This window comes from Micromonospora sp. PRAS1 (assembly GCF_059553435.1).
In genome coordinates, this window is record NZ_JCANNB010000044.1 from 1 (window position 1) to 52,172 (window position 52,172).

Sequence of the window (52,172 nt, forward strand, 5' to 3'; positions counted from 1 at the left end):
AAGGATGGCCCGCACCGACCTACTCACGAGCCGACGCATGACCAACCCCCATCCCCACCCGACGGGATGCACTGGCGGCAACACACCCATTCGACCTTCGAGCATGACCGCTGGCATCACACCGCGTCCCACCAACGCCGGCCCGGTCCAACGGCTCCCGAGCACCCACCGAGCCACCATCCGCCACCGGCGTACGCGAAAAAGGCCCCGATCCGGTATGAACCACCAGGTCAGGACCTTGATCGTTGGTGCGCCGCCAGGGACTCGAACCCCGAACCCGCGGATTAAGAGTCCGCTGCTCTGCCAGTTGAGCTAGCGGCGCTCGTTGGCAACGGGGAGAACACTAGCAGGTCGCTGAACCGGGTTCCAATCCGATACCCGGCTCCTCCCTTCGGTCGAGCTTTTCGGAACATACGTGAGGAAGCACCCATAAGGCTTGGGACCGGCTGATGCCGGTAGGTAGCGATAGGGCACGATGTCCGCCAGGTGCGTGAGACAGGGGTGGGGATGGGCAGGTTCGCGCGGGCCGGGGCACTGGTGGGGACCCTGGGTCTGGTGGCGTCGCTGGCGCTGACGGGTTGTGGCGAGAAGCGCGGGGGTGCCCAGTTCGTGGACGGGGCCACTCCTGGCACGAGCGGGGCGGCAGCGCCGGGGGTGCCGGACGAGCCGGTGACGCCGAGTGGGCCGCCGCTTGAGGTGAGCCCGGCCGACGGCGCGAAGGACCGGCCGGTGAGCGTGGAGATCGACGCGAAGCTGCCGGACGGGGCGACCGTGTCGCAGGTGACGCTGACCACGGAGAACGGTAAGGAGGTCAAGGGGAAGCTGCGTACCGACGGTTCCTCCTGGGTGCCGGCCACGCCGCTGAAGTGGTCCACCACCTACGTCGCCAAGGTCACCGCGAGCCGGCCGGACGGCACGGTCAGCGAGGGCACCAGCACGTTCACCACGATGGCCAAGCCCAACTCGATGATCACCTCCGGGCTCTACCTCTTCGACGACAAGACGTACGGGGTGGCGATGCCGGTGGTGGCGGAGTTCCACCCGGGCATTCCGGCGAAGGACCGGGCCAAGGTGCAGAAGCGGATGTTCGTGCAGACCGATCCGCCGCAGCCGGGCGCCTGGCACTGGGTGAGCAACGGCACCCAGGCGTACTACCGGGCGCCGGAGTACTGGAAGCCGGGCACCGAGCTGACCGTACGCATCGCGCTGGCCGGCATCCCGCTGAGCAACGGCCGCTTCGGCAACGTCGACCGCAAGGCCACCGCCAAGATCGGCTCCGCCTTCGAGATGAAGGTGACCAACTCCGACAAGCAGATGCGGGTGTACGAGAACGGCAACCTGATCAAGACGCTGCCGGTGAGCCTGGGCAAGAAGAAGACCCCCTCCTCCAGCGGCACCCTGGTGGTGATGGAGAAGAAGGAGGCCACCGTCTTCGACACCATGGACGATCCGGACCCGGAGAACCGCTACGTCACCGACATCCAGTTCGCCCAGCGGCTCACCTGGGGTGGCGAGTACATCCACGCCGCGCCCTGGTCCGAGCACGTGCAGGGGCGGGAGAACGTCTCCCACGGCTGCGTGAACGTGTCGATGGCGAACGCCCGCTGGCTCTTCCAGCGTACGAAGATCGGTGACCCGATCACCATCAAGGGCACCGAGCGTAAGCTGGCGCACGGCAACGGCTGGACGGCGTGGGACCTGAGCTGGGCGGAGTTCGTCAAGGGCAGCGCGCTGCCGGTTCCGGAGGGTGGCGCCGGTCCGTCCCTGTGACCGCCACCCCTCGCCGGTCCGGCTCGGTGATCGGTGGCGCCGGTCCGGCCCGGTGACCGACCCGACCTGTCACCATCCGGACAATCCGCGCTCACGTGTTTCAGTTCACCTTCCGCAACGGGTAGGAGTTCTGGTGCGTCTGTGACATGAACGGGCAGCGGACATGAACGGGCAGCGGACATGAACGGGCAGCGGACATGAACGGGCAGCGGACCACGACTGTGAGGACACCATGCGAGTTCGGGACCAGCGCAACCGGCGGCGGAAGGCACTCGCCGCGGCAGTGCTCGCCGCGGCGTTGGCGCTGACCTCCGCCTGCACCGGCGGCAAGAGCGGCGGCGACCAGGGGCCGGGCTGGCAGGGCGGGGCCGACGAGCCGGCGCCCAAGGCGTCGGTGAGCATCAGCGAGCCGGCCGCCGACGCGACGGACGTCCCCGCTGCCACGGCGATCACCTTCGCCGCCGAGCAGGCCGAGGAGACAAGCGTCGAGCTGACCGGCGCGGACGGCGCGGCCGTCGAGGGCACCCTCGCCGCCGACGGCAAGAGCTGGCTGCCGGCGAAGGCGCTGGAGTACGGCGAGTCGTACACCGCCACCGTCACCGCGACCGGCGATGACGGCCGTCCGGTCACCGCCACCAGCGCGTTCACCGTGATGAAGCAGCCGGAGAAGCAGGTACGGATCAGCAGCTTCCTCGGCGACGACCAGACCGTCGGGGTGGCCATGCCCCTGATCGTGAAGTTCGGCCGGGAGATCCCGGAGAAGTACCGGGCCGACCTCCAGCGGCGGATGACGGTCACCTCGACGCCGGCGCAGGAGGGCGTCTGGCACTGGGTCAGCCCCACTGAGGTCCGTTACCGGCCGAAGGAGTTCTGGCAGGCCGGCAGCAAGGTGTCGTACCGGGTGCAGGCGGGCGGCCTGCCACTGGGTGACGGCTGGTACGGCCGGGCCGACCTGACCGTCGACATCAAGATCGGCCCCAAGCTCGTGATGACCGTGGACAACAAGACCAAGCGGATGGTGGTCACCCGGGACGGCGAGACGATCAAGACGATCCCGGTCAGCCTGGGCAAGAAGAGCACCCCCTCCTCCAGCGGCACCATGGTCGTGATGGAGAAGCTGCGCAAGACGGTCTTCGACACGTACGACGAGCTGGGTCCCGAGGACGGGTACCGGACGAAGATCGACTACGCCCAGCGGTTGACCTGGGGTGGCGAGTTCATCCACGCCGCGCCCTGGTCCGAGGGGCAGCAGGGCACCACGAACGTGTCGCACGGCTGCGTGAACGTCTCGATGGCCAACGGCGCCTGGCTGTTCAAGAACACCCGGGTCGGTGACCCGATCGTGGTGAAGGGCACCGAGCGCAAGCTGGCGAACGGCAACGGCTGGACCGACTGGAACGTCAGCTGGGACGAGTACGTCAAGGGCAGCGCCCTGCCCTACGAGCCGGCCGAGGAGGCACCGGCGCCGGACGACGAGGCGGCCCCCGACGTGTCGGCGAGCGAGACCGCCACCGCCTGAGCACCGCCCCGTGGCGGCCTCTCCTCGACGTGGGGAGGCCGCCACGTCCCGTTTCCACTAATGGTCGGCCGCGTGGCCGTAGGCACCACCGCCGTCGAGCAGGCCGGGCCCGCCGGAAACGCCGCAGGCCCCCTCGACGAGGGGGCCTGCCAGATGGGGTGACTGATGGGAATTGAACCCACGACAACCGGGACCACAACCCGGTGCTCTGCCAACTGAGCTACAGCCACCATGCCCGCCGCGCCGGTCGATTTCCCGGTGCGGGTGCGGAGAAATCATACCCCCACCACCGCCGACCGCGTCCACCGGGTTGCCACGGTGGCCTTCGGCCCCGAGCACGACGACCCAGCGCCCGACCGAGCGGCGCCGACAGTCCCGGGCCGAGCGGCGCTGACAGTCCCGGGCCGAGCGCCGCCGGCAGTCCCGGGCCGAGCGGCGGCTCAGAGCCCGGCCGCGATGCCCTTGGCGCTCTCCACGTCGGGACCGGGCAGCGGTACGAAGATGGTGCGCCGGTAGTACTCCAACTCCCGGATGCTCTCCCGGATGTCCGCCAGGGCGCGGTGGGCCAGGCCCTTCTGCGGCTGCCCGAAGTAAACCCTCGGGTACCAGCGGCGGCACAACTCCTTGATCGAAGACACGTCGATCATGCGGTAGTGCAGGTGGGCGTCGAGGCGGGGCATGTCCCGGGCGATGAATCCGCGGTCGGTGGCGATCGAGTTGCCGCAGAGCGGGGCGGTACGCGGATCCTTGACGTGCCGGGTCACGTAGTCGAGCACCAGGTCCTCGGCCTCGGCGAGAGTGACCGTGGAGCGCCTGACCTCGTCGGTAAGCCCCGACTTGGCGTGCATCGTCCGGACGATCTCCGGCATGCCCTCCAGCGCCGCTTCGTCGGCGTGGATCACCACGTCCACCCCGTCCCCAAGCACGTTGAGGTCGGGGTCCGTGACCAGTGCGGCGACCTCGATCAGCTTGTCGCCACGCAGGTCGAGCCCGGTCATCTCACAGTCGATCCAGACGAGAAGATCAGCCACCGGGACAGCCTACGCGCAGCGCAAGCCTCGTGGCTGCGCGCCGCCGGGGCCACCGACCGCTAGGGTCTTTCCCGTGCCCGCCGATCCCGCCACACCCTCCGCCGTCGACGTCGAGGACCCCGGTAGCCGTACGGCACGCCGAGTGGTGGGCGCGCTTGCAATGGCAGCGGTGCTACCGGCGCTGTACCTGCCCGGCATGACCCACAACTTCTTCGACCTGAAGATCTACATGGCGGCGATGGACTGGTGGCTCGCCGGCAACCCGCTCTACGACTATGTCCAGCCGGACCGGGTGCAGGGTGAGTTGTACTTCACCTATCCACCGTTCGCCGCGCTACTGCTGCTGCCGTTCGCCCTGCCGAAGCTGGGCGCGACCGTGGTGATCTTCACGGGATTGACCCTGCTGGGCGTGGTGGTCAGCACGAAGTGGCTGCTCGACCCGGTGATCCGTCGGCACCGCCTGCCGTACCTGTTCACCCTCGCGGTGGGGATTCTGCTCGTACTGGCGGTGGAGAGCACCCGGGAGACCATCACCTTCGGGCAGATCAACATGCTGCTGGTGGTGCTGATCCTGGCCGACCTGCTCTTCGCCGTACCCAAGAACAGCAGGTGGGCCGGGGTGGGCATCGGCCTGGCGACGGCGCTCAAACTCTTCCCGGGCATCTTCGTGGTCTACCTGCTGGCGACCCGGCGGTGGCGGGCGGCGGTGGTGGCCGGCGCGACCGCCGCCGCAGCGACCCTGCTCGCCGCAGCGGTCGCGCCCGGCGACTCGTGGCGGTTCTGGACGCACGAGTTGTGGGCCACCGACCGGGTCGGCCGGACCGACTACACCGGCAACCAGTCACTGTTCGGGCTGCTCAGCCGGCTCACCGCGCCGGAAGAGCCGAGCCGGCTGATCTGGCTGCCGCTGGTCGCGGTCGTCGCCGGGTACGGGCTGTGGCGGGCGGTACGGGCGGCCCGCGCCGGGGACGCCCTCACCGGCCTGACCCTGACCGGCCTGGTGGCGGCCCTGGTCAGCCCGATCACCTGGACCCACCACATCTACTGGTTCATCCCGGCGGTGGTGATCCTGGTCGACGCGACGCTGCGCACCGACCCGCGCACCGAGACCGGGGCCCGCCAGCGCCGCCGGCTGGGCACCCTCGCCGTCGCCACCTCGGCGATCATCGTGTACGGCGTGGTCTCCTTCTACGATTTCGGCGTCGCCCCGGTGCCGACAAGTACGCCCTGGGAGTTCCTGCTCCGCAACACCTACGTGCTGCTCTGCCTGGTGCTACTGGTCGCCCTGCCGGTGCGGACCGAGGCGAGCACCCCCACCACCCATTCCTCCGAACCAACCCCGCTCCCCAAAACCCCCCTCCCCCACTAGCTCTCCCGCCCCTCTCCCCCCGCGCCCCCGCGCCCGCATCGTGGATCTTGCACTTTTGGTCACCAATCCGTCCCTTAAGTCCCTTTTGTCGGGACACAAAGTGCAAGATCAACGGGGGGGGGCGGATGGAGGGGTGGGCGGGAGGTCAGTGGGGTGGGGTGGGCGGGCGGAGGGGGTGGGCGGGGGCCGGGAGGTCGGCGAGGGTTTCCGGGCGGGGCATCGGGGCGATCGCCGGTGGCGCGGGTGCGGCGGGGGCGAGGGGTGTGGCGGTGCTGCGGGACGGCGCGGCGCCGAGGGGTGCGGCGGGGCTGGGGGACGGGGCGGGGGCGAGGGGTGCGGCGGGGCTGGAGGACGGGGCGGCGGCGAGGGGCGTGGCGGGGGTGGTGGTGGTGCTGATGGACGGGGCGGGATGGGAGGCCGTGGCCACCGAGACCAGTTGCCGTTCGACCGGGCGGCGCGGTCCGGGTGACGGTGGAGTGCCCAGGCCACTGAGCGAACTCACCCCGAGCCGGCCGGCGAGCACCGGCACCTGATCGGGCTCGACCACGAAGATCACCTCGCGAGGGCGGATCGGCCGCAGCAGGACCAGCGCGGCGAGGGTGACCAGCAGAATGCCGCCGGTCAGCGCACCCCAGGTGGCCGGGGCGACCCAACCGGCGCGCAGTTCGGCACGCAGGTCCAAGCCCAGGTCGGCCCCGCCGTCGGGGCGCATCAGCACCAGGCTCAACTCGCGGCCGGCCAGGTCGGCGGGGCTCCACTCAAGCACGCCGGTGCCGGCGCGTACCCAGAAGGTCTGGGTGGCGGGGGCGGCCGGGACCATGGGCGGCGCGCCCTGCGCCGGTGGCACCTGCGCCAGCCGGACCGGCAACGCGCCCCGGGCCAGCGTGATCCGCTCGACCACGGCGTGCGGTGCCGCCGACAGCCAGCGCTGCGCCTCGTCGGCGGGGGCCAGGCCGACGAAGGCCGGCCCGTCGGGCGTACGGGCGTCCAGCCGGAACCGGGCCGATCCGCCCCGGGCGAACGGTACCTCCCGGCGTACCAGCGCGCCCAGGTCGGTCACCACCACCGCGTGGCCGGGCGTCCGCACGGTCTCGACCTGCGCGGTGAACACCCCGTCGGGGGCGGCGCGGCCGGTCAACAGGCCGAGCGCGGCAGCGCCGATCAGCGCGGTCGTGCCGACGGCCAGCAGCAGCATTCCGACCAGCGCCCACACGAAACGCATCCGCCCTGTCTCCCTCCGTAGCCAGATACCCGGCCGACCTTACCCACGACCCGGCCCTGAACAGCGGATATCCACGGCGAGGACGGCGAAAAGCGGACGGGCCCGCCGGGAGAGTCCCGGCGGGCCCGCGAGGCAGCACGGATCAAGATGGATCAGGGCGTCGGTGACGCGCCGCGGATCAGGGCGTCGCTGACACGGTCAGGATCAGGGCGTCGGTGACGGGGTACGGGTCAGGGCGCCGTCGGGGTGGTGTCGTCGCCCTGGACGGCGACGCCGCTCTCCCGTCGGCTCCGGGCGAACGCCAGCCCGCCCAGCACCAGCCCGCCGAGCCCGGCGACCAGGCCAGCTACGCCGAGCCCCACGGCCAACCCGTTGCCACCCTCGTCGCCGTCGCTGGCCGCGCCGCCCGGTGCGGCGGCCGGCGGCTCGGCGGGCGACTCCTCGGGTGCGGCGGCGGCGAGGGTGAGCACCGGCGCCGGGGTGGCCGGCTCCTCCCCACCCGCCGCCGGCGGTTCGTCGATCCAGCGCACCACGGCGCCATCGGAGTAGGTCTGCAACGCCTTGAAGACCATCTGGTCCACCTCGGGCAGCGGGCCCATGGAGACCGGGAACTCCTGGAAGGTGCCCGGTGCGATGGCTGCGTCGGTGCCGGCCGTCCAGGTGATCTTGGAGATCACCTCGGAGATCTCGGCACCGTGCACCTGCACCGGCGGGTCGACCGTGCGCTTCTCCACCGCCACCGTCCAGCCCGGCACCGGCATGGTCGACACCGAGCCGACCGGGGCGTTCTCGGGCAGGAAGATCTCCAGCTTGGTGGTCGACGCCTCGTCGCTCTCGTTCGGCACCCGAAACGCGAACCGGCCGTAGCCGCCCTGGGTCGCCTCATTCGGGTTGACCGACACGTGGGCCGACGCCGGGGGCACGAAGCCGAACACGGCCATGGCCACCGCGCCGAACGTCAGGGCGGCAGCGGCGCCGGCGGTACGCCGGTGACGGATCATGGGGGGACCTCTCTATCCGATGGGCACGGTGGCGGTCACCGTGGCCTGGTCGATCTCGGTGGTACGGGCGGTGACCCGCAGCTCCCACTCTCCCGCCGAGGGCAGGTTGATCTCCCCGGTGGCGTGGTTGTCGGTGAGCGGCAGCAGCGGTACGTCGATCGCTTCGATCCCGGCCGACGGCAGCGCCACGGTGGCCTTCCACTCCTTGATCGGCTGCGGCCGGTTGTCCGGGGTGTACGCGTAGAAGTGCACCGAGTTGTTGCCGCGCTCGGCCGGCGCCATCTCGACCTGGAGCGTGAACAGGGTGCTGGTGAGCGTGGTGGTGAAGTAGCCGGCCTCGGTGGCCGCCACGTCGGAGGAGGCGGTGCGGGCGGGAGTGGTCTGGACCAGGGTCGCCGACACCGCGAGCACGATCGCGGTGATCGCCAGCTCCGCCCAGATCGCCCGGCGTACCGGGGCGGGACGGCTGGCCGCGATCCGCTTGCGTACCAGGTGACGGGAGTACGCGGCCACCCCGATCACGAGCACGAACAGCCCGATCTTGGCGAGCACCAGTTGCCCGTACGTGGTGTTCACCAGGGCCGCCGGGGTGGCCACCTCGATCAGCGCCTGGACGATGCCGGCCAGCAGCAGCGCGGAGACCGCCAGGGCGGCCCAGCGCGACCAGATCGGCAGGATCGCGCCCAACTCCCGTTCGTCCGCCCGGGGCAACAGGAAGACGGCGAGCATCACCAGCCCACCCAGCCAGACCGCCATGGCGCCCAGGTGCACCGCGTCGACGAGCACCGACACGGCCGGGGCGGGCGAGGCCGCCGGGTGCCCGGCCAGCGGCCAGGTGAGCAGCGCGCCCGCACCGAGCACGCCGAGCACCACCAGGTCGGCGCGGCCCACCGGGCCGGCCAGCAGCGGTCGGAGCAGGAACGCCGCCGCGGCCAGGATGCCGAGCCGGACCAGGTGCGCGGCGCCGAAGACGCTGCCGAGGACCAGACTCAGTCCCTCGCCGGAGATGTCGAAGAGCCCACCACCGTTGGTGTACGGCACCTGCAACAGCGTCACCGCGACCGTGGCGAACGCCACCAGCCCGAGGCCGGTCCAGGCCAGCCGGGCCGGCCCGCGCCGGGACAGTCGGCGCGGCCAGAGGAACGCGAGCACCAGCGCCGGGCCGACCAGCAGCAGCAGTCCGGCGTAGCCGACGAACTTGGCGACCTTGATCGCGTTGCTGACCACGGGATCGGCCCGGCCGTCGTCACCGCTGTCCACCGGCGGCTCGGAGGGCGCGCCCACGGAGAAGGTGAACGCACCGGAGACCGGGTGGCTGTCGGCGGAGATCACCCGGTAGGTGACCAGGTAGGTGCCGTTCGCGCCGGACGGGTCGACCGGAATGCTTACCACCGTGTCGCTGAAGGCGGGCTCGCCCCGGTCCGCGCGGGAGCCGTCCGGCGCGACGACCCGGATCCGGTCCGGCACCTTCCGGACCGGCTCGCTGAAGGTGAGCACCACTTCGGCGGGGGCGGTGGGCACCACGGAGGAGGCGGCGGGACTGCTGCTGGAGAGCACCGCGTGGGCGCTGGCCGGGCCGGCCGGGAGGAGCAGCAGGGCGACGACGGTGACCAGCAGACCGGCGGCGGCGGTCAGCCGGGCGAAACGGCGGCGAGGGGCGGCAGTCATGCCCGCCATGCTCGCCGAAAACACCCCCAGAACGCGAGCCATCGGCGAACGCGAATGGCTAAGATCGCCGCCAGCGCCCGCCGAAGCGGCTGCGGGCACCGGGCCGGGGGTCATGAGCGGATAGTCGGCTGACGCGCCGGAAAAGTTCCCGACGTGTCCCAGCCCATGGAAGGGCCGAAGGACCCTGCTGCTCAGCAGGCTGCCGCGTAACCTGGGTTGTCGTGATCCCCGCCCCGCGCGACACCGCCGCCACCACCGATTCCGTGCTGGCCGGCGAAGGCGCACCGGAGTCCAGCGAACCGGCCGGCGTCGAGGCCACCCGGTGGGCGTTGGCCGCCCGCGACGGCGATCCGACCGCCCAGGCCGCGTTCGTCCGGGCCACCCAGGTCGAGGTGTGGCGGTTCGCGGCGGCCCTGGTCGACCCGGACAGCGCCGATGATCTCACCCAGGAGACGTACCTGCGGGCGTTCCGCGCGCTGCCCGCCTTCGAGGGGCGCTCCAGCGCGCGTACCTGGCTGCTCGGCATCGCCCGGCGGACCTGTGCCGACCACCTCCGTACGGTGATCCGGCGGCGACGCCTCGATCAGCGGCTCACCGCACACGCGCACACCGACGTGCCGCACCCCGACCCGGCCGGGCACCTCGGCGCGGCCGACCTGGTCCGTCGGCTGCCCGTCGAGCGACGCGGGGCGTTCGTGCTGACCCAGTTGCTCGGCCTGTCGTACGCCGAGGCCGCCGCAGTGGAGAAGGTGCCGGTGGGCACCATCCGCTCCCGGGTGGCCCGGGCCCGCGCCGACCTGGTCGACTCGATCGGTGAGGCGCTGGCGGGGTGAGCGGGGCCTCGCGGGGCGCGACATCGAGGTGGGCGCGGTGGCGCCCCTGGCTCGGGCTCGCCGTCCGGCTCGGGTTGGCGGCCGTCTGGCTCTACGCGGGCGCCAGCAAGGTCGGCGACCTGGCCGCCTCCGGCCGGGCCGTGCACGCGTACCAGGTCATGCCGTACGACGTGGCGATGGTGGTCGGCGCGGCGCTGCCCTTCGTCGAGCTGGCGCTCGGCGTACTCCTGCTGCTCGGGTTGGCCACCCGGCTGGCCGCCGGGGTCTCCGCGGCGCTGCTGCTGGTCTTCATCGCCGGCATCGCCTCGGCCTGGTCCCGCGGGTTGGCGATCGACTGCGGCTGCTTCGGCACCGGCGGCGAACTGCCGGCCGGGCAGCAGCCCAGCTATCTCCCGGAGATCCTCCGGGACCTGGGCTTCCTGGCGCTGGCCGGGTTCCTGCTGATCTGGCCCCGGACGGCCGTCTCGGTGGACGGCGCGCTGACGGGCGAACCGGTGGAGGATGACGATGAGTAGTCGCAAGGGGCGCAAGGACGCGGCCCGCGTGGTCCGGCAACAACTGGCCCGGGAACAACGCCGCAAGCGGACGCTGTGGATCTCCCTCGGCGCGGTGGTGGTGCTGGTCATCGCCGGGTTGATCGGCTGGAGCGTCTGGTCGGGCCAGCGCGGCGGGGAGTTCACCCCGCCGCCCGGTGCCAACGACGCCGGCACCGGCATCGTGGTCGGCTCCGGGCCGGTCACCATCGACATCTACGAGGACTATCTCTGCCCGGCCTGCAAGCAGTTCGAGCAGACCAGCGGCGAGACCATCAACCAGCTGGTGAGCGAGGGCAAGGTACGGGTGGTGTACCACCCGGTCGCCTACCTGAACCGCTACTCCAGCACCGAGTACTCGACCCGCGCGTCGGCCGCGTCCGGCTGCGCCGCCGAGGGCGGCCGGTTCACCGAGTTCGGCAAGGCGCTGTTCGAGCGGCAGCCGCCGGAGAACGGGGCCCAACTGAGCAACGACCAGCTGATCGACATCGGCGTCGAGGTCGGGCTGGACCGGGACGCCTTCGGCTCCTGCGTACGGGACGGAAAGTACACGTCGTGGACCCGGCACGTCACCGACGAGGCGAGTCGGGCCAACGTCACCGGCACGCCGACGGTTCTGGTCGACGGGGAGGCGGTGCGGGACTGGACGCCGGAGAACATCACCGCCGCGGTGGAGGCGGCCGGCCGGTGACCCCGCTGACCCGGGCCGCACTGCTGCTCGCCGGCACGGTCTGCGCCCTGCTCGCCACCGCCGCCCCCGCCGCCGCGCACGGCGCGGACGCACCGAACGGCAGCGACTACCGCACCGAGGTCACCGGCGTGACGCCGGCCGGGCCGGGGCTGCGGGTCCGGGTGGTCGAGGCGGGGGCCCGGCTTGAGCTGACCAACACCGGCGACGAGCCGGTCGAGGTCATCGGCTACTCGGGCGAGCCGTACCTGCGGGTCGGCCCGGACGGCGTGTTCGAGAACGCCCGCTCCCCCGCGACCTACCTGAACCGGACCATCGCCGGTGACACCGTGCTGCCGGCCGAGGTCGACCCGGCCGCCGCGCCGGACTGGCGGCGCGTCGACGACGGGTCGACCGTGCGCTGGCACGACCAGCGGGCGCTGTGGCGGGAGCCGGGACCGCCCGCCCAGGTCCGCGCCGCGCCCGACCGCGAGCACCGGGTACGCGACTGGGCGGTGCCGCTGCGCGCCGGCCAGGGGCCACTGGAGATCCGGGGCACCCTGACCTGGGTGCCGCCACCGGACGCGTACGCCTGGTGGGTGGTTGTCACGCTCGGCGCGCTCGCGGTGGGTGCGCTCGGGCTGTTGCCGGCCGCCTCGAAGCCGGGTCGCCGGGCGCTGTTCGGGCTCGGCGGGCTGCTGGCCTGCGGCGGGCTGGCGGCCGTGCTGGTCACCGTCGGGCGGGTACGCGACGCCGGGGCCGAAGGAGTCGGCGGGGTGCTGGCCGGGCTGCTGACCGGCCACGCGTGGGCGCTGCTGGCCGGGCTCGGCGCGATCGCCGCCGGTTGGTGGGCGTCGACCGGCTCGTCGGTACCGGCATCGCCGACTTCCACACCCACTACGCCTACCCGGGCGGCCGGCGGCGCGGGACAGCGGTCGCATGCGGACTTCGTGGTGGCGCTGGCCGGGGCGTGCCTGGCGCTCTTCGCCGGGATCGCCAACGCCGCCGTGCTCACCCGGTCCGTGCCGCCGGTGCCGTGGCCGGCGACGGCCGCCCGGGTGCTGGTCGTGCTGATCGTGGTCGCCGGGGCCGGTGCGCTCGCCGCCGCCGTGCTGCGCCTGCACGCCACCGGCCGCGCGGCGGTCAGCCCCGTGGCGGCAGCGAGGGACTGAACGGGTACGGCAGTTCGAGGCGGTGCCGGGCGAGCAGTTCCTCGTCGCCGAGCAGCTCTGCGGTCGGCCCGTCGGCCACTATCCGGCCGGCGTCGAGGATCACCGAGCGGTCGCAGAGTTCGAACGCGTACGGCAGGTCGTGGGTGACCATCAGCAGGGTCACCGGCAGGGAACGCAGGATGGTGGCGAGTTCCCGACGGGCCGCCGGGTCGAGGTTCGACGACGGCTCGTCGAGCACCAGGATCTCCGGGCGCATGGCGAGCACGGTGGCCACCGCGACCCGGCGGCGCTGCCCGAAGGAGAGGTGGTGCGGGGCGCGGTCCCGGTGTTCGGACATGCCCACCGCGGCCAGCGCCTCGTCCACCCGGGCGGCGAGTTCCGGCCCGCGCAGCCCGAGGTTGGCCGGCCCGAACGCCACGTCCTCGGCGACTGTGGGCAGGAAGAGCTGGTCGTCCGGGTCCTGGAAGACGATGCCCACCCGACGGCGGATCTCCGCCAGGGTGGCCCGGTCGGGGCGGACCGGCAGGCCACCGACGACGATGCTGCCCTCGGTGGCCGCGAGGATGCCGTTGAGGTGCAGCACGAGGGTGGTCTTGCCGGCGCCGTTCGGGCCGAGCAGGGCCACCCGCTCGCCCCGGGCCACGGTCAGGTCGACCGCGTGCAGGGCGACGTGCCCGTCCGGGTAGGCGTACCGGACGCCACGGACGTCGAGGCTGGGGACGGTCGGCTGCACACCGGAAATCATCTCAGCAGTGCGGCGGTGGCGGCGACGGTGCCCGCCAGGACCGGCACGGTGGCCGCGAGCAGCCACTGCCCGGCCGTCGCCGCGCCGGTGCCCTGCCCCAGCGCCGGCATCCGGCCGGTGTAGCCGCGCGAGAGCATCGCCAGGTAGACCCGCTCGCCGCGCTCGAAGGCACGCAGGAACAGCGCCCCGATGCCGGCGGCGAAGCCGCGCAACTGCCACAGGAACCGCGGATCGTCCCCCCGGGACATCCGGGCCACCCGCATCCGCCGGGCCTCGCCGACCAGCACGTCCAGGTAGCGCAGCATGAAGGTGGCGATCTGGGTGACCGGTTGCGGGCAGCGCAGCCGGTCCAGCCCGACGATCAGGTCCCGGGTGGTGGTGGTCGCGGCCAGCAGCAGCGACGCCCAGACGCCGAGGGTGCCCTTGGCGAGGATGTTGAACGCACCGTGCAGGCCGTCGACGGAGAGACTCACGCCGAGCACGTCCACCCGTTCGCCCGCGCCGAGAAAGGGCACCGCGAACGCGAAGAGCACGAACGGCAGCTCGATCGTGGACCGGGTCAGCAGCCATCGGGCGCTCACCCGCGCCAGCGCCGCCACCACCGCGACCAGCAGGGCGTACGCGCCGAAGGCCCAGAACGCCTCGCGCGGGGTGGCGACCACGGCGAGGGTGAACGCCACCATCGCCGCGATCTTGACCTCGGGCGGCAGCCGGTGCACCGGCGAGTCGGACTCCCGGTGCAGCACGTGCGCGTGACCGGCCCCCATCAGCGCTATTCCTGGCCGGCGGCGGCCGGACTGGCCCGACCGTCCCTGCGCCGCTCGGCGGCCTGCGGTGCCGGTGCTGCGGGGCGGCGGCGGACCAGCCAGAACGCGCCGCCGGCCACGGCGAACGTCAGCAGGACACCCAGCACGCCGGAGAGCCCGGTGGAGAGGAACTCGTTGTCGAGGCCCGCGATGCCGTAGTCGGCCAGCGGACCGCCGATCTCGTGCTCCTTCTCCTGCTGCGCCGGGCAACTGCCGCCGGTGATCTCGTCGTCCGCGTCAAAGGTGCAGCCCTCGCGCAGCGACGAGTCCAGCCCGTCCGGGTGCGGTGAGGCGAAGTTGCTCACCACGCCGGCCAGCAGCAGGGCGACGAGCAGGCCGCCGACGATGAAGCCCCACTTCCTCACCGGACACCTCCGACGGCCGGGACGGCGGCCGGGGCTGCCGGTTTCAGGGCGCGTAGCGCGTACACCAGGTCGGGTCGTACCCTCGCCACGGTGACCACCGTGGTGGCGGTGATCAGGCCCTCGCCGATGCCGATGAACAGGTGGGTAACGGCCATCGTGCCGGCCAGCCCGGTCAGGTTGCCGCCGAGGTCGGTGGTGCCGCCGAGCCAGTACTGCAACACGAAACCCATCGCCGCGACGACCACGCTGACAAGCGCGGCGACGAAGGCGGTGACGGCCAACCCGGCGCTGGTACGCGGCAGCACCCGCAGCAACAGCGCGATCAGCAGGTACGCCACTGCGACGCCGATCACGGCCATGTTGGTGATGCTGAGCCCGAGCATGGCCACCCCGCCGTCGCCGAAGACCAGCGCCTGCACGACAAGCACCACCGCGATGCAGAGTGCGCCGACCCAGGGGCCGACCAGCATCGCGGCGATCGCCCCGCCGAGCAGGTGGCCGCTGACCCCGGCGGTGAAGATCGGGAAGTTGAGCATCTGCACGGCGAAGATGAACGCCGCGACCAGGCCGGCCATCGGGGCCAACCGGTCGTCCAGGTCATGGCGACCGCGCCGGACGCAGACCGCCATCGCCGCCAATGCGATCACCGCGAAGGCCGCGGCGACCGGACCGTTGATGATTCCGTTGGAGATGTGCATGGCCAGGATTTCCACGTGACCTCCCACGTGCGGGCGGGCCCGCGCTCGCCGACGAGGACGAGCCTATTTCCCGTCATAGGCTGTTGCCAATATCTGGCAACAGCGGACCTGTGTCCGCGTCGATCGATGGCCGGAGGCGGCAGTAGGGTGGGTGCCATGACCGCACCCGCTCGCCTCTCCCCCGGCGACCCGGCCCCCGAGTTCACCCTGCCCACCGACGCCGGCGGGCAGCTCGCCCTGGCCGACCTGCGCGGCCGCAAGGTGATCCTGTACGCCTACCCGGCCGCGATGACCCCCGGCTGCACCAAGCAGGCCTGCGACTTCCGCGACTCGCTCGCCTCGCTACAGGCTGCGGGCTACGAGGTGGTCGGCATCTCGCCGGACAAGCCGGAGAAGCTGGCGAAGTTCCGCGAGCACGACGCGATCACCTTCCCGCTGGTCGCAGACACGGACAAGGCGGTGCTCACCGCCTACGGGGCGTACGGCGAGAAGCAGTCCTACGGCCGCACCGTCACCGGCGTGATCCGCTCGACGTTCGTCATCGACGAGGACGGCAAGATCGAACGGGCGCTCTACAACGTCAAGGCCACCGGTCACGTCGCCAAGCTCCGCCGCGACCTCGGCCTGGACTAGTCGGTGTGCCCTGGACCAGTCGGTGTGCAGTTGCGGCGGGTGGTCCCGTGAGCAACGTGCCGGGCTTAACAGGGTCAGCACCCGACACTCTAGAATCATCGGGGCTGGCGGGAGTGGCGTAATGGCAGCCGCGGTAGGTTTAGGTCCTATTGTCCGAAAGGACGTGGGGGTTCGAATCCCCCCTCCCGCACCACACTGCCCTGTCGCGAGCATCACGATCACGGGCGGTCGACTCAGCCTCCGGCGATGATGAGCGCCGTGAGCCTGCGCTTCGTCCTCGACCCCGAGCTGACCCCTGAGCTGCGTACCGCGATCGTCGCGCTCTGGGTCGACGTCACAAACGCCGGCGGCGCGGTCGGCTTCGTGGCTCCGGTCACCGCCGAGCAGGTACGCACGATCGCCGACCCGACGCTTGCCGGCATCGCGGACGGCCCGGACCGGCTGCTGCTCGGATACGACGGCGACCGGCTGGCGGCCATGGCGATCTTCACCGATCCACGGTTCCACCTGAAGCCGCACCTGCGGGTGCTGACCCGGGTGATGGTCCACCCCGACACGCAGGGGCGTGGCTTTGGCGAGGCGCTCATGCGCGAGGCCGAGCGGGTTGCCCGCGACCTGGGGCTGGCGGCGTTGCACGTGACCGTGCGGGACGGGTTGGGGCTGGACCGGTTCTACCTGCGGCTCGGCTACCGCGAGGTGGGGCGCTGGCCGGGTGCGCTCCGGCTCGCCCCCGGCGACGACCGCGACGAGGTGCTCATGTGGCTCGACCTGACCGGAGAACCCAGCGGTCGTCGGTGACTGCCGTCAGCCGCAGCCCGCAGCCGGCGCCGCAAGCGGGTCGGCCGCCGCAAGCGTCGCACCACCCTCACCCGGGCCCGTTGCCGAGGGCGTGGGATCGGCGCTCGTGATGCTGGTGGAGGGCGTGGGATCGGCCGTCGCGCTGGCGCTCGGCTTCGGGCTGGCGCTCGGCTTCGGGCTGGCCGAGGAGAGCCGGGACGGTGCCGCCGACGCCGGTGCTCCGCCGTACATGCGGACCGTGCTGCGCTGGACCTCGCCGGGGGCCATCCGGATGCCGGTGGCGGTGACCCGGTGCCCCTGGGTGTCGGTGACCCGGATCTGGTACGGGCCGGGACCGGCACCCGAGTCGATAAGCCAGTAGTTGTAGCTCTCCCGGCTGGCCGAACGCCATCCGCCCGAGCTGCCCTGGCGCACCTCGACCGAGCGCAACGGGTTGCCGTGCCCGGCGACCAGGACGGCGAACCAGTACTGCGACGCGCCCTCCTTGATCCGGAAGGTGAGCGGGCCGGTCAGCGGCGGGTCGACCACCAGGCGGTAGCTGACCTTGACGATGCCCTGCACCGGATCGGCGATCCGGGCGAACGCCTCCCGGGACAGGTCGATGTGGCCGGGGGCGCACTCCGGGCACTGGTCCATGACCATCACGCGGATCTTGCCCTTCGGCCCGGTCACGTCGAGATATCCGCCGCAGGCGGCGCCGTCGGCGTACTCGCTCGGGCCGAGCGCGACGTAGCGCCGGTCGGCGGGTGCGGCGGGATAGGAGCAGTTCCCGCCCTCGCCCTTCGAGTCGTAGAAGGTGGCCTTGCCCTGCTGCGTCTCGCCGGCGGCGGGCGGCGCGAGCAGCGCACCGGCGGCGGGCAGCGCGCTGCCGGGGCGGGGCGGGGCGGCGCACGCGGGCGCGGCACCCGAGCGCAGGGCGAGGGTGAGCCCGAGAACTGTGGCGAGCGCGGCCACGGCCCCGCCGGCCAGCCAGCGGCTCCGGTGGGAACGCTTGGCTGCTGTCCGCGCGGCGGGGCCGTCCGTACCGTCGGTCACGTGCACTGATGCTGCCGGACCGGGCCCGTGCCGGACAAGCCAGCTAAGCGAAAGCTAAGACTAGGTCAATTCCACCTCGTCGCCGACCCGCATCCGGCCATGCTCCAGCGGCAGCAGGTTCAACCCGAACAGGAGCTTGCGGCCGATGTTGCGGCGCCGGGCCAGGGCGCGCAGCGGCTCCTGCCCGCGTACCCCCGTCTCCTGGTCGACGGTGGTGACCAGGCAGCGGGCCGACGGCCCGGCGGCGCGGAAGGCCACCCCGCCGATCCGCAACGGCCGCCCCACCCAGTCGTCCTCCGCCCAGGCGGGAGCGCCGTCGACCACCAGGTTGGGCCGGAACCGGGCCATCGGCACCGGCCGTGCGCCCGCGTCGAAGAGTGCGGCCAGCGACGCGGTGCTGGTCAGCAGCACCGGGTACGCGTCGGCGAAGCTCACCTCGTCGCCGGGGTCGTACTCCTTGTCGCCGAGGCGGACATGCCGGCTCGGCCGAGCCAACCAGACCAGCCGGACCGGCCGGCCCAGCACCGCGCCCAGCCAGGCGTCGGCGACCGGGCCGGCGGGCAGCGCGTCGACCCGCAGCGGTCGCCGGCGGAAGGTGCGTACCCGCACCGGAACGACACCGTCCGGCTCGGACACCAGCAGGTCCCGGTGGCCCTCGGCGCGCAGCAGCAGACCACCGGGGACCGGCTCGGGTCGTACCCGGACCAGCTCGGTGGTCTCCCGCTGGGTCACGCCGACCCCGTCGGCGTCGACGATCATCCAACGCCGGTCGCCGGCCAGCCCCCATGGCGCCACCGCGACCGCGTCGTGGTCGAGCCCCCGGCAACCCTTGATCGGGTACGTGTTGATCGCGTTCAGCCGCACCCGGCTACCATGCCACGCCGATTCCGTCACCCGGGTACCAGTGATTGGCCGGGGTCTCCCGGTAGGCAAGGAACCGACGGCCGGTGGCCTCGGCGTGCTTGGCCAGCACGTTGGTGTGGGTGACGTTGTCGGTGAGCAGCATCGCGCCCGGGGCCAGCTTCGCCTCGACCGCCTCGAATTCGCGCCGCTCGTAGCCTCGACTGTGGTCGCTGTCGTGCAGGAACAGGTCGACCGGCCGGTCCAGCGCGCCGATCGACTCGACCGAATCCCCGATGACCAGGTCGATCACGTCCGACCAGGGTGCGGTGCGGGCCAGGTAACCGGCCTCCGGGTTGATGTCGATGGAGCTGACCCGGCCCGGATGACCCTCGGCCGCGTTGCGTAGCAGGGCGGCGGCCAGTACGCAGCTACCCAGCCCCTTGTCCACACCGGTCTCCACGATGTGCCTCGGGCGGCGGGCACGCACGATCGCGTACCAGCCGATCCGGCGGGCGTACCGGACCTGCTTGTCGGCCAGCCCGCGACGCGCAGCCGAGGCGGTGGCGGTGGCGACGTGCCGGCGCAGCTCGTCATTCGACTCGATCTCGTCCAGGTAGTCACGGACCTGCCCGACCGGCAGGTCACACACCACGCTGACGAACCAGGCGAGGTGACTGCGGCTGAGCCGGGTCAGCTCGTACGTGTAGTTGTGATGTTCCCGGGAGGCGACCAACCAGCGGGCCGAGACCCGCAGCACCTTGGCGTCGTAACGGGCGACGGTGGCCAGGCGTTTCGGAAAGGCGGCAACAGGGGCGAGGCGCGTACGGGCCAGCGCCCGACGCAGCTTGACGGCGTCCACGGCGAGGTTTTACCAGACCGAGGGAAACATCGGGGTAACAAACTGTCCTGCTCTGCCTGAACTCGCTACCTAGGGCCCCGCCGCAAACATGAAATCAGTAGCATCACCGCCATGTCGACGAGTGGAGAGCAGGCGGGGGGCGGCAGCGCTCCGAATGCCGTTCTGCCCACGGGCGGCAGCGACGAACCCACGGGGACATCAAGCGCGCCGGCCGGTAAGCCGCGCCGCCGCTGGCTCCGGGTCACGCTGATCAGCCTGCTGGTGTTGGCGCTGATCGGCCTAAGCGGTGTGGTGGCTGGCGGCTTCTATCTGAAGTCGGTCGAGTCGGAAATCGACCGGGTCGACGCCTTCGACGGCGTGCCGGAGGAGAGCCGGCCCGAGGTGGTCGCCAGGGGCGCGTTGAACATCCTCATTCTCGGCAGCGACTCCCGCGATCCGGAGAACACCACAGGCTCACGGACCGACACCATCATCCTGGCGCACATCGCGAAGGACCGCTCCGGCGCGCAGTTGGTCTCGATTCCGCGTGACACCTGGGTTCCGGTCCCTCGGTCGAAGGAGGGTCGCGGCGGCCGAGAGGCAAAGATCAATGCGGCGTACGCCTGGGGTGGTGTGCCCTTGATGGTGCAGACCGTGGAGGAGTTCACCAAGATTCGAGTCGACCACGTGATGATGGTGGACTTCGCCGGCTTCAAGGAGATCATCGACGCCCTCGGCGGCATCGACATCGAGTCGGAGAAGGAGTTCACCTCGATCCACCCGCCTTTTCGGACGTTCCGAGAGGGAAGGCAGCGGATGGACGGCGACGCCGCACTCGACTACTCCCGACAGCGTAAGCAGTTCGCCGACGGTGACTTCAGCCGAATCCGGCACCAGCAACAGGTGATCAAGGCGGTGCTGGACCAGGCTGCCTCCGGCGGCATCCTGACCAATCCCAGCAGGCTGAATTCCTTTGTCCGGGCAACGTCGAGCGCAGTTTCCGTCGACAAGGAGATGTCCCTGGTGGACATGGCGATGGAGCTTCGTGGCCTGCGCGGCAACAACTTGACCTTCATGACCAATCCGACCAGGGGAACCGGTCGGGTCGGCAGTGAAAGCGTCGTCTTCGCGGACGAGGACAAGGCCGACTCCTTCTACGATGCGGTGCGTCGAGATGCGGTGCCGGAGATCCTCCGCCTCGGGAAGTAGGCGTCAGTTGCCGAACACGCCCCTTCCGGCCGCGGGGCAGTCACACGCGACGGCCTCCGACGGTCGGCCCGGCCTCGACGTGACCACGGTGCTGCCGTACGCCGGTTCCCGGGCTTCGACCCGCACCCGGTCACTGCGTGCCTGGATGCTGACCGCGCCGGTCGACATCGCCGCGCTGCTCGCCCCGTTCGCCGTAAGCCAGCAGTACGGGCGCGGCACGCTGGCGATGGCCGCGCTGACGGTGGCCATCTTCGCCACGGGTGGGCTCTACCGCGCCCGCCGGCACGTGAGCATCCTCGACGAACTGCCCGGCCTCTGCGGCCGGCTGTTGGCCGCCGCGGCGGCGGTCGTCATCATCGCGGCACTGCGGCACGACTCTTCGGAGTACGTCGGCGGATTCATCCGTCAGCTGGCCCTCTCCGTCGTCCTGGTGATCGTCGGACGAGTGCTCACCCGGGAGTTTGCCACCCTCGCCCGCAGTCGTCGCTGGGTGGAGCACAACGCGATCATCATCGGCAGCGGTCCGACCGCCGTGGAACTCGCCCGGTTGCTGCGTCGCTATCCGCGATACGGGCTGCGGTTCGTCGGGCACGTCGACAGCGCCGCGCCGGTGGCCTCGTCCCCGGCTCCCCTGATCGGCACGCTCGACCAACTCGGGCAGTTGGTCCGACTAACCGAGTGCGACGTGTTGATCATCGCCGAGCCGCGGTGCCCGGACCTGGCGTTGATGGAACTCCTCCGCCAGCCGCCGGTGGCCGGCTGCGACCTCTGGGCGGTGCCCCGCATCTGGGGATCCCGGCAATACGACGACCACATCGGCGCGATCCCGATCGTCAAGGTCGGAGACATGACGCTCTCCGGTCCACACTGGGCGCTCAAACGCGCCTCTGACGTTGCCTTCGCCGGGTTGGCGCTGCTGCTGTTGAGTCCGCTCCTGCTGCTCTGCGCCATCCTGACCTTCCTCGACGGCGGGCGCGGCGTCTTCTTCCGCCAGGAGCGCATCGGTCGGCACGGTAAACCATTCCACATCGTCAAGTTCCGCACGATGCGGCCGAGAGACGAGCGCGAGTCCCAGACGAATTGGTCGATCGCCCACGACTCGCGGGTCTCCCTGATCGGGCGCTTTCTGCGCCGTACGTCCCTGGACGAGCTGCCCCAGCTATGGAACATCCTGCGGGGCGAGATGAGCGTGGTGGGTCCCCGGCCGGAGCGGCCGTACTTCGTCGAGAAGTTCTCCGCCGAATACCCGAGTTACGCCATGCGCCACCGGGTCCCGGTGGGGCTGACCGGACTGGCCCAGGTCAGCGGCCTGCGCGGCGACACACCGATCTCCGACCGGGCTCGGTTCGACAACTACTACATCGAGAACTGGTCGCTGTGGCTGGACGTGAAAGTGCTGCTGCGGACCGTGGCCGAGGTCTTACGCGGCGGTGGCCGCTGAGCGGTCGACGCTCAACCGAATGCTTGGAGAAGAATCCGAATGCCGGACGTTTCGGTGGTCATCCCGACCACAGGCAGGCCCAGCCTCGCGGACGCGGTCGGGTCGGCGCGTGCCCAACACGGGGTTTCCGTGCACGTGGTGGTGGTCTGCGACCTGACCGAGATACCGGCGAGCGTGTCGGGCATGCGCAGCCAGATCGATGACATCGTCTGCACCGGCGGCGGTCGACGCGGCTCGTTCGCGCGCAACCTCGGGGTCCAGCACGCCGCGGCCGGCAGCCACGTCGCGTTTCTCGACGATGACGACTCCTGGTTGCCGGGTAAGCTCACCACTCAGCTACCCGTCCTGGAACGACTGGCCGAGCAGGGTTGGCGGCCGATCGTGTCCTCGCGGACGCTGCAACGCAAGGCAGGTGCCACTCCCCTGCCGACCCCGGTACCAACCGAGCTGATCAGCGACGGCGCGCTGCCCGAGGACTACCTCTTCCGTCAGCGCCGCCTCGGCCTCGGCCGTCAGTCGCTGGCCACGTCGACGCTGCTCACGACGCTCGACCTCGCCACCGAGTGTCGCTGGGACGAGTCGTTGCCACGACACCAGGATTGGGACTGGCTGGTCCGGGCGGCTCGGCTGCCCCGGGCGAAGATCGTGCAGGTCGAGGAGGCTACGACCATCTACACGGTGGGCAGTCCCGGTTCGATCTCGGCCAGCGCCGACTGGCGTACCTCATGGGACTGGGCGCGGCGCTGGGAGGGGACGTGGGCTCCCGAGACCTTCGCCGACTTCGTCGCGGCCCAGACCCTCCGGTACGCCTTACAGGCCCGGGATTCCGACGGGGTCCGGGAGATGCTGCGCGCCATCCGGCGCAACTCGCTGCCGTCGGCCCCCAACGCCGTCCTGGCGGCGCTCGGGCTCGTGCCACGCTCCGCCCTCGAACGCATCGCGATGCGCGGTTCCCGGACCAACGGCGACGCCGACATGCGCCCGACGGGCGGGGCACGCTGATGCGCGTGCACCTCGTACTGCCCCAGATGACTCCCCTGTACGGCATGGAACTGGCGGCCGCACTGCTGATGCGGGGCCTGCGTGCCCAGGGTGTCGAGGTGTCCGGCACCGTCCTGTCGGGCGCGGTGCCGGCCACCCTGGACGATCTGGCGGTTGATTCGCTCGGGCTGGGTACCCGGATCACCCGCCTGATGGAGGCCGTACCGCCACTGCGACGCCGGCTGCGGGCGCTGCCGGCGGACGTGCGGATCGTGGCGAGCGGCCTGTGGGGCAGTGTCCCGGTCGGCGCGGCCCTGGCTGGCTCGGGCCGAGGCTACATCGCTTGGGAACACTCGTTGCTGCCGGAACGGCTGCGCATCGACGGCCGCGTCCGTACGCTCGCCCGGCTGGCTCGCACCAAAGGGCTCCGACCCGGGCTCGTGGTCGCCGTCTCCGACGGGGTCGCGCGGACCGTGCGGCAACTCGCTCCCGGGCAACGGGTGGTGACGATCACCAATCCGCTGCCGCTCGGCCCGTTCGTCGGTCCCCGCGCCGTCGCCGACCCCGGGCGGATCAAGCTGCTCACCACGGCCGCGTTCCGCCCGTACAAGAACCATTCCGGTGCGCTCGAAGCGCTCGCCGTGCTTCCCGAGAACTACCATCTCACCCTCGCTGGGGACGGCGAGGAACGCGAGCTGCTGCACGACAAGGCGCGCACGCTCGGGTTGACGCACCGTGCCAAGTTCCTGGGACGGGTGCCGGGGGTGGCCCGACTCCTCGCCGAGTCGGACCTGCTGGTACACCCGTCCCGCGCCGAGACCTTCGGATTCAGTCTCGTGGAGGCGGCCGAGGCCGGGCTGCCCGTCGCCGCCCTGCCGGTGCCCGCTCTGGACGAGATGATCCCGACGTTCGTACCGGGTGCGCTGGCGGCGGAGACCACTCCGTCGGCGCTCGCCGCCGCCATCGTGCACCTGACCGGCGCGGGACGCCCCACTCTCGCGGACTTCGAGAAGGCCCGGAACGCACGGGCGGCGGCACTGGATCCCGCCGAGGTGAGCCGCCGGTGGGTGGAGGCGTTGACGTGACGGCGGTGGGGAGCGCCGGCCGGACCGCCGACGAGCAGGACGAGCAGCCCGTGCATGCGACGGCCCGGCGCCGACCGCCCGGTGACGGTTTCCTACGCAAGTCGGGCACGTTCTTCGCCGGCACGTTGCTGCGTACGCTGGCACAGGGCGCGCTTTTCGTGCTGCTGGCCCGGGAGATGCCGCTCGACACGTACGGTCTGTTCGTCGGTGTCACAGCGCTGGTCGCGGTGGTCTCCCCCTTCGCCTCGGCGGGTGCACCGAGCCTGATCATGCAGAACCACGCGGACTCGCCGGCCGACTGGCCCCGGCACCTGGCCCGTGGTCTGTTCCTGTCCACGATCTTCGGTACCGCCGCCACGGTGCTGGTGACGGCCGCGAGCCTGGCCATCTGGGGTGCCCACGTCAGCCTCGTCGACCTGCTCTGTCTCGCCTTCGCCGACCTGGTCGCCTGGCGGCTCATCGAGGCCGTGGCCGCGTCGATCCAGGTCCGGGGGCGGGTGCTGCTCGCCGCGCTCGTCCCGGCCCTGCTGCACATCGGTCGACTGGCCGGGGCCGTGGCTCTGGCAGGCGCGGCGGGACCGATCACGCTGCACGACTGGGCGCTGACCTCCGCCGGGATCTCCGTAGTCATGTGCCTGCCGGTGATCCTGGGCGGGCTGTGGGGTGCCGGCCGGGGCACGATCAACTTCCGGGGCTCGTTGCGCCAGACCCGGATGGGGATGCTCTTCGCGGTCGGGCTCTCGGCCCAATCGGTCTACAACGACGTCGACAAGGTCATGCTGTCCCGGCTGGGCACCCCGGAGAGCGCCGCCATCTACGCCGCGGCCTACCGGGTCGTCGATCTGGCGTACACCCCGGCCCGGTCGATGAGCGCGATCGCCTATCCCCGGTTCTTCGAGGCGGGAGGGCACGGCGCACGGGAGACGCTACGGCTGGCCCGTGGTCTGCTTCCCCGCTTCCTGACGTTCAGCGTGCCGGTGAGCCTGCTGCTGGTCGCGTTCGCCTGGATGATGCCCCTGGTGTTCGGGCCGGACTTCGAGGCGGCCATCCCGGCGTTGCAGGGGCTGAGCGCGCTGCTGGTGCTGAAGTCGCTGCACTACCTGGCCGCGGACGCGCTGTCCGGGGCTCGGTTGCAGGGACGGCGGACGGTCTGCCAGATCGCCATCGGTGTGCTCAACATCGTGCTGAACCTCTGGCTGATCCCCGCCTACGGTTGGCAGGGCGCTATCGTCTCCAGCCTGGTGTGTGACGCGCTCCTCGCGCTACTCCTCTGGGGATGCCTCGCCGCCGCCGTACATCGCGACCCAGCCGTCGCCTCCACCTCGGCACGTTCCACGGAAAGGGTCTAGGGTGACCACACTTTTCGGTCTCCTGCTGAGCGCCGGCGGCCTCGCCGTCGCCGGATGGCTGATCTACACGCGACGCGCCGTCGCCGCCGCCTTCGGCGGCAGCAAGCTGGCCATCGCGATCATCGGGTTCGCGGTCCTCGCGAACGCCGCGCCCGCCATCGCCGGCGACCATTCGTCGGCCCTCATCGGTCTGCTGGTACTGGCACTGGTCGGCTGGTTGCTGATCGTCCGGCGCGGCCGGCTGCGCGGGCCTGTCGACATCTGGCGACGCTGCTGTCTCGCGCTGGCCGGCGCGCTGCTCGTCTGGTGTCTCGCCGTGGACCTCATCTCCGGCTCCGGCGTGTACGGGTCGAGGATGATGGCGTACGCTGCCGCCGGACTACTGCTGCTCGCGGCCTGGTTGCTGGGTGCCAGCGGCACGGTGAGCCTCGCTGCGATGGCCTACACCGGGCTGGCCGTCCTGTCGGTGCTGACCATCCCGACCGCCGGCTCCGGGCAGGCGTGGCGGGCCTGCACCGACGGGCAGTTGGAGAAGTGTTCGCTGGCCGGGGCGCTGTTCAAGAGCTTCTACGACTCCGAGAACTACATCGCCCTGATCACCTCGTTCACCCTGGTCGCCGCCGTCTGCGCGGTGCGTGGCGTAGCGCGAGCGGCGGTGGTGGCGTTCTGCCTGCTGGTCATCGTCGCCACCGGTTCCCGGACCAGCTACCTCGCGCTCGCCGCCGTGGCCTGCTGGATGCTCGGCGCCCTGCTCATCGAGCGGCGGCGGGCGTACCATCGGATCAACCTCTTCCTCTGCCTGGCGCTGGCCGTCGGGGCTGCGGCCACCGCCACCTTCCTGACCTGGGCCGCGTCCAAGACCACCCTGAGCAACCGCGGCAACATCTGGATCCACGTCCGGGAGTACATCGCCGGCTCGGAGGGCACCGGCGTCGGCGTCTCGAAGTGGTACTACCTGCGGGATGTCGGCGAGGCACCGCACCACTTCTTCCACTCCGGCTACGTCCTGGCCATCTTCTCCGGCGGGTTCGTCGCGCTGACCCTGTTCGCTCTTCTGTTGGCCACGCTGCTGCGGGCACCGGTGGTCGACGGCCGCGCCTTCTCCGCCAAGGCGCCGATGGCACTCTTCGTGATCTACTCGTTCACCGAGGTCGTCTGGAATCCGCTCTCGGTCGATGGCCTGACCTGGATCTTCGTCCTGATGGTGTACACCGCGTCCACGTCGGTGCCGCCCACCGCCGGCCCGGTCGTCGTCGTACCGGGACAGCCGGCTGCCGGGTCGGAGCGGTCAGCCCTTGCAGCGGAGCCTGCTGCCGACGGAGCGGGACTGGCCCGGCTCCGCCGCCTGGTCGGCGGGCACGGCGCCGGCCGGGCCAAGACAGATGCGCGAGACTGAGCGGCCGGCCCACCCAACCTCGACCGTGGCATTCCGTCCGGACATCCAGGGGCTGCGGGCCTTCGCCGTCGTGGTGGTGATCCTGGAACACGTCTTCCGCTGGCCAGCCGGCGGTTTCCTCGGCGTCGATGTCTTCTTTGTCATCTCCGGCTTCCTCATCACCGGCCTGCTGCTCACCGAACATGAGCGGACCGGCCGCATCTCGTTCGCGGACTTCTACCGTCGCCGCGTCCGGCGGATCCTGCCGCTGGCGATGCTGGTCCTGGCGAGCGCGTATCTCGCGGCGTCACTGCTCTTCCTCGGCGACCGGGTCCGCGCCATCGCCGGGGACGCCCTCTGGGCCGGGCTCTTCGCCGCCAACTGGCGCTTCGCCCTCGTCGGCACCGACTACTGGCAGAACGACGGTCCCATCTCACCGCTTCGGCACTACTGGTCGCTGGCGGTGGAGGAGCAGTTCTACCTCGTTTGGCCGGTGCTCCTGGTGCTGGTGCTGGGGCTCGCCGTCCGGTCCGGTCGGGGTGGACGGTCCCGGTGGGCGGTGGGCGGCGTGCTGACGGTCGTCGTTCTCGCTTCGGCCGGGTTCGCCCTCTGGGAGACCCAGCACCGTCCCATGGTGGCCTACTTCTCGACCTTCTCCCGCGCCTGGGAACTGGGGATCGGGGCGCTACTGGCGGTGGCGGTGCCGCTGCTGGCCCGCATCCCGGCAGCGGTCCGGCCCGCGTACCAGTGGCTGGGGTTGCTCGGTCTGCTCGTCTCGGTCTTCATCATCAGCCCGCAAACCCCGGTTCCGGTGCCGGGTACCATCCTGCCGGTGCTCTCGACGGCGCTAGTCATCGCCGGCGGGGTGGGCGGGCAGCGGTTGATGTCTCCCCTGACCAACCGGGCCGTACGCTACGTCGGCGACATCTCCTACTCGCTCTACCTGTGGCACTTCCCGCTGCTCGTGCTGATCGGTGCCGCCCTGCCCACGGGCGGATCGGGCACGCTGCTGCTCACGATCGGCGGCACGATCGCCCTTTCGGTGCTCTCCTACCACCTGGTGGAAAATCCGATCCGCCGGTCGTCGTGGTTGGAGCGCCGGACAGCGGGGATGCCACGCCGGTGGAGCGCGCCGATGCTCCTCCGGTGGGGCACCGGCCTGGTGGCCCTGACCGCCACGGTGGCCACGGTGGCCACGACGGCTCTCCGCCCGCCGTCCCAACTGCCGGTGGAGACGGCGGTGGTCACCTCGAAGGACGAACTGGCGGCGCAGATCCGCTCGGCGTTGACCGCCGTCGACTGGCCGGTGCTGACACCTCCCCCCGGTGAACTGGGCCGGGCGGGCTTCAATCCGGGCGACGGGCAGGGCTGCCGGCCAGCGACCCCGGACGGCAACGACTGCGCCGGTACGACACCACGCGCCGGCAGGTTGGCCCTGGTCGTCGGCGACTCCATAAGCACCGCCTGGCTGCCGCTGGTCCGGAGCGTCCTGGAACCGGCGGGCTGGTCGGTCAAGGACCTGACGTACGCGGGCTGCCCATTCCTGGCCTCGGCCACGGTTTCCCCGATCGCGAGCATCACCCGGGCCTGTCCGGGGCACCGGCAGACGGTTCGCACCCTGATCGAGGACCGCAGACCCGACCTGGTGATCGTGAGCAACGCGTATCGCCAACGGTTCGTCCGCAGCGGTGGGAACCCGTCACACTCCGAATGGGAGCAGGGTGCCCAAGCCGCCAAGGAACACTGGCTCGCGGCGGCGAAGCGGGTCGTCGCCCTGCAACCGCCACCCCTCGGTCTCGACCCGAAGACCTGCATCACCCGCCTGTCGACCCCAGCTGACTGCGTCTCCACGCTCACCGACGAATACCACTCGTATGCCGAGGTCGACCGGCGGGTCTGGGCCGGGAAGCGCTCCCGGCACATCGCCACCACGGACTGGTTCTGCGACTCCGGACACTGTCCGATCTTCGTCGGCGGGGTCGTGGTCCGCCGCGACGGAAACCACCTCACCGCCGAGTACGCCCGCAAACTGACCCCGCTGCTGGCGGAGGCCCTGGCACCGATCCTCGACAGCGCTATGGACTGATCACCCGGACGCGGCTACCGGGCGCTCGGGCGACGCAGGAACAGGACCAACGCGACGATCCCGCCGACCAGTGCAACACCGGCGACGACCAGCAACGGCACCGCCCAGCCGGGCCGGGAGGACTTCTCCCCACCTGCCGAGGCGGCGACCGCGGTCTCGTGGTAGACCTGCGCCAGCAGGTTCGTCGGCGAGCGCTCTGCGGCCTCACCGAACCGCGCCGCGGCCTCCGCCTCGGCACCGGCGAAGTAGGCGTCGAGCCCGCTGCGGTAGAGCTGGTCCGGCTCGCCGAGCCCGTTCTGCACCCCGGCGGCCTCGATCAGCCCGGTGATCCGCGACATCGGCACCACCACGCGGTTCGGCCGGTCGCGCTGCAACAGGTCGTTGTCGAGCATCCCGACCACCTTGCCCTGCGCATCGATCACGATGCCTCCCCGCGAGGAAGCACCGACATCTTCGCTGACCCGGTAGACCGACGACTCGATGTCCACCTCGGTCACCTCGACCGGCTTGGACAGTACGCCGTACTCGGCCGAGCGGTAGTCGGTGTCGCTGGTGCCGTATCCGAGCACCCGCAACGGCGTCCCGGCCGCAATCGTGGCGGAAGTGTTCAGTTCAGCGGCGGGCAGGCTGCCCTGGTCGAGCTTGACCAGCGCCAGGTTGCCCTCCTCAAGGGTGAGCGCCCGGACCACGGTGCCGGCGATCGCCGGGCTGGCGGTGAGGTTGCCCTTGGCCACGTTCAACTGTCCGTACAGCGTCGCGTCCGGTTGCGAGCCCGGATCCTCACCGGTGAAGACCGTGGTTCGCGTCCGGGCCCGGACATAGCCGCTCACCTCGCCGGCCTTCAACTTGCCCTCGTCGACGAGGGTGTTGGCCAGGGCGCCGAGCGCGTGCTCGATCATGATTTCCGGGGTGGGCTGCACGCACTGAGCGTTGGTGAGGACGTGCCCGTCGTGATTGACCACGAAGCCGCTACAGCGGCGGCTGAAGGTGAACGACTCCGGGTGCAGCAGGGTGTCGTTCTGCTTGTCGCGGACGTACCCGGTGAGCACGGCCTCCAGGAAGACCATCGAGGGTGCGGCCGTGGCCAGGGCACGTTCCTCCGGGCTGCGCGGCGTCACCTCCGCCCAGGGTTTGAGGCCGGGCAGGGGTGGGGGCACGGCCGCCGATGGAGTGGCGGCCGGGTCGACGCTCGGCGGGTCCTGCGGTCCGCTGGCCGCGATGGCCCAGACACCGGCGCCACCACCGATCGCCGCCAGGCCGAGCAGCGCGGCGACCGCGAGCCAGAGGCCGGTCCGCCGTTTCGGTGGCGCCGAGGGCGCGATCCGCCGACCGGATGCCACGAAGGGGTCGGCGGGTGCGAGCGCCAACCCGTTCTCGTCCACGGCGGGACCGGTGGCCGGCGCGGCCGGCCCAAAGGCACCCGACGTCGGCACACCCGAAGCCGGCGCAGGCGAGACGGCATATGGAGACGGTGAGACCGGCTGCGGCGGACCCGACACGGCGTGCGGCGGACCCGACACCGACTGCGGCGGACCCGACACGGCGTGCGGCGGACCCGACACGGCGTGCGGCGGACCCGACACCGACTGCGGCGGACCCGACACCGACTGCGGCGGACCCGACACCGGCGGCGCAGTGCCGGGGGGCACCGGTTGGTACTCCACACCAAGCGATTGGAGCAGGGTCTCCGCGCCACGGCCTGCCTCTGCGGCGTACGCCACCCAGGGTGCGGCGGCCGAGAAGTCGGCGTAGGTGAAGGGCGTGCCGCTCTGCGCCAGGGAGTTCGCGATTCCGGCGAAGGCGTCCCGCCAGCCGGGGGTTGCCGCCACGGTGGCGTCCAGCACGGCCACCGTCACGAAACGGCCCTGCTGGTCGAGCGCCGCCCATGCTTTGCCGACCGGCGACCCGCCCAGCAGGTGGGTGTACCGGTAGGGGCCGTCCGGCTGCATGCACAACTCCTCTGCTCGACCGCCGTGCGGATCCTACCGAGCCGTCGCATGTCACCCGGACCACCGACCCCCCGCACTCCGGGTAATCAGCACGAAGTCGCAGCTCAGCAACGGTCCAGTGTGGATTTCCGCGACATCTTGCCTGGTGAAAGTTTTTATGCATAGAGTCAGGGTGTGAATGAACGAGCTGCCATGGCGCCGACCGAGCGGGTCGTCGGCCTGTTCGACGGGGTGCGGCTCACCCCCACGCAACGCCGCATCGCGCACTGCCTGGTGCAGCACGCGCCCAGAATCGGCTATCTCTCCGCCGCCGAGGTCGCCGAGCTGGCCGGGGTCAGCCAGCCGTCGGTCACCCGGTTCGCGGTGGCCCTGGGCCACGACGGCTATCCCGCGCTGCGCCGCCGGCTGCGCGAGCTGACCGCCGCCGCACCCGGCCCGGTCCCCGCCGGCAACGAACTCCAGCAGGCGGTACGCGCCGAGATCGGCAACCTGGACCGGCTGGCCGAGCAGCTCGCCGACCGGGAGCGGATCGCCGAGACCGGGCGGCTGCTCGCCGCCAGTCGCCCGCTGCCGGTGCTCGGCCTGCGCGCCGCCGCCCCGCTGGCCGCGTACTTCGCCTACTTCGCCGCCAAGGTGCACCCGGACGTGCGGGTGCTCGACGACGGCGGCAGCCTGCTCGCCGACCGCCTCGAACAGGCCGCCGAGGCCGGGGCGCGGGCGCTGCTCGCCTTCGTGCTGCCCCGCTACCCCCGGGAGACCCTGGACGCGCTCTGCGAGGCCCGCACCGCCGGGCTGACCGTGGTCGCCATCACCGACTCGCCGGTCAGCCCGGCGACCGAGCACGCCGACGTGGTGCTGCCCGCCGCAGTCGGCGCGCAACTGGTCTTCGACCTGCACACCGCCCCGATGACCCTGGCCATGGTGCTGCTCCAGGCGATCTGCGACGCCGCTCCGGCCGAAACCCAGCGCCGGCTGGAGGCGTTCGAAGCCTCGGCCGCCCGTCGTCAGTTGTTCCTCGGTTAGGAGGAGACCCGCAATGACGCAATCCACCCAGGCCGCGCCCGGACCCGTCCGTGCCGCGCGGGGCACCGAACGCACCGCCCGCGGCTGGCCGCAGGAGGCCGCCCTGCGGATGCTCATGAACAACCTCGACCCGGAGGTCGCCGAGCGCCCCGACGACCTGGTCGTCTACGGCGGCACCGGCAAGGCCGCCCGGGACTGGCCGTCGTACCACGCCCTGGTGCGTACGCTTACCGACCTGCGCGACGACGAGACCATGCTTGTGCAGTCCGGCCGCCCGGTCGGGGTGCTGCGCACCCACGAGTGGGCACCACGGGTGCTGCTGGCCAACTCCAACCTGGTCGGCGACTGGGCCACCTGGCCGGAGTTCCGCCGGCTGGAGCAGCTCGGCCTGACCATGTACGGCCAGATGACCGCCGGCTCGTGGATCTACATCGGCACCCAGGGCATCCTCCAGGGCACCTACGAGACCTTCGCCGCCGTCGCGGAGAAGCTCGCCGGCACCCGTGGTGACGGGCAGCCGGGCAGCGGCGGCACCCTGGCCGGCACGTTGACGCTCACCGGCGGCTGCGGCGGGATGGGTGGCGCCCAGCCCCTCGCGGTGACCATGAACGGCGGCGTCTGCCTGATCGTGGACGTGGACCGCAGCCGGCTGGAACGCCGGGTGCACGACCGGTACCTCGACGAGATCGCCGACTCGCTCGACGACGCGGTGCAGCGGGCCCTCGCCGCGAAGCGGGATCGTCGGGCACTCAGCATCGGCGTGGTGGGCAACGCCGCCACCGTCTTCCCCGAGCTGCTGCGTCGGGGCGTACCGATCGACGTGGTCACCGACCAGACCAGCGCCCACGACCCGCTGTCGTACCTGCCCGAGGGGGTGGAGCTGGCCGACGCCCGGGAGTACGCCACCGCCAAGCCGGCCGAGTTCACCGACCGGTCCCGGGCGTCGATGACCCGGCAGGTCGAGGCGATGGTGGGCTTCCTCGACGCCGGTGCCGAGGTCTTCGACTACGGCAACTCGATCCGGGGCGAAGCCAAACTCGGCGGGTACGAGCGCGCCTTCGACTTCCCCGGCTTCGTGCCGGCGTACATCCGACCGCTGTTCTGCGAGGGCAAGGGGCCGTTCCGGTGGGCGGCGCTCTCCGGCGACCCGGCCGACATCGCCGCCACCGACCGGGCCATCCTCGACCTGTTCCCGGAGAACGAGTCCCTCGCGCGGTGGATCCGGCTGGCCGGCGAGCGGGTCGCCTTCCAGGGCCTGCCGGCCCGGATCTGCTGGCTCGGCTACGGCGAGCGCGACAAGGCGGGCGTACGGTTCAACGAGATGGTCGCCGCCGGCGAGCTGAGCGCGCCCGTGGTGATCGGCCGGGACCACCTCGACTGCGGCAGCGTGGCCAGCCCCTACCGGGAGACCGAGGCGATGGCCGACGGCTCCGACGCGATCGCCGACTGGCCGCTGCTGAACGCGCTGGTCAACACCGCCAGTGGCGCCTCCTGGGTCTCCCTGCACCACGGCGGCGGGGTCGGCATCGGCCGCTCCATCCACGCCGGCCAGGTCTGCGTGGCCGACGGCACCGCGCTGGCCGGCCAGAAGATCGAACGGGTACTCACGAACGACCCGGCGATGGGAGTGATCCGGCACGTCGACGCCGGGTACGACGCGGCGAGCGCAGTCGCCGCCCGCACCGGCGTCCGCGTCCCCATGACCGAAGGAAGGGCCCCTTGTTAACGCATACGGTAGAGGAAGGGCCCCTTCTTAACAGGTTCCGCCAGCTCTGGGACGAGATCGCGCCGATCGGCCGCGACGAGCACAGCGGCGGCTACCTGCGGTACGCGCTCACCGAGCCGGAACTGCGGCTGCGGGAGTGGTTCCGGGAGCAGGCCGACACCCGGGGCATGCCGGTCACCGAGGACGGCAACGGCAACCTGTTCGCCTGGTGGGGCGACCCGGACGCCGGCAACGCGGTGCTGACCGGCAGCCACTTCGACTCGGTGCCGCACGGCGGGGCGTACGACGGGCCGCTGGGCATCGTCAGCGCCTGGCTGGCCGTGGACGAATTGCGGGCGGCCGGTGTGACGCCGACCCGTCCCCTGGTCGTCGGCGCGTTCGTCGAGGAGGAGGGAGCCCGGTTCGGCGTACCGTGTCTGGGGTCGCGGCTGCTCACCGGGCAGCTTCCCGCCGACCGCGCGGCCGCGCTGCGCGACGCGGCCGGGGTCAGCTTCGCCGAGGCGCTGGGCGGGCGGCCGGCGGGGCCCGATCCGGCGCTGCTCGGCCGGCTCGCCGCCTTCGTGGAGCTGCACGTCGAGCAGGGCCGGGCGCTTGTCGACCAGGCCGCGCCGGTCGCGGTGGCCAGCGCGATCTGGCCGCACGGGCGCTGGCGCTTCGACTTCACCGGCGAGGGCAACCACGCCGGTACGACCCGAATGGTCGACCGCCGCGACCCCATGCTGACGTACGCCTTCACGGTGCTCGCCGCCAACAAGGAGGCCCGGCTGCGCGACGCCCACGCCACCGTGGGTCGGGTGGCCGTGGAGCCGAACGCGACAAACGCCATCCCGTCCCGGGTCACCGGCTGGCTGGACGCCCGGGCCGCCGAACCGGAGACGCTTGCCAGACTGGTCGAGGCGGTACGCGCCAAGGTCGCCGAACGGGCCCGCCGCGACGGCACCCGGGTCACCCTGACCGAGGAGTCGGCGACCCCGCTTGTGGCGTTCGACGGTGGGCTGGCCGACCGGCTGGCGGACCTGCTGGCGGCACCGGTGCTGCCCACCGGGGCCGGACACGACGCGGGAGTGCTTGCGGCACACGTGCCCACCGCGATGATCTTCGTCCGTAACCCGACCGGGGTGTCGCACTCCCCCGCCGAGTCGGCCACCGACGCCGACTGTGCCACCGGGGTGGCCGCCCTGGCCAAGGTGCTGGCGGAGCTGACCGCGTGACCGCCGATCGTTGGCTCGCCGAGTACGCCTGGCTGCCCGGGCAGGCCGCGCCGACCCCGGACGTGCTGATCGAGACGGCCGACGGCCGGATCACCGGGGTCACCCCGTTGACGCCGGCCGGCCGCCCCGACGCCGGGGTCGACGTGCTCGCCGACGCGGTCCGGTTGCCGGGGCTGACCCTGCCCGGCCTGGCCAACGCCCACTCACACGCCTTCCACCGGGCACTACGCGGGCGTACCCATGACGGGCGCGGCGACTTCTGGAGCTGGCGCGACCGGATGTACGCCGTCACCGGCCGCCTCGACCCGGATTCCTACCTGGCGCTGGCCCGGGCGGTGTACGCCGAGATGGCCCTGGCCGGGATCACCTGCGTCGGCGAGTTTCACTACCTGCACCACGGCCCGGGCGGCACCCCGTACGACGACCCGAACGCGATGAGCGCGGCGCTGGTCGAGGCGGCGACGCAGGCCGGCATCCGGCTCACCCTGCTGGACGCCTGCTACCTGACCGCCTCCGTGGAGGGCCAGCCGCTGGCCGGGCCGCAGCGACGTTTCGGCGACGGCGACGCGCTGCGCTGGGCGGACCGGGTAAGCGCCTTCACCCCCGCCGGGGAGCACGTCCAACTCGGCGCGGCGATCCACTCGGTGCGCGCGGTACCGGCCGAGCAGCTCGCTGCGGTGGCCGGCTGGGCGCAGCGGCACGACGCCCCGCTGCACGTACACCTCTCGGAGCAGCCCGCCGAGAACGACGCCTGCCGGGCGGTGCACGGTCGCACCCCGACCCGGCTGCTCGCCGACCACGGCGCGCTGGGCCCGTCCACCACTGCGGTGCACGCCACCCACCCGACCAGCGGCGACGTGAGCCTGCTCGGGGAGAGCCGGACCGGGGTCTGCCTCTGCCCCACCACGGAACGCGACCTCGCCGACGGGATCGGCCCGGCGCGCCGGATGGCCGACGCCGGCATTCCGCTCAGCCTGGGCAGCGACAGCCACGCCGTGATCGACCCGTTCGAGGAGGCCCGCGCGGTGGAGTTGGACGAACGGCTGCGGACCCGTAAGCGGGGCCACTTCACCCCTGCCGAGCTGTTGACCGCCGCCGGCGTCGCCGGGCACGCCGCGCTGGGCTGGGCCGACGCCGGCCGGATCGCGGTCGGTGACCGCGCCGACCTGGTCACGGTGCGGCTGGACAGCGTACGCACCGCCGGGGTGAGCCCGGCCGGCGCCTGGTTCGCGGCGAGCGCGGCCGACGTCAGCCAGGTGGTGGTGGACGGCCGGGTGGTGGTGCGCGAAGGTCGGCACCTGACCGTCGACGTACCGCACGAACTCGCCACCTCGATCGCGGCGGTGAGCGCGTGAGCGCGAGGAGTGAGCTTGCGAGCCCCGCAGTCGTGAACAAAAGGGGGCACCGTGTCTAGTCTGCTTGTCGACAACATCGGTGAGCTGGTCACCAACGAGGCCGGCCGGGGCGAGGGCGGGCCGCTGGGCATCCGGCGGCGGGCCGCGCTGCTGGTCGAGGAGGGCGAGGTGGCCTGGGTCGGCCCGGCCGCCGACGCGCCGGTCGCCGACCGGCGGATCGACGCCGCCGGTGCCGCCGTGCTGCCCGGGTTCGTGGACAGCCACGCCCACCTGGTCTTCGCCGGGGACCGGGCCGCGGAGTTCGCCGCCCGGATGGCCGGGCAGCCGTACACCGGCGGCGGCATCCGGACCACTGTCGGTGCCACCCGCGCCGCCGCCGACAGCGAGCTGCGCGCCACCGTGCGCCGGCTGCGCGCCGAGGCGTTGCGCCAGGGCACCACCACGATCGAGATCAAGAGTGGGTACGGCCTCACCGTCGCCGACGAGGCCCGCTCGCTGCGGATCGCCGCCGAGGTCAGCGCGGAGACCACCTTCCTCGGCGCGCACGTGGTGCCGGCCGAGTACGCCGACCGTCCCGACGACTACGTCTCACTGGTGTGCGGGCCGATGCTGGCCGCCGCCGTGCCCTACGCCCGCTGGATCGACGTGTTCTGCGAGCGGGGCGCCTTCGACGCCGACCACGCCCGGGCGATCCTGGCCTGCGGGCAGGCCGTCGGCCTGGGCGTCCGGCTGCACGCCAACCAGCTCGGCCCCGGCCCGGGCGTACGGCTCGGGGTGGAGTTGGGTGCGGCCAGCGTGGACCACTGCACCCACCTGAGCGACGCCGACATCGACGCGCTGGCGTCGACCGCGACGGACGACGGGCAGACCGCCACCGTCGCCACCCTGCTGCCCGGCGCCGAGTTCTCCACCCGGTCGCCCTACCCGGACGCCCGCCGGCTGCTCGACGCCGGAGTCACCGTGGCGCTGGCCACCGACTGCAACCCCGGTTCGTCGTACACCTCGTCGATGCCGTTCTGCATCGCGCTGGCCGTACGCGAGATGCGGATGACCCCGGCGGAGGCGGTGTGGGCCGCGACCGCCGGTGGCGCGCGGGCGCTGCGCCGAACCGACGTCGGGGTGCTTCGACCCGGTGCCCGGGCCGATCTGATCATCCTCGACGCCCCCTCCCATCTGCACCTGGCCTACCGGCCGGGGGTACCGCTGATCCGCCAGGTCCTGCACAACGGAGTTCCGCTATGACCGTGACCATCCAGCCCACCGGGATCTCCCCCGCCGACGTGCTCGCCGTGGCCCGGGGCACCGCGCAGGTCGTCCTCGCCCCGGCCGCCGTGGCCGCGATGGCGACCAGCAGGTCCATCGTGGACGGCATCGAGGCGGCCGGCCGGCCGGTCTACGGCGTCTCCACCGGTTTCGGCGCCCTGGCCAACACCTTCGTCGCCGCCGAGCGTCGGGCCGAGTTGCAGCACGCGTTGATCCGCTCGCACGCCGCCGGGGTCGGCGCCCCGATGCCCCGGGAGGTGGTGCGGGCGATGATGCTGCTGCGGGTCCGCTCGCTCGCCCTGGGCCGGTCCGGGGTACGCCCGCTGGTCGCCGCCGCGCTTGTGGACCTGCTCAACCACGACGTCACCCCGTGGGTGCCAGAGCACGGCTCGCTCGGTGCCTCCGGCGACCTGGCACCGCTTGCGCACTGCGCGCTGGTGCTGCTCGGCGAGGGGTGGGTGCTCGGCCCGGACGGTACCCGGCTGCCCGCCGCCGACGCGCTGCGCCGGGCCGGTCTCGCCCCGATCGAGCTGGCCGCGAAGGAAGGGCTGGCGCTGATCAACGGCACCGACGGCATGCTCGGCATGCTGCTGCTGGCGATCCACGACGCGGCGCACCTGTTCACCATGGCCGACGTGACCGCCGCGCTGGCCATCGAGGCGATGCTCGGCTCGGAGCGACCCTTCCTGCCGGAGTTGCACGCCATCCGCCCGCATCCCGGGCAGGGCGTCTCGGCGGCGAACATCCACCGGCTGTTGCAGGACTCCCGGGTGATGGACTCGCACCGCGACGACCTGGCGCACGCGGTGCAGGACGCGTACTCGATGCGCTGCGCACCCCAGGTGGCCGGCGCGGCCCGGGACACGCTGGACTTCGTCCGCACGGTGGCCGGGCGCGAGCTGCTCTCGGTGGTGGACAACCCGGTGGTGCTGCCCGACGGTCGGGTCGAGTCGACGGGCAACTTCCACGGCGCGCCGCTGGGCTTCGCCGCCGACTTCCTCGCCATCGCCGCCGCCGAGGTGGGCGCGATCTCCGAACGCCGGGTCGACCGGCTGCTCGACGTGACCCGCTCCCGGGAGCTGCCGGCCTTCCTCTCCCCCGACGCGGGGGTCAACTCCGGGTTGATGATCGCCCAGTACACGGCGGCCGGCATCGTCGCGGAGAACCGCCGGCTGGCCGGACCCGCCTCGGTGGACTCGCTGCCCACAAGCGGCATGCAGGAGGACCATGTCTCGATGGGCTGGGCCGCCACCAAGAAGCTGCGCACCGTCCTGGACAACCTGACCAGCCTGCTCGCGGTGGAGCTGCTGGCCGCCGTACGCGGACTTCAGCTCCGGGCTCCGCTGACGCCGTCCCCCGCCGGCCGGGCCGCGATCGCCGCGCTCGGCGGCGTCGCCGGGGCACCCGGCCCCGACGTCTTCCTCGCCCCCCTGATGGAGGCCGCCCGCACCGTGGTCGCCACCCCCGACCTGCGCGTCGCCATCGAACGCGAGCTCGGCGTACTCGGCTAGGGCCGGGTCTTCCGGCTCGGCCGGAGAAGGCACGGCGCGGCCGGACCTCGGCGGCCCGCCGGGGTCCGGCCAGGAGCACATTCGTGAACCGGCGTGATTTCACTGTGAAATTTTGATTTCACAGTGAAATCAGCCTCCTGACGACAATCGCCACGGCGCGTTCAAAGACGACGAACCGGCCCCGAGCTCAGAGCACCTTGGCGGCGAGGGCGGCCAGCTCGCGCAGCGCCTTGCCGCGGTGGCTGATGGCGTCCTTCTCCTCGGGGGTCAACTCGGCGTTGGTACGGTCCTGACCGTCGCCGAGGAAGATCGGGTCGTAGCCGAAGCCACCGTCGCCGCGCGGAGCACGCAGCAGCCGCCCCGCCTGCCTGCCGTCGACCAGGTGCTCCTTTCCGCCGGGCAGCACCAGCGCGACGGTGCAGACGAAGGAGGCGCCCCGGTGTTCGTCCGGCACGTCGGCGACCTGGTCGAGCACCAACTGGAGGTTGGCCTGGTCGTCGCCGTGCCGCCCGGCCCAGCGGGCGCTGAACACCCCGGGCATCCCGTTGAGCGCGTCCACGGCCAGCCCGGAGTCGTCGGCGATGGTCGGCAGCCCGGTCCGCCGGCAGCCCTCCCGCGCCTTGATCAGCGCGTTCTCGCCGAAGGTCAGCCCGGTCTCCGGCAGCTCCGGGTACGCCTCGACGTCGTCCAGCCCGATCAGGGCGATCCGATGCGCGCCGAGGGCACCGTCGAGGATGCGCTGCAACTCGATGAGCTTCTTGCGGTTGCGGGTGGCGAGCAGCACCTTGTTCATGACGAAAGAGCCTTCCGCTGGGCTTCGGCCAGGTCCAGACAACCGAGGACGGCCAGGTCGAGCAGCGCGTCCAACTGCTCACGGGCGAACACACCGGCCTCGCCGGTGCCCTGCACCTCGACGAAGTCACCGGTGCCGGTGCAGATGACGTTCATGTCGACCTCGGCGGCCACGTCCTCGTCGTAGCACAGGTCCAGGCGCGGCTCACCGGCGATCACGCCGACGCTTACCGCGGCCACCGACCGGTGCATCACGTTCTCCGGCTTACCGGCCAGGGCCCGGCGCGCGGCGAGCCAGGTCACCGCGTCGTGCAGGGCCACGTACGCGCCGGTGATCGCCGCGGTCCGGGTGCCGCCGTCGGCCTGGAGCACGTCGCAGTCGAGCACGATCGAGTTCTCGCCGAGCGCCTTGAGGTCAATGGCGGCCCGCAGGCTCCGGCCGATCAACCGGGAGATCTCGTGGGTCCGCCCGCCCACCCGACCCTTGACGCTCTCCCGGTCGGAGCGGGTGTTGGTGGCCCGGGGCAGCATCGCGTACTCGGCGGTGACCCAGCCCAGCCCGGAGCCCCGGCGCCAGCGGGGCACGCCCTCGGTGACGCTCGCCGTGCAGAGCACCCGGGTGCCGCCGAACTCCACAAGCACCGAGCCCTCCGGGTGCGTGCTCCAGCCACGGGTCAGAGTCACCGGTCGGAGTTGGTCGGGCCGCCGCCCGTCAGGTCGCGCCATGCCCTGCACCCTATGTGGTGGCCCGGTCGAGGGATCAGGTCGGGCGGGTCAGATGTCGTAGCTGGCGCCCGGGCGGACCACTTCCAACGGGCCGGAGTACGCGGCGGTGGCGGCGGCGACCGTCTGCGCCTCGCTGCCCCAGGCGTCCACCAGATGGGTCAACAGGAGCCGCCCGACGTGGGCCTTGGCCGCCGCCTCGCCGGCCTCCCGGCCGGTCAGATGCAGGTCCGGTGGGTTCTCCACCCCGTCCATGTAGCTGGCTTCGCAGAGGAAGGCGTCGGCGTTCTGGGCCAGCCGCAGCAGCGCCTCGCAGGGGGCGGTGTCCGAGGAGTAGCAGAGCGCCCGGCCACCGTGCTCCAGCCGGACGCCGTACGTCTCGACCGGGTGCAGCACCCGGTCGACGGTGACGGTGAACGGGCCGATCGGGAAGGTGCCGGGTTGCAGCGCGTAGAACTGGTAGACGTCCTCGACGGTGCCGTTCTCCTGCCCGTACGCTGCGGCGAGCCGGTCCGGCGCGCCGGCCGGCGCGTAGACCGGCAGCGGCGGATAGGGCCCGTCCGGGGCGTACCGCCGCACCACTACGTAGGACGCGGCGTCGAGAATGTGGTCGCAGTGCAGGTGGGTCAGGAGGATGGCGTCCGGGGCGTACAGCCCGGCGTAGCGCTGGAGGGTGGAGAGCGAGCCCGGGCCGAAGTCGACAAGCAGCCGGAAGTTCTCGGCCTCGACCAGGTACGCCGAGCAGGGGGACTCGGGTCCGGGGAAGCTGCCCGCACAGCCCAGGACGGTCAGTCGCATCGAGTTGTCTCGCTGTCACGGTAGGTAGTAGTCCTGCCGGCCGCCGCTCCGGCGATGATCACTACCGACGCGTACGCCACGCTGGGAAGCCTACGCCCGCCTGCACAAGGGCAAGAATGATCTGCTGGAAGTTGTCACCAACGTGACACCCGCTTCGCCCGTCCGATCCACACGCCGTTGACTGAGTGGCTGATCAGGGTGACCCGACGTGACGAGGGCCACCGGCGTTCCGCCGATGGCCCTCGTGACCGTCACTCTCCCGCAGTTCAGGCCCAGAGCTGACCTTCCAGGGCCTCCTCCGCGTCGGCGAGCGTGCCGCCGTACGCGCCGGTGCTGAGGTATTTCCAACCGCCGTCGCTGACCACGAAGGCCACGTCGGCGCGGCGACCGTCGCGGACCGCCTCGTGCGCCACAGCCAGTGCCGCGTGCAGCACCGCGCCGGTGGAGAAGCCGACGAAGAGGCCCTCCACCTCCACCAGCTGCCGGGTCCGCAGCACCGCGTCGCGGGTGCCCACGGAGAACCGTCGGGTCAGCACCGTGGCGTCGTAGAGTTCCGGGACGTATCCCTCGTCGATGTTGCGTAGGCCGTAGACCAACTCGCCGTACCGCGGCTCGGCGGCGACGATCTGGATGCCCTCGACCTTCTCCCGCAGGTAGCGCCCGGTGCCCATAAGCGTGCCGGTGGTGCCCAGGCCGGCCACGAAGTGCGTGATCGTCGGCAGGTCGTGCAGCAACTCCGGCCCGGTCGTCTCGTAGTGCGCCCGGGCGTTCGCCTCGTTGCCGTACTGGAAGAGCATCACCCAGTCCGGATGCTCGGCCGCGATCTGCTTGGCGGTGGCGACCGCCTGGTTGGAGCCGCCGGCCGCCGGCGAGAAGATGATCTCCGCGCCGTACATCCGGAGCAGTTGCACCCGCTCGGCCGAGACGTTCTCCGGCATCACGCAGACCAGCCGGTAGCCACGCAGCTTGGCCACCATGGCCAGGGAGATGCCGGTGTTACCGCTTGTCGGCTCCAGGATCGTGTCGCCCGGCCGGAGCTTGCCGGCCGCCTCGGCGGCCCGGACCATGAACATGGCCGCCCGGTCCTTGATGCTGCCGGTCGGGTTGCGGTCCTCGAGCTTCGCCCAGAGCCGCACCGGCGGTGCCCCGTCGGGCACCGTCGGCGACAGTCGGGGCAGCCCCACCAGGGGCGTCCCGCCACAGGCGTCCAGCAGGCTGTCGTACCGCGCCATCGCGGCCGCCTCAGCCGGCGGTGACGGGCGTCCGGCGCCCGGCCTGGGCGATCGCCGCGGCAGCGGCGAAGCCGAACGCGCCGCCGGCCACCGCGGGCAGGATGGTGACGCTGTCACCATCGTTCAGCTTGGCGTCCAGCGCGCCGAGGAAGCGCACATCCTCGTCGTTGACGTAGACGTTTACGAAGCGGTGCAGCGCGCCAGCCTCGGTGACCAGCCGCGCCCGCAGCCCGGCGTGCCGGGAGTCAAGGTCGGTGAGCAGGTCGCTCAGCGTGTCGCCGCTGCCCTCGACGACCTTCGCGCCGCCGGTGTAGCTGCGCAGGATGGTGGGGATGCGAACCTCGATGGCCATGGTGTCCTACTCCTCGATCGGGTGTGCTCGGTGACGGGAACGTGCAACGGGGCTGACTGGGCTCAGCGCTCCGAACACTCGTAGTCGACCGTCGCCGGGCTCTGCCCGAACATGTAGGACTGCACGGCGTGCGGATCCACCCCGGCGTCGAGGATCCGCACCGGCTCCTCGGTCACCACACCGTCCACGATCCGGAAGGAGCGGATCTCCTCCGTGTCGGGCTCTCGGGTGGAGACGAGCAGATAGTGCGCGCCCGGTTCACCGGCGAAGGAGACGTCCGTACGCGACGGGTAGGCCTCCGTGGCGGTGTGCGAGTGATAGATGACGACGGGCTCCTCGTCCCGATCGTCCATCTCGCGCCACACCCGCAGCTGCTCCATCGAGTCGAACTCGTAGAACGTCATCGAGCGGGCGGCATTGTCCATCGGGATGTGCCGGATCGGCTTGTCGCTGCCGACCGGACCGGCGACCACCCCGCAGGCCTCGTCGGGGTGGTCCCGACGGGCGTGGGCGACGATCGCGTCGACGATCGACCGGTCAATGCTCAGCACGCCGCCAAGCCTAGCCTCCAGTACCCGCCAACCGCGAGGCGGTGCCGGTCACAGTCACTCGATCAAGGCGTTGAGCAGGGACTCCTGGAGATAACCGAGATAGGCGTAGACCGAAAGCTGGAACACCCGGCTCGACGAGGGGTCGGCGGCCACCGCGTCGTCAAGCTCGGCACCCAGGTCCGTCCCGTCCTTGATCTCCAGCCGTACGCCCATCGCCAACCGCGCGTCGTTGAGCGCCCGCAGCCACGCCTCGGCCGCTTCGGCGTCCAGGCGCACCTCCCCGCCACCGTCGTCGGGCAGCGCGGCCAGGATCGCCCCGGCCTGATCGATCTTCGCGGTCTTCAGATCCCCCTCGGTGTACCGACGGAACTCCGCGGTACCGGCCGCGTCGTCCGGGTACGCCTCGGGAAAGAGCCGGCACACCACCGGATCGGTGTGGTCGAAGCCATCGGTGAGCAGGCCGACGACCTCGGAGGCGACCTTGCGCAGCACGCGCACCTCGTCGACGGCGAAGTCGGCCACATACCGGTCACCCCGGCGGCGGAACATGCTCACGACCGCTCCACCGTCGCCCAGAGGCCGTACGCGTGCAGTTGCGAGGCGTCGTGCTCCATCCGTTCCCGGGCACCGCTGGAGACCACGGCCTTGCCCTTGTGGTGCACGTCCAGCATGAGCTGCTCGGCCTTCTCCCGGCTGTAGCCGAAGAGCTTCTGGAACACCCAGGTCACATACGTCATGAGGTTGACCGGGTCATCCCAGACGATCGTCACCCACGGCCGGTCGGGAGCCGGCACCTCATCGGTGTCCGGGGTCTCGACCGGTGCAACCTGCGGAGCCGCCATGCCCCCCATCGTGCCACCGGATCGGCGGAACCGAGGAACCGGAACGCCGGAGCGGCCCGGATCGTCGCCACCGCACGGCGGCGAGCGGTCAGGCGAGCAGGGTGCCATGTTCGGCGGCATCGGAGAGCACCGTGCCGAGCGAGAGCCTGATCACCTCGAACCGGCGGGCCACCTCCCGGGACAACACCAGTTCGATTTCGCGCAGCGCCCGCTGGGTCCAGGCGCGGGCGTCGTTCGGGTCGTTCCGGCCCGGGGTACGCCAGTGCTGCCAGCAGCCACCGGAGAGGGCCACCGCCACCGGCGGAAGCACGTCGGTAGGGGACGACGCGGGATACGCGACCAGCGCGCCGACGGCGGCGGGCCCGGTCATCCCCGTCACGCCCGCACCGCTTGTGACAAGCAGCACCCGCTCCAGCTCCGGTCCGGTCGTGTGGTGGACCAGGCTCCACCGGACCGCCTCGGTTATGCGCCGGTGGACGCCCTCGGGCAGCGGCGCGCCGAACAGCTGCCCGGCGACGTCCGCGACGATCGTCCGGACGCTGTGCGCACACTGCGCGGTGGCCAGCAGCGACATCGCCTCCAGTTCCTGGTCGAGAAACCGGGGCAGGCCGGCACAGCCGATCCCGAAGATGATCTCCTGCACCGCCCGTCGGTGCAGGTCGGCCAGTTCCAGCGCCAGGTGTTGGCGGATCCGCTGCGCCGCAGCACGAACCTGTCGGTCGAGCCGCTCGGACCATTCACCCGGCTTCGCCAGCACCGGCACCCGGACGCGTGCGTCCGGTGCCTCCGGCGGCTCTGAACTGGCCCGGCGCAGTCCCTCGTCGGAGGCCCAGTCGACAAGCGCCTGCCGCAGGGCGCGCCCGTTTCCGTCGACGATCGGGAACCATCGGGCGTCGGCCAGCCCCGGCACCGCGGCGAGCAGCGCAGCCCGGTGCGCCTCGACGGTGACCGCTACCGCGTCCACCACCGGGCCGCCGGACTCCCCCGAGTCCTGCGCTACCGCCGAATCCTCCGGGACCGCCCAACCGGCGGCGCCCGCCGTCACCGCGAAGAAGACCCGCACCGCCGTCCCGGCCAGCTCGGCGAGCAGGTTCAGCTCGGCACCGCTGAACGACCGGTCCGCCGCGACCGCGAACAGCAACGCGCCGGCCCGGCCCACCGCGTCGCGCAGCACGCCGGCACCGGCCGGCCCGAACGCTCCCAGGTCCGGCGTGTCGACCAGCTCGAACCGATTCAACAACGGTCGGGACAGGTTCAGTTCGACCCGGCGCGGCGGCCGGGCCAACGCCGGCCCGACGGCGGGCTGGTCCGGGCGGTACGACTGCGGCGTACGGTAACCGGGCACGTGCGCGACCCGGGTCTCCGTCGCGGCGTGGCGTACCACCAGCCAACTGCCGGCCGGCACGCTCAGCAGTTCGACGTCGAGTTCCAGTACGGCGGCGAGCACACCGGACCGGTCGGCGCCGGCCGGCCCTGCGGCGATCACCGCGAGCGGCTCGTGCGGGCCGGTGTGCCCCACGCCGACCCGATGCGGGAAGGGGCCGGGACCGGGCGGCCGGGCAGCGTCGTCGGGCGGGCCGAGGTCGTGCAGCGGACCCGGCTTCATCAGACGGCGTCCTCCGAGGCAGGGCGGCCGGCGCAGCCGGTCGCGATGAACATCCGGTTACGGCATCCGGATGCCGGAAGAGTACGGCGCTTCGACGCGAGAAACGGGCGAAATCAAATACTCAGTGGTACGTCTCGGGCTACTCAACTTACCTCGCGGGGCTACCAGCCAGGCAACACTTCCGTCGATATGCTGCGGGAATGGGTCGGTGGAGATTCGTGGGCCGGCGGGCGGAGCTCGACCGTCTGCACAGGGCGGTGACCGGCACCCTCGGACGCGGCATCTTCTTCACCGGCAGCGCGGGCATCGGCAAGAGCCGGCTGCTCCGGGAGGGCGTGGACAATCTCCCCGGCGACCAGTATGCGGTCGGTTGGATCGCGGCCAGCGCCACCACCGCGGCGATGCCCTTCGGCGGCCTGGTCCAGGTGCTGCCGGTCGAGCAGCCGCAGGGTCTGTCGCCGGCGGGCATCCTCCGGTGGGCCGTGGACCTGTTGCAGCAGCAGGCCGCTGGCCGGCGGATCGTGCTCGCCGTGGACGACGCGCACCTGCTCGATCCGCCCACCGCCGCCCTCGTGCACCTGGTGGCCCGCGCCGAGAACGCCTGCGTGGTCGGCACGCTGCGCGACGGCGAGCAGCTTCCGCTGCCGATCCGGGCACTGTGGACCGACGACCTGGTCGAGCACGCCGAGTTGAACCCACTGCCGCCCACCGAGACCGCCGGCCTGCTCGCCGCCATCCTGAACGGGCCGGTCGACGGCCGTACGGCGGACCGGCTGGGCGAGCTGAGCGCCGGCAATCCACTGCTGCTGCGCGAGTTGGTGCACGCCGTCCAGGGCAGCAGGGAGCTGACCGAGCGGTACGGGCTCTGGACCTGGACCGGGCGGCTGGAGCTGGCACCGAACCTGACCGAGCTGATCGACATCCGGATCGGCCAGCTCAGTCCCGGCGTACGGGCGGTGGTCGAGTTGGTCGCCTTCGGCGAGCCGCTGGGCCTGCGACTGCTCAACACGGTCGTCGAGGACGCCGACGTGGAGACCGCCGAGGAGCGTGGGCTGATCACGATGGTCCACTCTGATCGGCGGCTCAACGTCCGGCTGGGCCATCCGCTCTACGGCGAGGTGGTCCGCCGGCAGTGCCCGGTCAGCCGGACCCGTCGGTTGCAGGCGCACCTGGCGGAGCTGCTGGAAGGGGTCGGCAAGCGACGGCGGGAGGACCTGCTGCGGGTGGCGGTGTGGCGGCTGGACTCCGGCACCGCACAGGACGCCTCGATGCTGATCGCCGCGGCCGGACAGGCGTTCGCGCGCTACGACGTACCGCTGGCGACCCGGCTGGCCCGGGCGGCGCTCGACGCCGGCGGCGGTTTCGACGCGGCCGAGCTGCTGGCCACCATCCTGATGTTCGCCGACCGGCCGGCCGAGGCGCTCGGGGTGCTCGACGCGGTCGCCACCGACACCGGCGACGAGGAGCGGCTCAGCCGCTGGCTGACGGCCCGGGGCATGGTCAGCTACTGGGGGCTGAGCCAGGAGTCCACGGTGGAGGAGATCGCCAGGCGCGGCACCGAGCTGACCGACCACGCCGCCCAGGCCCGGATCCGCGCCTTCGAGGCGATCATGCGCCTGCACCGGCTGGACGCGCCGACCGCGCTCCGGCTCGCCCAGGGCGTGCTGGACCGGCCGGCGGCCAGCGTGGCCGCCCGCGAGCTGGCCCGCTGCGCCATCGCCCACCTACAGGCGGTGCAGGGACAGTTGCGTCGCAGCGCCACGGCGGTGGACCTGGTACAGGCGAAGGCGGCGAGTTGGCGGGCGGACATGCCGTACCTGCAACTGGCCGTGGAGCTGGCCCGGGGCACCCGGCTGGCCCTCTCCGGCGACCTGGCCGGCATCGACACCCTGGTCGCCGACGAGTTCGCCGACCTGGCCGACGCGGGAGACTTCCGACTCGGCAGCGGCTACCTGACCATCCTGCGGGCGTACGCGGCGCGGCTGCGCGGGCGCAGCGACACCGCGATGCAGGCCGCGCTCGGCGCCTGCGCGATCCTGGCGACCAGCCGGGTCTACGCCGGCCTGGCCCAGGCCGAACGGGCCCAGGCCGCGGCGCTGCGCGGTGACGCCCGGCAGGCGGTCGAGGCGATGGCCGAGGCCGACAACAGCCACGCGCCGAGCATGGCCGTGCTGTACCCGTGGCTGGAGCAGGCCCGCGCGGCTACCCTCGCCGCCAACGGCGACCTGTCCGGCGCCGTGACACACCTGCACGAGCTGGTCAGGCGGCTGCGCGCCGACGGCTTCGCCGGGCACGAGATGCTGGCACTGCATGATCTGGTACGCCTGGGCCAGGCCACCGCGTTCACCGGGCCGACCTGCTCCGACGGTAGTCGCCGTACGGTCGCCCAGCGGTTGACCGAGCTGTCGGAACGGGTCGACGGCGAGCTGCCCCCGCTGCTGGCCCGGCACGCCCGGGCGGCGGCCGACGGCGTGCCCGACCAACTGCTCGCCGCCGCCGACAACTTCATGGAACTCGGGCTGGCGCTGCCCGCTGCGGAGGCAGCGGCCGCCGCCGTGCACCTGCTGCGCCGGCACCGCTCCCCGGAGATCGCCACGGCCAGCGAACGGCTCGCGGTCCTGCTCGGCTGCTGTGACATCGTGCACACCCCGGCCCTGCGAGCGGCCACGCCGACCCTGAGCGACCGGGAGTGGCAGGTGGCCCGGCTCGCGGCGGAGGGCGAGACCAGCCGGGCCATCGCCGAACAGCTCTTTCTCTCCGCCCGGACCGTGGAGAACCATCTGCAACGGATCTACAGCAAGCTCGGGGTGACCGGGCGGGCGGAGCTGCGGGCCGCGCTGCGGACGATCCCGGGCCACGACGACACGGCGGCGACGTGAACCCTAGGCTGAGGACGTGCACTCCCTTCGTCCCGCACTGCTGACCGACCACTACGAGCTGACCATGGTCAGTGCCGCCCTGCGGGACGGCACCGCGGACCGGCCCTGCGTGTTCGAGGTGTTCACCCGCCGACTGCCCGCCGGCCGCCGGTACGGCGTGGTCGCCGGCACCGCGCGGCTGATCGACCTGATCCGCGAGTTCCGCTTCGACCCGGCCGACATCGACTTCCTGCGCCGCACCGGCGTGGTCGACGAACAGGCCGCCGCCTGGCTTGCCAATTACCGGTTCACCGGCGACATCGACGGGTACGCCGAGGGCGAGCTGTTCTTCCCCGGCTCACCGATCCTCACCGTCACCGGCACCTTCGCCGAGTGCGTGGTGCTGGAGACGCTTGTGCTCTCGGTGCTCAACCACGACTGCGCGGTGGCCGCCGCGGCGGCCCGGATGGTGACCGCCGCGCGGGGTCGGGCGCTTATCGAGATGGGGTCGCGCCGGGCACACGAGGAGGCGGCGGTCGCCGCAGCCCGGTCGGCCTACCTGGCCGGGTTCCGCTACACCTCGAACCTGGCCGCCGGCCAGCGGTACGGCATCCCCACGGCGGGCACCGCCGCGCACGCGTTCACCCTGTTGCACGACGACGAGCGGGCCGCGTTCGCCTCGCAGGTCGCCACGCTGGGCAAGGAGACCACGCTGCTGGTGGACACGTACGACATCAGCCAGGGCATCCGCAACGCGATCGAGGTGGCCGGGCCGGAGCTGCGGGCCATCCGGATCGACTCCGGTGACCTGGCCGTGATCGCCCAGCAGTCCCGCGAGTTGCTGGACTCGCTCGGCGCCACCGAAACGAAGATCATCGTCTCCGGTGACCTCGACGAGTACGCGATCGCCGCGCTGGCCGCCGAACCGGTGGACATGTACGGTGCGGGCACCGCCGTGGTCACCGGCTCCGGAGCACCTACGGCGGGCCTGGTCTACAAGCTGGTCGAGGTGGCGGGCCGCCCGGTGGTCAAGCGCTCCGAGCAGAAGGCCACCATCGGCGGGCGCAAGGTGGCCGTCCGGCGGCACAAGCCGACCGGCACCGCCACCGAGGAGGTCATCGTCCCGCAGGGCGTACCCGACCGGCATCCCAACGACCGGCTGCTGCAACGCTCGTACGTGGTGGACGGCGAGCCGGTGACGCCCCCGACACTCGACGAGGCCCGGGAGCACCTGCGACAGTGCCTGATCTCCATTCCCTGGGAGGGCCTGAAGCTCTCCGCCGGTGACCCGGCGGTCCCGGTCACCGTGGTACCCGCCGATTGAGAGGAGCGAGTCGGTGTCCAACGCGCTGATCATCGTGGACGTGCAGAAGGACTTCTGCGAGGGCGGCTCGCTGGCCGTGGCAGGGGGCGCGGGCGTAGCCGCCGGCATCTCCCGGCTGCTGGCCGGTGAGCCGGACCGCTGGGCGCACGTGGTGGCGACCAAGGACTACCACATCGATCCCGGCACCCACTTCGCCGATCCGCCCGACTACGTGAGCACCTGGCCCCGGCACTGTGTGGTCGGCACCCCCGGTTCGGAGTTCCACCCCGAACTGGCCACCGACCGGATCGAGGCGATCTTCCACAAGGGCGAGTACGCCGCCGCGTACTCCGGCTTCGAGGGCCACGCCGAGGACGGCGAGGGCCTGGCCGACTGGCTCCGCCGACACGGCGTGGACCGGGTCGACGTGGTCGGCATCGCCACCGACCACTGCGTCCGGGCCACCGCCCTCGACGCGGCCCGGGAGGGCTTCGCCACCACCGTGCTGCTGGACCTGACCGCGGCCGTCGCGCCGGACACCACCGACGTCGCGTTGCGCGCCTTCGACGGTGCCGGGATCACCATGCACGGCGCGCCTGTGATCAGGGCCGCATGACCCCGTAATTCGTTGCGGCTGTCGTACCCCCGGTTCAGGATGTCCGGCGGAGGTACGGACCGACGTGAACATGAAGCCTTACCGGGCGGTGCTCGCCCTGCCCGGTCTACGGTCGTTGCTGCTCGTGGCAGTGCTGGCTCGGGTCCCGCTTACCGCGACCGGTGTGACGCTGATGTTCTACGTCGTGCAGGACCTCGGGCGCGGTTACGGCGCGGCCGGCCTGGTCGGTGGCGCGATCACCGTCGGCGCGGCGATCGGCGGTCCGCTGCTCGGCCGGCTGGTGGACCGGCGCGGTCTGCGTCCGGTGCTGGTCCTCACCACCGTGGCCGAGGCGATCTTCTGGGGCATCGCGCCGCAGCTCTCCTACTCGCTGCTGCTGCCGGCCGCCTTCCTGGCCGGCCTGCTGGCGTTGCCGATCTTCTCGGTCATCCGGCAGTCCATCGCCGCGCTGGTGCCACCGGAACAGCGCCGCCCGGCGTACGCGCTGGACTCGATGTCCGTCGAGCTGTCGTTCATGATCGGTCCGGCCCTCGCCACGGTCGGTGTCACCACCATCTCGGCCCGGCTCACGCTCTACCTGGTCGGTGCCGGCATCGTGGTCTCCGGTCTCCTGCTGTGGCTGCTCAACCCGCCGGTACGCAGCGCCACCGAGCAGGCGACCGGACCGCAGCCGAGGATCGCCCGCCGGCAGTGGCTCACCTCGCGGATGATCGCCATCTTCGCGGTGAGCACCGCGGCCACCCTGGTACTCGGCGGCACCGACGTGGCAGTCATCGCCGTGCTGCGGGAGAACGGCGACGCCGCCTTCACCGGCGCGGTGCTCTCCGTCTGGGCGGTCGCGTCGCTGGTGGGCGGCTTCGCGTACGGCGCGGTGCACCGCTCCTTCTCCCCGGTCGCACTTATCGGCGCGTTGAGCCTCTGCACGATTCCGGTCGGGCTGGGTGGCTCACACTGGTGGCTGCTCTGCCTGGCACTGATCCCCGCCGGGATGCTCTGCGCGCCCACCATCGCGGCCACCTCGGACACGGTCAGCCGGCTCGCCCCGGCCAACGTCCGGGGTGAGGCGATGGGCATGCACGGCTCCGCGGTCACCGTCGGCATCGCCGTCGGCGCCCCGCTGGCCGGCGCGGTGATCGACGCCTCGGCGCCGCTCTGGGGCTTCGCCGTCACCGGCGCGATCGGTCTTCTGGTGGCGCTCGCGGTGCTCCCGATCGAGCTACGCCACCGCCGCGCCGACGCCCAAACCCCCACCCCCACCACCCCCACCGCATCCCCCACCCCTACCCCCACCACCTAATTCCCCACCCCCTCCCACCCCGAGGCCGTCGATCTTGCACTTTCCGCCTCCGCATAGCCGGACAAAAGCCGCAAACAGGCGACGCAAACTGC

At 71.9% G+C, this 52,172-nt stretch carries 47 protein-coding genes and 3 tRNA genes; 27 read left to right on the forward strand and 23 right to left on the reverse strand.

Annotation, left to right across the window (positions count from 1 at the left end; translation table 11 throughout):
• Nucleotides 1-246: 246 nt before the first annotated feature.
• Nucleotides 247-322 (reverse strand) — tRNA-Lys (locus AC507J_RS28210).
• Between the two features lie 185 nt (nt 323-507).
• Between AC507J_RS28210 and AC507J_RS28215 the strand changes: the two genes are divergently transcribed.
• On the forward strand, nt 508-1,770 hold the full coding sequence (locus tag AC507J_RS28215) for a L,D-transpeptidase (protein WP_496292832.1): 1,263 nt from the start codon (nt 508-510) through the stop codon (nt 1,768-1,770).
• Nucleotides 1,771-2,002: 232 nt separating this feature from the next.
• On the forward strand, nt 2,003-3,289 hold the full coding sequence (locus tag AC507J_RS28220) for a L,D-transpeptidase (protein WP_496292834.1): 1,287 nt from the start codon (nt 2,003-2,005) through the stop codon (nt 3,287-3,289).
• Nucleotides 3,290-3,443: 154 nt separating this feature from the next.
• Here AC507J_RS28220 and AC507J_RS28225 read toward each other — a convergent pair.
• Together AC507J_RS28225 and orn are read right to left on the reverse strand one after the other, a co-directional pair.
• Nucleotides 3,444-3,519: transfer RNA gene (locus tag AC507J_RS28225), tRNA-His, on the reverse strand.
• Between the two features lie 210 nt (nt 3,520-3,729).
• On the reverse strand, nt 3,730-4,320 hold the full coding sequence (gene orn / locus AC507J_RS28230) for an oligoribonuclease (protein WP_496292836.1): 591 nt from the start codon (nt 4,318-4,320) through the stop codon (nt 3,730-3,732).
• Nucleotides 4,321-4,393: 73 nt separating this feature from the next.
• Here orn and AC507J_RS28235 point away from each other — a divergent pair, with 73 nt between their 5' ends.
• Nucleotides 4,394-5,689 carry a glycosyltransferase family 87 protein gene (locus AC507J_RS28235; RefSeq protein WP_496292838.1) on the forward strand — a complete coding sequence of 432 codons (1,296 nt, stop codon included), beginning with the start codon at nt 4,394-4,396 and terminating at the stop codon, nt 5,687-5,689.
• A 145-nt stretch (nt 5,690-5,834) separates the two neighbouring features.
• Here AC507J_RS28235 and AC507J_RS28240 read toward each other — a convergent pair whose 3' ends face one another.
• From AC507J_RS28240 to AC507J_RS28250, 3 genes are all read right to left on the reverse strand, one after another.
• On the reverse strand, nt 5,835-6,911 hold the full coding sequence (locus tag AC507J_RS28240) for a hypothetical protein (RefSeq protein ID WP_496292840.1): 1,077 nt from the start codon (nt 6,909-6,911) through the stop codon (nt 5,835-5,837).
• Between the two features lie 230 nt (nt 6,912-7,141).
• Nucleotides 7,142-7,912, reverse strand: coding sequence for a YcnI family copper-binding membrane protein (locus tag AC507J_RS28245; protein ID WP_496292842.1), 771 nt, complete (start codon nt 7,910-7,912; stop codon nt 7,142-7,144).
• Nucleotides 7,913-7,924: 12 nt separating this feature from the next.
• Nucleotides 7,925-9,589 (reverse strand): copper resistance CopC/CopD family protein, encoded by a 1,665-nt coding sequence (locus AC507J_RS28250; RefSeq protein WP_496292844.1) that lies wholly within the window; start codon nt 9,587-9,589, stop codon nt 7,925-7,927.
• Between the two features lie 212 nt (nt 9,590-9,801).
• Between AC507J_RS28250 and AC507J_RS28255 the strand changes: the two genes are divergently transcribed.
• Genes AC507J_RS28255 through AC507J_RS28270 form a run of 4 tightly spaced genes read left to right on the forward strand, consistent with a single transcriptional unit; the run spans nt 9,802 to nt 12,785 of the window.
• Nucleotides 9,802-10,413, forward strand: a complete 612-nt coding sequence (locus AC507J_RS28255) for a sigma-70 family RNA polymerase sigma factor (protein WP_496292846.1) — start codon at nt 9,802-9,804, stop codon at nt 10,411-10,413.
• Nucleotides 10,410-10,928, forward strand: a complete 519-nt coding sequence (locus tag AC507J_RS28260; protein ID WP_496292848.1) for a MauE/DoxX family redox-associated membrane protein — start codon at nt 10,410-10,412, stop codon at nt 10,926-10,928. The genes AC507J_RS28255 and AC507J_RS28260 overlap by 4 nt, the downstream gene beginning before the upstream one ends.
• A complete protein-coding gene (locus tag AC507J_RS28265) occupies nt 10,921-11,637 on the forward strand; it encodes a DsbA family protein (protein WP_496292850.1) in 717 nt (238 codons plus the stop codon). Before AC507J_RS28260 ends, AC507J_RS28265 begins: the two co-directional genes overlap by 8 nt.
• On the forward strand, nt 11,634-12,785 hold the full coding sequence (locus tag AC507J_RS28270; protein ID WP_496292852.1) for a hypothetical protein: 1,152 nt from the start codon (nt 11,634-11,636) through the stop codon (nt 12,783-12,785). Before AC507J_RS28265 ends, AC507J_RS28270 begins: the two co-directional genes overlap by 4 nt.
• On the opposite strand, the gene AC507J_RS28275 is transcribed toward AC507J_RS28270, so the two are convergent.
• From AC507J_RS28275 to AC507J_RS28290, 4 genes are read right to left on the reverse strand one after another with little or no spacing between them, the layout of a single operon-like run.
• Nucleotides 12,757-13,530, reverse strand: coding sequence for an energy-coupling factor ABC transporter ATP-binding protein (locus AC507J_RS28275; RefSeq protein ID WP_496292854.1), 774 nt, complete (start codon nt 13,528-13,530; stop codon nt 12,757-12,759). The genes AC507J_RS28270 and AC507J_RS28275 overlap by 29 nt on opposite strands.
• The gene (cbiQ, locus tag AC507J_RS28280; protein ID WP_496292856.1) at nt 13,527-14,297 is read right to left on the reverse strand and encodes a cobalt ECF transporter T component CbiQ; all 771 of its coding nucleotides are present in this window, start codon (nt 14,295-14,297) and stop codon (nt 13,527-13,529) included. The genes AC507J_RS28275 and cbiQ overlap by 4 nt, the downstream gene beginning before the upstream one ends.
• 5 nt (nt 14,298-14,302) lie before the next feature.
• Nucleotides 14,303-14,701, reverse strand: coding sequence for a PDGLE domain-containing protein (locus AC507J_RS28285; protein ID WP_496292858.1), 399 nt, complete (start codon nt 14,699-14,701; stop codon nt 14,303-14,305).
• Nucleotides 14,698-15,414: an energy-coupling factor ABC transporter permease gene (locus AC507J_RS28290; RefSeq protein WP_496292860.1), complete on the reverse strand. Its 717-nt coding sequence runs from the start codon at nt 15,412-15,414 to the stop codon at nt 14,698-14,700. The genes AC507J_RS28285 and AC507J_RS28290 overlap by 4 nt, the downstream gene beginning before the upstream one ends.
• Before the next feature lie 141 nt (nt 15,415-15,555).
• On the opposite strand from AC507J_RS28290, the gene bcp reads away from it, so the two are divergent.
• From bcp to AC507J_RS28305, 3 genes are all read left to right on the forward strand, one after another.
• Nucleotides 15,556-16,032 carry a thioredoxin-dependent thiol peroxidase gene (gene bcp, locus AC507J_RS28295; protein WP_496292862.1) on the forward strand — a complete coding sequence of 159 codons (477 nt, stop codon included), beginning with the start codon at nt 15,556-15,558 and terminating at the stop codon, nt 16,030-16,032.
• 107 nt (nt 16,033-16,139) lie between these two features.
• Nucleotides 16,140-16,225 (forward strand) — tRNA-Leu (locus AC507J_RS28300).
• A 65-nt stretch (nt 16,226-16,290) separates the two neighbouring features.
• On the forward strand, nt 16,291-16,830 hold the full coding sequence (locus AC507J_RS28305; protein ID WP_496292915.1) for a GNAT family N-acetyltransferase: 540 nt from the start codon (nt 16,291-16,293) through the stop codon (nt 16,828-16,830).
• A gap of 6 nt (nt 16,831-16,836) precedes the next feature.
• Here AC507J_RS28305 and AC507J_RS28310 read toward each other — a convergent pair whose 3' ends face one another.
• Genes AC507J_RS28310 through AC507J_RS28320 form a run of 3 tightly spaced genes read right to left on the reverse strand, consistent with a single transcriptional unit; the run spans nt 16,837 to nt 19,567 of the window.
• On the reverse strand, nt 16,837-17,865 hold the full coding sequence (locus AC507J_RS28310) for an expansin EXLX1 family cellulose-binding protein (protein ID WP_496292864.1): 1,029 nt from the start codon (nt 17,863-17,865) through the stop codon (nt 16,837-16,839).
• Nucleotides 17,866-17,925: 60 nt separating this feature from the next.
• Nucleotides 17,926-18,729, reverse strand: a complete 804-nt coding sequence (locus AC507J_RS28315; protein ID WP_496292866.1) for an MOSC domain-containing protein — start codon at nt 18,727-18,729, stop codon at nt 17,926-17,928.
• A gap of 4 nt (nt 18,730-18,733) precedes the next feature.
• On the reverse strand, nt 18,734-19,567 hold the full coding sequence (locus AC507J_RS28320; protein ID WP_496292868.1) for an O-methyltransferase: 834 nt from the start codon (nt 19,565-19,567) through the stop codon (nt 18,734-18,736).
• Between the two features lie 111 nt (nt 19,568-19,678).
• Between AC507J_RS28320 and AC507J_RS28325 the strand changes: the two genes are divergently transcribed.
• From AC507J_RS28325 to AC507J_RS28355, 7 genes are read left to right on the forward strand one after another with little or no spacing between them, the layout of a single operon-like run.
• A complete protein-coding gene (locus AC507J_RS28325; RefSeq protein ID WP_496292870.1) occupies nt 19,679-20,755 on the forward strand; it encodes an LCP family protein in 1,077 nt (358 codons plus the stop codon).
• Between the two features lie 7 nt (nt 20,756-20,762).
• A complete protein-coding gene (locus AC507J_RS28330; RefSeq protein WP_496292872.1) occupies nt 20,763-22,196 on the forward strand; it encodes a sugar transferase in 1,434 nt (477 codons plus the stop codon).
• Between the two features lie 39 nt (nt 22,197-22,235).
• On the forward strand, nt 22,236-23,198 hold the full coding sequence (locus AC507J_RS28335) for a glycosyltransferase (protein ID WP_496292874.1): 963 nt from the start codon (nt 22,236-22,238) through the stop codon (nt 23,196-23,198).
• Between the two features lie 26 nt (nt 23,199-23,224).
• Entirely contained in the window at nt 23,225-24,262 is a 1,038-nt protein-coding gene (locus AC507J_RS28340) for a glycosyltransferase (protein WP_496292876.1), read from the forward strand.
• Nucleotides 24,259-25,611 carry a lipopolysaccharide biosynthesis protein gene (locus AC507J_RS28345; protein WP_496292878.1) on the forward strand — a complete coding sequence of 451 codons (1,353 nt, stop codon included), beginning with the start codon at nt 24,259-24,261 and terminating at the stop codon, nt 25,609-25,611. Before AC507J_RS28340 ends, AC507J_RS28345 begins: the two co-directional genes overlap by 4 nt.
• Nucleotide 25,612: 1 nt before the next feature.
• Nucleotides 25,613-27,007 carry an O-antigen ligase family protein gene (locus AC507J_RS28350; RefSeq protein WP_496292880.1) on the forward strand — a complete coding sequence of 465 codons (1,395 nt, stop codon included), beginning with the start codon at nt 25,613-25,615 and terminating at the stop codon, nt 27,005-27,007.
• 25 nt (nt 27,008-27,032) lie between these two features.
• On the forward strand, nt 27,033-29,072 hold the full coding sequence (locus AC507J_RS28355; RefSeq protein WP_496292882.1) for an acyltransferase family protein: 2,040 nt from the start codon (nt 27,033-27,035) through the stop codon (nt 29,070-29,072).
• Between the two features lie 14 nt (nt 29,073-29,086).
• Here AC507J_RS28355 and AC507J_RS28360 read toward each other — a convergent pair whose 3' ends face one another.
• Nucleotides 29,087-31,021 carry a S1 family peptidase gene (locus AC507J_RS28360; RefSeq protein ID WP_496292884.1) on the reverse strand — a complete coding sequence of 645 codons (1,935 nt, stop codon included), beginning with the start codon at nt 31,019-31,021 and terminating at the stop codon, nt 29,087-29,089.
• 192 nt (nt 31,022-31,213) lie between these two features.
• On the opposite strand from AC507J_RS28360, the gene AC507J_RS28365 reads away from it, so the two are divergent.
• From AC507J_RS28365 to hutH, 6 genes are read left to right on the forward strand one after another with little or no spacing between them, the layout of a single operon-like run.
• The gene (locus tag AC507J_RS28365) at nt 31,214-32,044 is read left to right on the forward strand and encodes a MurR/RpiR family transcriptional regulator (protein ID WP_496292917.1); all 831 of its coding nucleotides are present in this window, start codon (nt 31,214-31,216) and stop codon (nt 32,042-32,044) included.
• A 13-nt stretch (nt 32,045-32,057) separates the two neighbouring features.
• Nucleotides 32,058-33,770: a urocanate hydratase gene (gene hutU, locus AC507J_RS28370; RefSeq protein WP_496292886.1), complete on the forward strand. Its 1,713-nt coding sequence runs from the start codon at nt 32,058-32,060 to the stop codon at nt 33,768-33,770.
• Nucleotides 33,764-34,981 carry an allantoate amidohydrolase gene (locus AC507J_RS28375; RefSeq protein ID WP_496292888.1) on the forward strand — a complete coding sequence of 406 codons (1,218 nt, stop codon included), beginning with the start codon at nt 33,764-33,766 and terminating at the stop codon, nt 34,979-34,981. Before hutU ends, AC507J_RS28375 begins: the two co-directional genes overlap by 7 nt.
• Nucleotides 34,978-36,336, forward strand: a complete 1,359-nt coding sequence (locus AC507J_RS28380; protein ID WP_496292890.1) for a formimidoylglutamate deiminase — start codon at nt 34,978-34,980, stop codon at nt 36,334-36,336. The genes AC507J_RS28375 and AC507J_RS28380 overlap by 4 nt, the downstream gene beginning before the upstream one ends.
• 51 nt (nt 36,337-36,387) lie before the next feature.
• Nucleotides 36,388-37,578: an imidazolonepropionase gene (gene hutI, locus AC507J_RS28385; RefSeq protein WP_496292892.1), complete on the forward strand. Its 1,191-nt coding sequence runs from the start codon at nt 36,388-36,390 to the stop codon at nt 37,576-37,578.
• A complete protein-coding gene (gene hutH, locus AC507J_RS28390; RefSeq protein WP_496292894.1) occupies nt 37,575-39,110 on the forward strand; it encodes a histidine ammonia-lyase in 1,536 nt (511 codons plus the stop codon). Before hutI ends, hutH begins: the two co-directional genes overlap by 4 nt.
• Nucleotides 39,111-39,297: 187 nt before the next feature.
• On the opposite strand, the gene rdgB is transcribed toward hutH, so the two are convergent.
• The 9 genes from rdgB to AC507J_RS28435 form a co-directional block, all read right to left on the reverse strand.
• Complete coding sequence (gene rdgB / locus AC507J_RS28395) at nt 39,298-39,903, reverse strand: RdgB/HAM1 family non-canonical purine NTP pyrophosphatase (protein WP_496292896.1); 606 nt, start codon at nt 39,901-39,903, stop codon at nt 39,298-39,300.
• A complete protein-coding gene (gene rph / locus AC507J_RS28400) occupies nt 39,900-40,628 on the reverse strand; it encodes a ribonuclease PH (RefSeq protein WP_496292898.1) in 729 nt (242 codons plus the stop codon). Before rph ends, rdgB begins: the two co-directional genes overlap by 4 nt.
• A 48-nt stretch (nt 40,629-40,676) precedes the next feature.
• Nucleotides 40,677-41,423: an MBL fold metallo-hydrolase gene (locus tag AC507J_RS28405; RefSeq protein WP_496292900.1), complete on the reverse strand. Its 747-nt coding sequence runs from the start codon at nt 41,421-41,423 to the stop codon at nt 40,677-40,679.
• 266 nt (nt 41,424-41,689) lie between these two features.
• Nucleotides 41,690-42,655 (reverse strand): PLP-dependent cysteine synthase family protein, encoded by a 966-nt coding sequence (locus AC507J_RS28410; RefSeq protein ID WP_341719317.1) that lies wholly within the window; start codon nt 42,653-42,655, stop codon nt 41,690-41,692.
• 10 nt (nt 42,656-42,665) lie between these two features.
• Nucleotides 42,666-43,007 (reverse strand): MoaD family protein, encoded by a 342-nt coding sequence (locus tag AC507J_RS28415; RefSeq protein ID WP_496292902.1) that lies wholly within the window; start codon nt 43,005-43,007, stop codon nt 42,666-42,668.
• A 62-nt stretch (nt 43,008-43,069) separates the two neighbouring features.
• A complete protein-coding gene (locus tag AC507J_RS28420; RefSeq protein ID WP_496292904.1) occupies nt 43,070-43,558 on the reverse strand; it encodes a M67 family metallopeptidase in 489 nt (162 codons plus the stop codon).
• A 54-nt stretch (nt 43,559-43,612) separates the two neighbouring features.
• A complete protein-coding gene (locus AC507J_RS28425; protein WP_496292919.1) occupies nt 43,613-44,107 on the reverse strand; it encodes a DUF2017 domain-containing protein in 495 nt (164 codons plus the stop codon).
• 2 nt (nt 44,108-44,109) lie between these two features.
• Nucleotides 44,110-44,400 (reverse strand): ATP-dependent Clp protease adapter ClpS, encoded by a 291-nt coding sequence (clpS, locus tag AC507J_RS28430; protein WP_474570753.1) that lies wholly within the window; start codon nt 44,398-44,400, stop codon nt 44,110-44,112.
• A gap of 88 nt (nt 44,401-44,488) precedes the next feature.
• On the reverse strand, nt 44,489-46,006 hold the full coding sequence (locus AC507J_RS28435) for a P-loop NTPase family protein (RefSeq protein ID WP_496292907.1): 1,518 nt from the start codon (nt 46,004-46,006) through the stop codon (nt 44,489-44,491).
• Between the two features lie 200 nt (nt 46,007-46,206).
• Here AC507J_RS28435 and AC507J_RS28440 point away from each other — a divergent pair, with 200 nt between their 5' ends.
• The 4 genes from AC507J_RS28440 to AC507J_RS28455 all read left to right on the forward strand — a co-directional run bounded on the left by AC507J_RS28440 (nt 46,207) and on the right by AC507J_RS28455 (nt 52,080).
• The gene (locus AC507J_RS28440; protein WP_496292909.1) at nt 46,207-48,885 is read left to right on the forward strand and encodes a LuxR C-terminal-related transcriptional regulator; all 2,679 of its coding nucleotides are present in this window, start codon (nt 46,207-46,209) and stop codon (nt 48,883-48,885) included.
• A gap of 16 nt (nt 48,886-48,901) precedes the next feature.
• Nucleotides 48,902-50,188, forward strand: coding sequence for a nicotinate phosphoribosyltransferase (locus tag AC507J_RS28445; protein WP_496292911.1), 1,287 nt, complete (start codon nt 48,902-48,904; stop codon nt 50,186-50,188).
• Between the two features lie 13 nt (nt 50,189-50,201).
• Entirely contained in the window at nt 50,202-50,783 is a 582-nt protein-coding gene (locus AC507J_RS28450; RefSeq protein WP_496292913.1) for an isochorismatase family protein, read from the forward strand.
• Nucleotides 50,784-50,853: 70 nt separating this feature from the next.
• Nucleotides 50,854-52,080, forward strand: a complete 1,227-nt coding sequence (locus AC507J_RS28455) for an MFS transporter (RefSeq protein WP_496292921.1) — start codon at nt 50,854-50,856, stop codon at nt 52,078-52,080.
• Nucleotides 52,081-52,172 lie beyond the last annotated feature (92 nt).

What these genes read in the sequence shown, in the direction of transcription:
- clpS (WP_474570753.1), bottom strand. Translation starts at nt 44,400, where the DNA reads ATGGCGGCTCCGCAGGTTGCACCGGTCGAGACCCCGGACACCGATGAG.
- AC507J_RS28365 (WP_496292917.1), top strand. Translation starts at nt 31,214, where the DNA reads ATGGCGCCGACCGAGCGGGTCGTCGGCCTGTTCGACGGGGTGCGGCTC.
- AC507J_RS28455 (WP_496292921.1), top strand. Translation starts at nt 50,854, where the DNA reads ATGAAGCCTTACCGGGCGGTGCTCGCCCTGCCCGGTCTACGGTCGTTG.
- AC507J_RS28410 (WP_341719317.1), bottom strand. Translation starts at nt 42,655, where the DNA reads ATGGCGCGGTACGACAGCCTGCTGGACGCCTGTGGCGGGACGCCCCTG.
- rdgB (WP_496292896.1), bottom strand. Translation starts at nt 39,903, where the DNA reads ATGAACAAGGTGCTGCTCGCCACCCGCAACCGCAAGAAGCTCATCGAG.
- AC507J_RS28405 (WP_496292900.1), bottom strand. Translation starts at nt 41,423, where the DNA reads ATGCGACTGACCGTCCTGGGCTGTGCGGGCAGCTTCCCCGGACCCGAG.
- AC507J_RS28220 (WP_496292834.1), top strand. Translation starts at nt 2,003, where the DNA reads ATGCGAGTTCGGGACCAGCGCAACCGGCGGCGGAAGGCACTCGCCGCG.
- rph (WP_496292898.1), bottom strand. Translation starts at nt 40,628, where the DNA reads ATGGCGCGACCTGACGGGCGGCGGCCCGACCAACTCCGACCGGTGACT.
- AC507J_RS28415 (WP_496292902.1), bottom strand. Translation starts at nt 43,007, where the DNA reads ATGGCCATCGAGGTTCGCATCCCCACCATCCTGCGCAGCTACACCGGC.
- AC507J_RS28360 (WP_496292884.1), bottom strand. Translation starts at nt 31,021, where the DNA reads ATGCAGCCGGACGGCCCCTACCGGTACACCCACCTGCTGGGCGGGTCG.
- bcp (WP_496292862.1), top strand. Translation starts at nt 15,556, where the DNA reads ATGACCGCACCCGCTCGCCTCTCCCCCGGCGACCCGGCCCCCGAGTTC.
- AC507J_RS28335 (WP_496292874.1), top strand. Translation starts at nt 22,236, where the DNA reads ATGCCGGACGTTTCGGTGGTCATCCCGACCACAGGCAGGCCCAGCCTC.
- AC507J_RS28440 (WP_496292909.1), top strand. Translation starts at nt 46,207, where the DNA reads ATGGGTCGGTGGAGATTCGTGGGCCGGCGGGCGGAGCTCGACCGTCTG.
- hutH (WP_496292894.1), top strand. Translation starts at nt 37,575, where the DNA reads ATGACCGTGACCATCCAGCCCACCGGGATCTCCCCCGCCGACGTGCTC.
- AC507J_RS28325 (WP_496292870.1), top strand. Translation starts at nt 19,679, where the DNA reads ATGTCGACGAGTGGAGAGCAGGCGGGGGGCGGCAGCGCTCCGAATGCC.
- AC507J_RS28265 (WP_496292850.1), top strand. Translation starts at nt 10,921, where the DNA reads ATGAGTAGTCGCAAGGGGCGCAAGGACGCGGCCCGCGTGGTCCGGCAA.
- AC507J_RS28245 (WP_496292842.1), bottom strand. Translation starts at nt 7,912, where the DNA reads ATGATCCGTCACCGGCGTACCGCCGGCGCCGCTGCCGCCCTGACGTTC.
- hutU (WP_496292886.1), top strand. Translation starts at nt 32,058, where the DNA reads ATGACGCAATCCACCCAGGCCGCGCCCGGACCCGTCCGTGCCGCGCGG.
- AC507J_RS28340 (WP_496292876.1), top strand. Translation starts at nt 23,225, where the DNA reads ATGACTCCCCTGTACGGCATGGAACTGGCGGCCGCACTGCTGATGCGG.
- AC507J_RS28250 (WP_496292844.1), bottom strand. Translation starts at nt 9,589, where the DNA reads ATGGCGGGCATGACTGCCGCCCCTCGCCGCCGTTTCGCCCGGCTGACC.
- AC507J_RS28425 (WP_496292919.1), bottom strand. Translation starts at nt 44,107, where the DNA reads ATGTTCCGCCGCCGGGGTGACCGGTATGTGGCCGACTTCGCCGTCGAC.
- AC507J_RS28435 (WP_496292907.1), bottom strand. Translation starts at nt 46,006, where the DNA reads ATGAAGCCGGGTCCGCTGCACGACCTCGGCCCGCCCGACGACGCTGCC.
- AC507J_RS28275 (WP_496292854.1), bottom strand. Translation starts at nt 13,530, where the DNA reads ATGATTTCCGGTGTGCAGCCGACCGTCCCCAGCCTCGACGTCCGTGGC.
- AC507J_RS28240 (WP_496292840.1), bottom strand. Translation starts at nt 6,911, where the DNA reads ATGCGTTTCGTGTGGGCGCTGGTCGGAATGCTGCTGCTGGCCGTCGGC.
- AC507J_RS28215 (WP_496292832.1), top strand. Translation starts at nt 508, where the DNA reads ATGGGCAGGTTCGCGCGGGCCGGGGCACTGGTGGGGACCCTGGGTCTG.
- cbiQ (WP_496292856.1), bottom strand. Translation starts at nt 14,297, where the DNA reads ATGGGGGCCGGTCACGCGCACGTGCTGCACCGGGAGTCCGACTCGCCG.